Raw genomic sequence first — 57671 nt, 5'->3', positions numbered from 1 at the left:
TTGAACGTATTAAAAACTTTAATGTTTCTGTAAAAGAATTAAAGGACAATGTGTTATTCTTAAGAAAACTGGTTAAGGGAGGCAGCGCACATAGTTTTGGTATTCATGTGGCTAAAATGGCGGGTATGCCACAGCAAGTGCTCAGAAGAGCCAATAAAATTTTAGAAAAGCTGGAAAAATCGCATTCTAGCGAAGAGCTTACAGATAAGGTTAAAACCTTACATGATGATATGCAATTAAGTTTCTTTAATTTAGATGATCCGTTGTTGGAAAATATTAAAGACGAAATCCTCCACACTGATATTGATACCCTAACTCCAGTGGAAGCACTTATGAAATTAAATGAGATAAAGCGTATGTTGGTAAAGAAAAAACAGGCGTAAATTTAATTTCATTTATTTTTGTAAAAGGCTTTGCAATTCCTAGAAATATTTTAAATTTGCATCCGCAATCGTGAGGTTGTACGTTCATTAAAACAATGCGAAAGTAGCTCAGGGGTAGAGCATCACCTTGCCAAGGTGAGGGTCGCGGGTTCAAATCCCGTCTTTCGCTCTGAAACTTTCTTAAAATATACCAATTAAGTTGCTGAAGTGGTGGAATTGGTAGACACGTTGGACTTAAAATCCAATGGCCATTATGGCCGTGCGGGTTCAAGTCCCGCCTTCAGTACAAAGCCTTATCAAATTTGATAAGGCTTTTTTGTTTTTAAAACTTATAGAAATAAAAAAAACCACCTACAAGGTGGTTTTTACATACTAAAAGATTTCCCTTTTAGTTACTTGTCTTTAACTTATTTGCTTCTTTTTTCACAGCATTAGCAGCGTCGTCAGCAGCTTTACCAGTAGCATCAACCGCTTTATCAACTGTTTCACCAGCTTTCTTAGCTGCGTTATCTACAGCCTCACCAGCAGCGTCAACTGCATTATCCACAGCTTCTCCAGCCTTTTCAGCAGCACCTTCAACTGCATCTCCAGCTTTTTTAGCAGCTTCACCAGCAGCATCAACTGCATCGTTAGCAGCTTCTTTAGTTGCTTCTGCCGCGTTTTCTACAGCGTCCTCTACAGATTCGGCCTTTTTTGTGTCTCTACATGATGTGAAAGATAATCCTAATGCTAATAATAAAGCTGTTCCTAAAACTAATTTTTTCATTTTGTCGTTGTTTTTAGTGTTAATTATTTAGTTTGCAATTTAATATCAATAATTAAAATGCGAACATTTTTTCGGGTTTTCTTTAAGAAAAACATCTTATATACGCAGATAATCTAGTATTTGGATGACGGCACCACTGTTTTTCTTTATAAACTTCAAATTTTTAGACCCTGATATTTCTCTGTAGTCACTATTTTCCAATAAACTTTTTAGAGTTTCATTAAATTCTTCTTGGTTTTTTATAGTAAACATCCCTCCATTATCTATCATGGCCTGCGCTTCAGGAAACTTTTCATGATTTGGACCAATTAAAACAGGCATGCCAAAAACAGCGGGTTCTAATGTATTGTGCAGACCTGTAGTGCCCATAGCACCACCAACATAGGCGATGTCACCATAACTGTAAATTTTTGATAAAAGTCCTATGGTATTAATGATTAGAATGTCATAATCAGCCAAAGAATTATCCTCAATTTCAGAGTACAAAATAGTTTTTGCTTTAGTTTTCGAAATAAAATGTTTGATTTGGGATTCTTTTATATTATGTGGTGCTATTATGTATTTTACTCCAGAAGAAGTTTTGTTATTGATAAAATTAATAAATAGAGTTTCGTCTTCAGGCCATGAGCTGCCTACTATTACACATAAATCGTCTCCTTTAAATTCTTCAACAAAATTTAATCTGTTGTCCGCCTTTATTTGATTACTTACCCTATCAAACCTAGTGTCTCCAGAAACTGATACATTATCATAGCCAATAGACTTCAATAATTGCTTTGAACTTTCATTCTGAGTAAAAATATGCTCAAAAACAAACAGAGACTTCTTAAACAAATTGCCATAGAATTTAAAATAGATTTGATCTGGTCTGAAAACAGCCGAAACTAAAATAGCCCGCATCTCCTTTTTTTTAATCTCGCTTAAATAATTAGGCCAAATATCATATTTTACAAATACTGAAAGTTCTGGATGTACAAGCGTTATAAAACGTTTTGCATTTTTTTTTGTATCTAAGGGTAAATACACTACAACATCAGCGACTAGGCTATTCTTCCGTATTTCAAAACCTGATGGAGAGAAAAAACTCAATACAATTTTATGGCTTTTATAATGTGCTCTTATTTTTTCAAAAACAGGCAAGCCTTGCTCGTATTCACCAAGGGATGCGCAATGAAACCATATGGTTCGATCTGTAGCTTTGAGATGTTGATCAAGTAAACTAAAGGTGCGGATCCTTCCCTCAACACCTAGTTTAATTTTAGCGTTGAACAGTGCTACGATTTTTAAAATATAACCTGTAAAGTATGTACCTATACTATATATAAATTGCAAGGGTGTTATCTTTCTTGCTAAAATACATTTCTTTGAAATAAATCAATGGATGACATTGATGAATTTTGTAATTTTGTTAGTAGACAACTCAAGCAGAGTATAATTAAACTAGGGTCATAATCTGCTTTTATGATTATGATTCTAAAACTTCGAATATGAAGAAAATTCAAATGGTTGACCTAAAAGGTCAGTATAACGACATAAAAGATGTTGTTTCTACTTCAATAGATAATGTAATTGAAAATACAGCTTTTATAAATGGGCCAAAGGTTCACGAATTTCAAAAGAATTTAGAAAATTATTTAGGCGTAAAGCATGTTATCCCATGTGCTAATGGTACAGATGCGTTGCAGATAGCAATGATGGGACTTGGTTTGAAGCCTGGAGACGAGGTGATTACCGCAGATTTTACATTTGCAGCTACAGTAGAGGTGATTGCACTGCTGAACTTAACACCTGTATTAGTGGATGTTAATGAAGACGATTTTAATATTGATATCGAAGCTCTAAAAAAAGCCATTACACCAAAAACAAAAGCGATTGTTCCGGTACATTTATTTGGTCAATGTGCAAATATGGAAGCAATTCTTGAAATTGCAAAAGCACATAATTTATATGTGATTGAAGATAATGCTCAAGCCATTGGTACAAATTATACATTTAAAGACGGTACAAAGGCAAAAGCTGGAACCATAGGTGATGTTGGGGCTACGTCGTTTTTTCCATCCAAAAACCTGGGAGCATACGGCGATGGTGGCGCTATTTTCACTAATGATGATGATTTGGCGCACACCATAAGAGGTATTGTTAATCATGGTATGTACAAGCGTTATCATCATGATGTTGTGGGCGTTAATTCGCGTTTGGATAGTATTCAGGCCGCAGTACTAGATGCAAAATTGCCTAAATTGGATAGCTATAATAAAGCAAGACAAAGTGCTGCAAAAAAATACAATAAAGCTTTTGAGGCTATTGAAAACATAATCACACCTGAATTAACCAACGGTTGCGGTGAAAATATATGCGATACTTGTGATTGCCATGTATTTCATCAATATACATTGAAATTAAAAAATATTGATAGAGATGCTCTTGTGAAGCATTTAAATGAAAAGGGTATTCCGTGTGGTGTATATTATCCAATCCCTTTGCATCTCCAGAAAGCTTATGCAGATGATAGATATAAGGAATCAGATTTTCCAGTAACAAATCAATTGGTAAAAGAAGTGATTTCATTGCCGATGCATACCGAATTGAACGACGAACAGATTGAATTTATAACATCAACTATAATTAAATTTATAAATGGATAAAATACTAGTAACGGGTGGATTAGGGTTTATTGGCTCTCATACTGTTGTAGAGTTACAAAATGAAGGCTACGATGTAATAATCATTGACGATTTGTCAAATTCTTCAATAGACGTTTTAGAAGGCATTACTAATATCACTGGTAAAAAGCCAAGTTTTGAAAAATTAGATTTAAAAGATAAAACTGGTGTTGAAGCATTTTTTGCTAAACATAACGACATAAAGGGGGTCATTCATTTTGCAGCTAGTAAAGCGGTTGGAGAGAGTGTGCAAGAACCATTGTTGTATTACGAAAACAATATTGCTACACTAGTATATATTCTAAAAGAGTTGAAAAAATTACCTTCTGCAAGTTTTATTTTCAGTTCGTCATGTACCGTATACGGACAAGCGGATGAGCTACCAATTACTGAAAGTGCTCCAGTTAAAAAAGCAGAATCGCCTTATGGCAATACAAAACAAATTGGGGAAGAGATCATACAAGATACCTGTAAGGTTGTAGATTCGCTAAAGGCTATTGCTTTGAGATACTTTAATCCTATTGGAGCACACGAATCTGTCGAGATTGGAGAGTTACCTATTGGTGTGCCTCAAAACTTGGTGCCATTTATTACCCAAACGGCAATAGGCCTGCGCGAGCAACTTTCAATATTTGGAGATGACTATCCTACGCCAGATGGTACATGTATAAGAGATTATATTCACGTAGTGGATTTGGCTAAAGCACATGTAGTGGCTTTAAACAGGTTATTGCAAGGAAAAAATAAAGCCAATTATGAGACTTTTAATTTAGGGACAGGAAAAGGAAGTTCGGTATTAGAAGTTGTAAGATCATTTGAGCGTGTTTCGGGCAAAAAATTGAATTACAAGATAGTAGATAGAAGAGAAGGCGACATTACTGCGGCGTATGCAGATACTACTTTGGCAAATGAAGAATTGGGTTGGACATCTAAACTTTCATTAGACGATGCGATGCGATCCGCTTGGAACTGGGAACAGAAGGTAAGAGGGTAACATTTCTAATTATAATTTATAGCCATTCCTTGTCGGGAATGGCTTTTTTTATGCCATTAGCCTACCAATAGCGGTAAAAGATTATCGGGAATTACCTTTTTAAGAATTTTTTAAGAGTTACCGATATCTTTATTTATAAATTCATAATAAAATAGCATTAAAGCTAAAACCTTAGCTTTTGATATTTATTCTCAACCAATTTTTAATGAACCATCAAACCAAAATATTACTAGTTTTTTTGTGTGTTTTTATTTTTGGTTTTAAATGCAATGCTATCTCAGGGTTTGAGCCTGTAAGAGCTTTTCAAATTGACAGCTTAATTGAGGAGAAAAATATAAATAATAGCTTAACTAGACTAGAACTTTTAGTGCTTTATCAAGATGCATTAGCAGCAAAGCCTAGTGACTCTATAGAAGTTTTTAAAAACTTGGCGTTGTTAAATGCAGAGTTGAATCAGCCTCGGGATGCTGAAATCTTTTCAGAAAAATATATTTCAAACACTTTAGACTTTAAAATATTGTCAAATAGTGCCTACGATGAAATTCAAGATTCTGACGAGTACGCTAATTTAAAGCAGAAGTACTTACCCAATATACACACCTTAGGTTTTATATATTTTTATGCAGCTTTAATAGGTTTCTTTTTTGCTTTCGCTATAAATACTACCAAGAAAGGGAATAGACATGCAAAGTTGTTCATTGGATGTTTTATTGCAATTCATTCATTGTTTATTCTTGAGTTTGTTTTATTTATGTCTAGGCTTTTACTACGTTTTCCTCATGCTTATCGTATGTCGTCTTCAGTGGCTTTGTTATTCGGGCCTTTGTTATTTTTTTATTTTAAAAGTGTTACCCAAAATTTTAAGTTCCGAGCCAAAGACCTATTACATGTTTTGCCTACAATAATTTTGTTAATTTTCTTGATACCCGTTTATGCTGAATCTGCTTCGGAAAAATTAAGAATAATGCTAAGACTAAGTGATTTTAACAGTAATTTTTATGATACGTTTACTTTTTTCGTAAAAATAGCATCACTAATATTTTATGCGTTTTGTATTTGGAAAGCACAGTTTTCAAAGATGGAAATTAATAAGGCGTTACCACATAAGTCGTCTATAAAAAAGTGGTTCAAAAACCTATATAGAATTCATGTCGCTTATATAGCAGCTTATTTTATATATGGCATATTTGCCTACATTATAAAGAGCGATGTTTCTACATATGTTTACCATTTTCAAATTGGTGCTATGTCAATAATGATACTATACATAGCCTACATGGCGTTTGTACAACCAAATATATTTAATGCTGATCTAAATAATGGTATTGACATGGTATTTACCCCAAAGTATGAAAAATCTGGTCTTACACCTGGACTTTCCAAGGAATTAAAAGAACAGTTAATTAAACTACTTGTTCAAGAGAAAATATATAAAAAGAGCGATATTAATTTAGAGATTCTATCCAATAAGTTAAATACTACCAGACACAATACATCTCAAATTATCAATGAGCATTTCAAAATGAATTTTTTTGAACTCATTAATAAGTTTAGAATCAAAGAGGCGATAAAAATACTTGAATCTGACACGCATGGTAGCTTAAACATAATTGATGTTGCCTATGAAGTGGGCTATAATAATAAGGTGACATTTAATAAAGCTTTTAAAAAGGAAACTTCACTAACTCCTACTGAATACATACAAACAAAAGCCAACCTAAACCCAAAGGTAAAACGAGAGTAAATTTTTATCGGATAGGTAAAGTATTATGGGAATTACCTTATTTACAGGCTTTTATAATTTTCTTTACTTCGCAATTGCTAAAAGGTGAGGCAGACAAGGGCTTTACTGAAAACATAAGAGAGATCCACTAAACTTTGGAAGTAAAGTATAATTTTTTGAATTAGTCACTTAAAAAAACTTTGCTGCCCACCTTTTTTCAATCTGCATAGACTAATTCAAATTCATTTTTTATGAGATTAAAAAACTACTACGCATTAGTGCTTATAATGTTTGGGGTATCCACATTATTTGCACAAGAACAAACCATTACAGGACAAGTTGTAGACGTAAACAATTTGCCGCTTCCAGGAGCAACTGTCTTGGTTAAAGGAACCACAAATGGGACCTCAACAGATTTTGATGGAAAATATGCAATAAGGCTAAATACGGGAGGCGCTCTAGTATTTAGTTATGTTGGATATGTAACTAAAGAAGTTTCGATTGGCACATCAAGTGTTATCAATGTAACTTTAGAGGAAGACGCTACCACACTTGAAGAAGTGGTAGTTGTAGCTTATGGAACACAGACTAGGGAAGCTATAGTTGGAGCTGTAGATGTAATTGATGCTGAAATTATTGAAAATCAGCAGGTAACCTCTCCGCTTAGAGCTTTACAAGGAACCGTAGCTGGTGTTAACATTGTTACTGCAGGTGGGCAACCAGGTCAAAATCCTAATATTAGGATTCGTGGCTTTGGAAGTTTTAATGACCAATTGGGTAATCGAAGTGTTGATACTGGAGGCTTCGCAAGTTCTAACGCTCCTCTAATTATTGTAGACGGTGCTCCTTTCAGTGGAAATTTAAACACAATAAGTCAGGATCAAATTGAGTCAATTTCAGTATTAAAAGATGCCAGTGCTGCATCGCTCTATGGCTCAAGAGCCGCAAATGGAGTGATAATAGTTACTACAAAGAGAGGTAAACGAAATGGCGGAGCTGAAATTAGCTTGAGGAGCCAATACGGAATTTCTAACCCTTCAGTAGGTATTCATGATTTGGTAAGCTCTGAAGATTACTTAAAATTAATGTGGTCTGCCATAAGAAACGATAATCTTTATGGTTTAGGTCAATCTCCTGCAGATGCAGCTGCTAATGCAAGTTCTGCTTTAATTCCTACTATTGGATACAATCCATATAGTGTTAGTAACCCAATAGATACTAATGGCAATTTAGTCGATGGGGCTAACCTGCGTTGGAATACCAAATGGGAAGATGAGGTGTTAAGGAGAAATGTACCAAGAATAAATCATACACTAACAGTTTCTGGTGGTAGTGAGAAATCTAATTATTTTTTCTCTTTTGATTATTTAGATGAGGAGGGTCCTGTTATCAGATCTAATTTTGAGAGAATTGCGACTAGAGCTGCAATAGATACTCAGGTCAATGATTGGTTAAATACAGGAATTACTCTTGGCTATTCAAGATCAGATTCTAATAATCCAGACCAAACTTCGGGAAGCACCACCCAAGCAATTTCATGGATATATAGTAATAGTAGTGTGTATCCTATTTATGTAAGAGATGCTAATGGTAACCTTATCTTAGACGCTAATGGCGAGTTAATTTATGATCTCGGTAATGGAAATGGAAGACCAATTGGGCAACCGATAAATAACACAAGACCTGGAATTGTTGGAGAAAATATTCTATCATCAATTCTATTGGGAACCGAAAAAAGAATCCGTACAAATCTCATAGGTTCAGCCTATGCAGAAGTTACTTTTTTAAACAATTTCACCTTCAAGTCTACATTTAATTATGAGAATTATGTATTTGACAGTCATGAGTTTGATGATGACGAGATTGGAGCAGCTTCAAATGTTCAGGGAAGGGTTACAAAACGAAGAAACGTTACATCTGCGCGTAATGCTATTCAAGCCTTAAACTATTCCAATACTTTTGGGAAACACAATGTATCTGTTGATGGAATTTTTGAAGCGAATACTAATACATTGGATAGTTTTAGAGCTTCATCAACTGGGTTTTTACCGGGTCAACAAGAAATTGGTAATGGTACTGTTGCCGAATCTTTCGGTGGTTTCAGATCAGAGCGACGTATTACAAGTTGGTTAGGAAGGGTATCTTATAATTTCGATAAAAAATATTTCCTTGAAGGAAGCTACAGACAGGATAAAACGTCTCAACTAGAAGAAGAATTTAGAACAGGTGATTTTTTCTCTATTGGAGGTTCATGGGTGATTACTAATGAAAGCTTCATGGATAATGTAGATTGGGTAAATAATTTAAAACTACGTGCCTCTTTTGGAGAACTTGGTAACATCAATATTCCTGGAGGATTTTTCCCTACCAGTTTTGTTTTTGGTGGAGCCAATTTTGGAAATGTAACAATTTCACCAGTTGAAGGACAACCAATTAATCTACCAAATTCCACTTTGCCCGACCCTGCTTTAAAGTGGGAAACATCAAGATCAACTAACTTTGGTTTAGATTTTAATTTGTTTAATAGCGTTATTTCGGGATCGGTTGAGTATTTTGAAACAGAAAGTGTAGACCTTATTCAGGCTATCACAAACACACCTTCCTCTGGTGTGCCATTCCTTAGGGCAAATGCCGGTATTATCAACAATAGCGGTTGGGAGATTACTTTAAATAGTAATATCATCAACAAAGAAGATATCTCTTGGAGTGTGGGAGGTAACGTTTCACTTTTAAAGAATGAAATAACACAAATTTCTCCGTTCACAGATAGGCTTATACAAGGCACTAAATTATGGGTGCCAGGAGCTTCAATATTCGAATTTTATGTAAGAGAATGGGCGGGTGTTGATCCTGCTACAGGGGATGCACTATGGTATAGAGACGTACTTGATGCTAATGGAGAAGTGACAGGGAGGGAAGTTACAAACGATTATGATACTGCCACTCGCTACCAAACAGGTAAGGAATCTCTTCCTGATGTTCAAGGTGGGTTTAATACTTCTTTTAGATATAAACAATTTGATGTGAGTGCATTGTTCAATTTTAGTTTAGGAGCTTATCTATATGATACAGATTACACAGGTTTAATTAACCCAGCTGTTGGAAATTCTGCCCATCCTGATAATTTTAATTCTTGGTCTCAACCTGGTGATATTACAGATTTTCCGCGATTAACTCAAGGTCAAAACAGTTTTACGTTTAGATCTACAAGATGGTTATTTAAGAACGATTACTTAAGATTAAAAGCTTTAACAGTAGGTTACAATCTACCTCAAAGTGCCTTGGATGTTGTAGGGCTCAACCAATTTAGATTATATCTGCAAGCAGATAATTTACTTACATGGCAATCTCACAAGGGGATTGATCCTGAACAGGCATTTAATGGCCTTACCAACAATAGATCGCCTTTACAAAGGACATTTACATTTGGTGCACTTATAAAATTATAAAACAAAAGTTATGAAAATTATAAATATTAAAAAGTCTTGGAAATTGCCATTTAAAACTCTAGTAGTGGTAATGTTCCTAGTAAGCTTAAGCTCTTGTAGCGAAGAGTTTGTTGAAGAACCTATAGATACATCTGGTGTTACCGATGCTGCAATTTTTGCAAACAGAAATAATGTTCAAACATTTGTTAATGGGATATTATCCAATTATAAAGGACAATATAGAACCGTAGATGTTGGAGGGCTTTACGCCATGTATTTTGCGAGAGCAGTTAAGGGAAACGATATCATTCAAGCTGTGTCTTGGTATCGTTTTGACTATGGCCATGAAAATAGAGAGCCTGCTTTTAGACGCACTAATTTTACATGGGATTTTAATTATGAAAATGTAAATTTCGCCAATACATTAATTTCTGGTGTAGAAAATAGTGATTTATTAAGTGAAGGAGACAAAAAAGAGTTTATTGCTAAAGGTAAATTTATTCGAGGATTTCACCTTTTTGAACTGTTGTTAGAATTTTGTCCAAACTACAATAATAATAGAGATTTAGTTAGAATCCCTATTTATACAGCACCTACTAGTTTAGAGACTGCAACCGGAAATCCCCCACTACCAATGAGTGAGGTTTATAATCTAGTTATTCAAGACTTAGAAGATGCGGTAGCAGATTTACCTGACACAAGATTGGGAAAAAGTTTTATTAACAAGGCTGTAGCTCAAGCTGTATTAACTCGTGTTCTAGCGGTAACTCAAGACGATTGGAGTAAAATGTCTGCTTTGGCAAGAGCCGCTTACGGAGGCGATGCTTCTGCAGCGGTGCAGTCCACAAACTGGGGTAATGGTTTTGGAGATATGACAGATCAAGAATGGCTTTGGGCAATGTTTCAAAATGGATCGGACGAAACTAACTTTTTCTGGGGGCATGCTGCTCCTATGATGGATCATTTAACATTGAGTTATTCGGCCACGTATTTCGATCCAGAGTTTGTAAGTGAATTTTCAGCAACTGACAGCCGTAATTTATTTTTTGATATTTATGGTGTATCTGATTCGGAGCCTTGGCGAGAGTTCATATCTACAAAATATGCCTTTACGTTTGCATCAGATATTCCTATCATAAGAAAATCTGAAATGGTATTGTTTGATGCTGAAGCACAATACCAATTAGGGAATATTCCTGAAGCACAGCGATTACTTTTTGCATTGCAGTCGGCAAGAGATCCAAATGCAGTAATGTCTGGAAACACCGGACAAGCTTTGCTGGACGAAATTTTGCTAGAACGCAAAAAGGAGTTTTATGGGGAATTTGGACCGCAATGGTTTGATGCAAAACGCTATAATTTACCTATGAACAGGAATAATATACATCGTATATCTCTTGATGTTCCAGCGGATAGTAACCTTTTCTATCTAAAAATACCTCAAGATGAAATAGACTTAAATCCAAATTACGACGAAAGATTTAACGATGAATAGTAAAGGGTTAATTACTTTTTTATTGACACTTTTAATGTGCCTTAATTTCTATTCTCAGACTGAAGCTGAAAGAATGAAAATTGCATCTACATACAATACAAATGCGATTAATAAACTAAAATCATCTTTAGCTGAAAAGAACAAGCTTAAGGAAGGTAGAATTTCTGTCTACCTTAAGTCACATCCAAGTGAAAAACTGAGAATAGAAATTAATGGTAAAGTTTACGCCATACATGATATCATAGATGGCAAGCCTATGTATCGTACAACGCACAACATCAATAGTGCAAAAGCTACTAAAACAGATCAATTGTATCCAGGAGGTGGGCTGGGATTAAACCTAGAAGGTGAAAACATGAGTATTGGCGTTTGGGACGAAGAGAGTGTTCGTGGAACACATGATGAATTTAAAGACGATCAGCCAGTGCCAGAATCAAGAGTTATCTACCCTGAGTTCCCTGGCTTATTTTTTGGCCCTATCAGTGATCACGCAACTCATGTAGCTGGTACACTTTTAGCTAAAGGTGTAAATGCAGATGCTAAAGGAATGGCTCCTAAGGCTACTTTAAGGTCTTATGATTGGGAGTTTGACGATACAGAGGCTTTAGATGAAGCTTCAAACGGTTTGCTTATATCAAATCATTCATATGGTATACCTATATTTTCTGGTAGTACACAACAAGTGGATGCTGAAGATATCGGGTCTTATTCCTCTGCTGCAAGAACTTGGGATGAGGTTGCGTATAATGTACCTTTTTATTTAGCCGTTAATTCTGCAGGTAATGCAGGCTCAGGACCTAATGGAACATACTCTGGTGGACTTGGTCCAGGATATGATAAATTAACAGGAAATAAAACCGCCAAGAACAACCTAGTGGTTGCCAATGCAAATCCTATTCTTAATGCAGCTACGGGGGAACTAACTATTTTGGCCATTAATAGTGGTAGTAGTCAAGGACCAACAGATGATTTTAGAATAAAACCAGATATAGCTGGAGATGGTACTAATGTTTATTCTCCTTTTTCTGGAAGTGATGATGCTTATAGTACAATTTCAGGAACTTCAATGGCTTCACCTAATGTAGCTGGTTCTCTCCTGTTATTACAAGAGTATTATAATCAGTTAAATTCCAGCTACATGCGTGCAGCGACTTTGAAAGGACTTGTATGTCATACTGCAATTGATGACAATACAAGAACAGGTCCTGATGCTATTTTTGGATGGGGATTACTCAATGCTAGAGATGCAGTCATGTTGATTAAGGGTGATACAGACAATAATGCTTTAATACGAGAGGTGATATTAAACGGCGGAGACACCTACACCTATCAGTTTTCTGCAGCAGCAGGAAGTGAATTAAAAGCAACTATTTGTTGGACCGACCCCGCAGGAAACGTGTCGTCAAGCCCTAATAATGTGCTTTCTCCAAGACTAATAAATGATTTAGATTTAAGGTTAGAAGATAGCAACAGTACTGTTTTTACTCCATGGAAATTGGACAATACAAACGTTGCTGCCGCTGCAATAAAAGGCGATAACAATGTGGATAACATTGAGCGCATTGATATAGATAACCCTGTAAATGGGAATTATACATTAACAGTAACGCACAAGGGGTCTTTAACTAACGGTTCACAGCCTTTTTCAATAATACTTTCTGGTAATAACGTTACGTTGAGCTCGAAAGAAAGTGCGCTCTCTGGTTTGCAGATATGGCCAATTCCTGCATCGACTAGCATCAATATAAAGTACAACACACTTCCTGATATATCTAAACTAATGTTATATAACATTAATGGGAAATTAATCTACCAAGACCTCTTGCCTGTTACTTCTAATGGGAATTATGCAGTAAATACCTCAAAGTTTTCTAAAGGTATTTACTTTTTGAACATAACCAGTGGAAATTCAAAATTCACTAAAAAGATTATTATAAAATAAAACATAAAAATTATGAAAAAATTAATAACTATATTCACCATAGCCTTGAGTATCTGCCTGTTTACCAATTGCGAGGAAGACGATGGAGCACCAGCAATTTTAGAGATTGATTATGTTGGGTTTGAATCGAGACCTTTACTAGGCGTAGATCCTAATTTGAGTGCTATTGAAGAAATAAAAATAGCGACGTCTAATACTGCGAGTTCAGATCGTACCTTTAATATTACAGTCAACGCAGATGTAACAACTGCAGATCCTTCGGCCTATTCTGTGCCATCTTCTGTAACTGTTCCTGCCAATTCTAATTTAGGCACATTTAATCTTGAAATAGTAGGACCAAATATAAACCCATCTGGAGAGGATATTTTGGCCTTAGATTTTGTGACACAAGAGGGTTTAAACATTGGAGCTACCATGCAAATGAATTTAAAGCAAGTGTGTCCTAATCCTGAATTAATACTTGATATTACCTTTGACAACTGGCCAGAGGAAATTTATTGGCGTATTGTAAACGCTGCGGGTGATACAGTATTTGAAAGTGCCACACCAGCAGGATTTGGTGCTTATGATGGTTTAACAGGTGGAATTACAAGAAACATCTGTTTAGCCTCTGGAACATACACGTTTTCAATATTTGATGGTTTTGAAGACGGCGCAGGTCCTTTCTCTTTAACGTTTGATGGTGAAGTGATTTTTTCATCTGATGGTAGTTATGGAGCAAGAACCGATGTAACGGTTACAATACCCTAGAACTAAGAATTAAACAGAACTAAGCCAATTTAAACCGAGATAAACTATTATCTCGGTTTTTATTTTTATAATTCTTGTTCAGGTACGTTATTTTTCTTCTTCAACATCATAACCACCAAAATAATCATACCCGTAGTTACGGATAGATCGGCTAAATTAAAGATGCCTGTTCTTATGGTATCTGTAATTTGAATGTAGAGAAAGTCGGTAACTTCGCCGTAAGCAAAGCGGTCATAAACATTAGCTATACCGCCACCAATAATACTCGCAAAAGCGAAAAGAGACCAATTATCTAAGCTTTTGTCTTTTATAATATGACGAAGTACAAAACCTAATACAATAACTGGGAGCACTAATAGCAGAACGATTTTTAGAGGACCTTCCAAATCACTACCCATTCCTAAAAATGCGCCTTCGTTTTTTACGTGCATCATTGTGAAATAATCACCGATTAAGGAAATAGTTTCACCATAAGAAGTTTTCGTTCTAGGCTCAATGTTATTTACGACCAATACTTTTGAAATTTGATCAACAGCAATAGTCAAAACTATAGTCAAAACTATAAAGGCAGTACGACGTGTAAATTTCATTTAAGAATTAGCTTCAAAAGTTGCAGATTCGGTTTGGGCTTCTCTGTTTATTTTTTTTACCAAACCTTGCAATACCTTGCCAGGGCCAACTTCAGTAAACAAAGTAGCGCCATCAGCAAGCATTTGCTTTACGGATTGGGTCCAACGTACGGGTGCAGTCAATTGTGATATTAAGTTGGTTTTAATCTCATTTTCGTCACTCACAGCACTTGCAGTCACGTTTTGGTAGATGTGACAGCTTGGTGTATTAAATGTAGTACTTTCAATAGCAGCAGCTAGTTCCTCGCGGGCAGGCTCCATTAAAGGCGAATGAAATGCACCTCCTACAGGTAGCACTAAAGCGCGTCGCGCACCTTCTTCTTTCAAGGTCTCACAAGCTTTATTAATGGCATCTATTTCTCCAGAGATCACCAATTGACCAGGACAATTATAATTGGCTGCAACCACAACACCTTCGGTTGTAGCGCATACTTTTTCAACAATATCATCATCCAAACCTAAAACAGCTGCCATGGTACTTGGTTGTAACTCACATGCTTTTTGCATTGCTAAAGCACGTTGGGATACCAACTTTAAGCCATCTTCAAAATTTAAAGTGCCGTTAGCCGTTAAAGCGGAAAACTCTCCAAGAGAATGGCCTGCAACCATATCTGGCTGAAAATTATCTCCTAAAGTTTTTGCGAGAATCACCGAATGTAAAAAAATAGCAGGTTGTGTTACCTTAGTTTCTTTTAAATCTTCGGCAGAACCTTCAAACATGGTATCTGTTATTGAAAATCCGAGAATTTCATTGGCTTGCTCAAAAAGCTCTTGGGCTAAAGGGGAATTTTCGTAGAGGTCTAGACCCATTCCTGAAAATTGAGCACCTTGACCTGGAAATATATATGCTTTCATATGTTTTTTAGTTAGCTTTTAGTGGCGCAAAAATAGCAATTATATACTAAATTGTTCTATTTGGTTTAAATCCTCTCATAAGTAATAAAGGAAAATTCGTGCTCGTGTTCTGCGTCTTTTTTGTTAAAAACGTTATTGGTTTCTTTCCAAATAGTGGTATCAATTTTTGGAAAAAAAGCGTCGGCTTCAAAGTCTTCGTGTACACGGGTCAACTCAATTTTATCAACCAAATTTGCCGATAGGGCTTGTTTGTAAATCTGTCCGCCACCAATAATAAAAGGCTGAGAATCACTTTTTGCGGCGTCAATAGCATCTTCTAAGGAGTGCACGATAATCACACCCTCAGGTGCTTTATAATCTCTTTGACGCGTGATAACCACATGCGTTCGGTTTGGTAAAGGCTTAGGGAAGCTTTCAAGCGTTTTTCTGCCCATGATAATATGATGACCACTGGTTAAGGACTTAAATCGTTTTAAATCGTCACTTAAATGCCAAATTAACTGATTACCCCTTCCAATAGCATCATTTTCAGCGGCAGCTACAATAATAGTAAGTTCAGAGTCTTTTTTTGTCTCAACTGCTTCAGAAGAATTTAGCTCATTAAACACTTCGCTTTTCGCCTTAATTTCCTCTTCTTTTCTAAAGCTTTCCTTCAATTGATCAATACGGTGCTGTTGTTTAGCTACCAATTTTTCCATCTGCTGCTGTTCCCATGCTTTCCCCATAAATTTATTGGTTACAAACACATTAAATAGATGGTATAAGAACAAAAACAACCATATCAAAATGGCATAAACAAACCAATTAATACCTGCAATGGTGAAGTCTTTCCCAATGCCCAAAACCGTATTGGCCGCAATAATGAGCACACAGCCTATTAAAAACAACACAAAATGTGCATATAAACGCTTTTTTTGTTTGATGCGTTTTTGCGCATTTTCTATAAGCTCCAGTTGCTCTTTATCAATCTGTGGTTGCTGTTTCTTCTTTCCGAACATATTCTAATTTAAAGCTGTAAAGTTAAAGCTTTTTTAATGAAACCTATAACCCGCAAAAGCGAAAACGTTTTAGTATGGAAATCACTGAAAATCAATACAAAACCAAACAATTCCTATTAGCAATACTTCAATTTTGCTCTTAATTTTTTCACATACTATAAAAGAAACAGAGTACATATTGGCAAATTGATAATTCTTTCAATATAAGTGCCTTAAATGCATGTATAAATGCAATGTTTTATAAATTTGTGCCATAATTAAACACTTATATTATGGCTATTAAAAAACAGTATTTAAAGAGTAAACCTATATGTAAAGTAACGTTTTCAATTGATGCAGAAGATGCTAAAAAAGTTGCAGTTGTAGGTAGTTTTAACGATTGGAATGCTAAAAAATCACCACTTAAAAAATTAAAAAGCGGTACGTTTAAGGGTACTGTAGATTTAGAAAAAGACAACTCTTACGAGTTTAAGTACATTGTAGATGGCGAGTATGTAAACGATGCCGCTGCAGATGCTTACGCTTGGAACGATTTTGCAGGCGCTGAAAACAGTGTTGTAACTGTATAAGTTTAAGCTTAAAAATTTTATGAAAGCACTTTCTTTTTAGAAGGTGCTTTTTTTGTTTTTAATATTTTGGGCGTTCCCACGCCACGGGCGTAGTCGGGCTTTCGGCAGTCGCTCCCTTCTTCGTCGGGGAGCTTCAACAAATGCCTCAATCCCTAACGCGGGTTAATTTGCTAGGGTAGTTTCTTAAGAATTATTATAAGTTTTTTTGGGAATTTCGTTTAACGAGTTGACGGATATGCGCCGTTATTATGGCTTATATCCGTCGTTTAATGAAGGTAGTCGAAAATTTTTACAAAGTCAAGAAAAGTAAGGTGGGTTTAGTACGCATCTAAACCGCCACAACACCCTTAATATGCGGATGCGGATGGTAATCTACCAATGTAAAATCTTCAAAATCAAAGTCAAAAACATCTTTGATTTCAGGATTTAAAATCATTTTTGGTAACGGACGAATATCACGAGATAATTGCAGTTCCAACTGCTCGTAGTGATTACTGTAAATGTGTGCGTCTCCAAACGTATGTATAAATTCTCCAGCTTCATAGCCACAAACTTGTGCCATCATCATGGTAAATAATGCATAAGATGCAATGTTAAAAGGCACTCCTAAAAAGATATCAGCGCTACGTTGATATAACTGACAAGATAATTTACCGTTTGCCACATAAAACTGAAAAAAGGCATGACAGGGGGGAAGTGCCGCTTTTCCATTAGCTACATTTTCAGCAAAACTTTTAGACGTATCGGGCAATACTGATGGGTTCCAAGCAGAAACTAACATTCTTCTGCTGTCTGGATTGTTTTTTAGGGAGTGGATAACTTCTTTTATTTGGTCAATCTCATCACTATTCCAGTTGCGCCATTGGTGACCGTAAACAGGACCCAAATCACCATTGTCGTCTGCCCATTCATTCCAAATACGAACACCGTTTTCGGTAAGGTAATTTATATTGGTATCACCTTTTAAAAACCACAACAACTCATAAATAATAGATTTTAAATGTAGTTTTTTTGTGGTAACCATGGGAAACCCTTCACTTAAATCAAATCGCATTTGGTAACCAAATACACTTTTGGTACCCGTGCCCGTGCGGTCCGATTTTTCATTGCCATGTTCTAAAACGTGTTTTACTAAGTCGTGGTATTGCTTCATATTTACTATCCGCGAAGGCGGAAATATCTTTTAAATTATACGTCTGCTGATTATAAAAACATCGATTACGAATTTAAAGAAAAACAGGATTTACGAAGAGGTGTTCCCATCGGATAATATCAAAAAGTTATCAACTATCGTTTAAGGTATAGAAATAAGGACAATACTTATGCTAACCATAAAAAAAAACCGTTTAAATTTTTGGTTTAAACGGTTTTAAGATTTTAAAAGGATTAACTAACCAGCTTGCTGCTGGGGCGGATCTTGAAGGTTGTTTTTCATCAGTTCCACCTTAACATTATTTTTAAACTTTTGAGCCATTAAAGCCCTCTCGCGTTCTAATTCTTTTATACGTTCTTTAATTTCTTGACTGCGTGAATACATACTTTGTAGTTTTTCCTCACGCTGTCTCTGTTTACGCATTTTTAATCTCCGCATCGCTTCTTGCCGTTGCTCTATTTCATCTTTGGTACGTTTTTGTTTGCGCGTATCTAAATATACCGACCCATAAGCGTAAGCGTACATTGCTAAAAATAACAATGCTATAATTCCTAAAATAATGTAGCCATTCATGATGTTTTAGTTTTAGTTCAAAGGATTTATACGAATTCAAAAAAATAATTTTGAATCATTTATAAATTACTAATAAATCTGATTAACGGTAAAAATAACCGCTGAAATACACTAAAAACAGGTTCAAATCAATAAAATCCGATGAAATGCATAGTTATTTTATATGAAAAATGTTAATTTCTTGAGTATTTTTTAAAAATTACATGAATATATTATGAGATTGATAGTTTTCAATAGAATATACAGGAAGTGTATAGTGTTCCCTAGGTGATTATATGGTCTTAAAACAAGAAGGTGATAAAGGTTTTACCCAATAATCATTCCAGCAATAGTCGCTGAAATCAAGGAAGCTATGGTACCGCCAATTAAGGCTTTCATCCCAAATTTGGACAAGGTTTTGCGTTGCCCAGGTGCTAAAGAGCCAATACCGCCTATTTGAATACCGATAGATGCGAAATTTGCGAATCCACATAGCATATAGGTTGCCATGATAACAGACTTTTCATATTTAAGATGGGTTGCATTGGCAACATCTTTTAAATCGGCTAGTTGTATATAGCCAATAAATTCACTTGCTGCCAGCTTTATTCCTAGAAGTTGCCCCATTAATGCCATGTCTTCTTTGGCTATACCAATAAGCCACATTAGGGGTGCAAAGGCATATCCTAAAATAAACTCTAAAGATAGACTGTCATATCTTGTGTGCTCTACAATCCAGCCATTAAGCCCTGTATAATGTCCAATTTTGCTAAATCCGTAGTTAAACATGGCAATGAAAGCCACAAAAACCAATAGCATCGCACCAACATTAACAGCTAGTTTTAAACCTTCGGTTGTGCCATTAGCGATAGCGTCCAAAAAGTTGGAACCTATTTTGTCTTGGGAAACTTTTACATCAGTGTCAATAGATTCTGTTTGTGGATAGAGTATTTTTGAAATCACAATAGCGCCTGGAGCAGCCATTACTGAAGCCGCTAGTAAGTGCTTTGCATAAAACAAACGTAATTCAGGGTCGTCGCCTCCTAAAAAACCGATGTAAGCTGCCAAAACAGCTCCAGCAACAGTTGCCATACCACCAATCATTACCAAAAGCATTTCAGATTTATTCATTTTCTCCAAGTACGCTTTAATCAATAAAGGTGCTTCAGTCTGACCTAAAAAGATATTTCCAGCAACGCTTAGGCTTTCTGCGCCTGAAATTTTAAGGAGCTTAGATAATAACCATCCAAAACCTTTCACAACAATTTGAATAATTCCTAAATAATACAATACCGACGTAAGCGCTGAGAAAAATATAATAGTCGGCAGCACTTGAAAGGCAAAAATAAAACCGAAGGTGTCCATATCTACTACTAAACCTTCAAATAAAAATTTACTACCCGCTTTCGTGAATTCTAGAACCTGAACAAAAATCCCTCCAATGAATTCGAAGATGCTTTTAATAAAACCAACCTTTAAAACACCAATGGCAATAACCAGTTGAAAAGCAAGACCAATGCCAACAACTCTCCAATTTATTTCTTTTCGGTTACTGCTGAATAAAAACGCCAGAAATATTAGGGATAACATCCCCAAAACGCCACGCCATAGACTTCCAAATGAAAATCCTTGACTTGGAATAATTACATTCTCATTAGTGCTAGAAACGGCTGTTTCTACTTTCTTTTGAGCTGTTGCAGTGGTGTCAGCTACAAGTGTAGTGTTGATATTGTTGTCTGCCTCTACTGAAATTTCAGTTTTTGGGGCTTCAAAATTACTTTGATTATTCTGAGAGAAACCAGAAGTACTTATTAAACAACATATGAAAACAATACTACATAAAAATTGCTTCATAAAAATAACGTTAACGTTTAGATATCTCGTCACGAATACTCGCAGCTTTTTCGTAATCTTCATTAGAAACAGCTTCTTCCAGAAGTTGGTGCAACTCTTCCAAGGATTTTGAAGAATAGTCTTCTTTAGAGACTGCGGGTTCTAATTCCCCGGCTAAAATATCATCTACTAAAACGCTGTCTTCGGTTTCTTCCTCATCGTCCTTTTTAGGGTCTACTTTTAAATAAATACCAGCTTTGTCCAATATATTTTTGTAAGTAAAAATAGGAGCATCAAAGCGTAGGGCTAATGCAATGGCATCACTGGTCCTTGCATCAATAATTTCTTCAATTTTATCACGTTCACAAATTAAACTGGAGTAAAAAACACCATCAACTAACTTATGAATGATAACCTGTTTTACCACAATGTCAAATCTGTCCGCGAAGTTTTTAAATAAATCGTGAGTTAAGGGTCTTGGTGGACGAATTTCCTTTTCTAAAGCAATGGCAATAGATTGAGCTTCAAAAGCGCCAATTACTATGGGCAGTTTTCTATCGCCCTCAATTTCATTCAATATTAAGGCATAAGCACCATTTTGGGTTTGGCTATACGATATACCTTTTATATTCAATCTTACTAAACTCATATCTTCATTTAAAACGCAAAGAACTGCTTAAATTAGAACTTTACCAACTGTAGAAACAGTTTTTGGCATGAAATGCTAATTTAAGCAGTTCTTAAGTACTTTACAATTTATAAAAGTAAATAATTACTACTGTGCTTTAAAAGCTTTTAATTTTTCGATGAGCTGAGGCACTACCTCAAAAGCATCACCAACAACACCGTAATCTGCAGCCTTAAAGAAAGGTGCTTCAGGGTCGGTATTGATAACAACCTTTACTTTTGATGCGTTAATTCCCGCCAAATGTTGAATGGCGCCAGAGATACCAATAGCGATATATAGGTTTGAAGCCACAGGTTTTCCGGTTTGTCCAACATGCTCGCTGTGTGGTCGCCATCCTAAGTCGGACACCGGCTTAGAGCAAGCGGTGGCAGCTCCTAATACATCTGCTAATTCCTCAATCATGCCCCAGTTCTCAGGGCCTTTTAAACCTCTTCCAGCAGAAACAACGATTTCGGCATCTGCAATAGTAACCTTATCTGTAGCTTTGTCTATGGATTTTACCGTAACACCTAATTCTGAAATTGATGGCGAAAAATCTTCGGCAGTAGCACTACCACTGTTTTCAACCAATCCAAAGGAGTTATTAGAGACTCCAATAACTTTAATATCTGATTTTATTTCAGCGATTTCAAATGCTTTGTTTGTAAAAGCAGAACGCTTTACCGTAAATGGACTTATGCTTGAAGGTGCTTCCACAACATTAGAGGCGTAGCCTGCATTTAATCCAACTGCTAAAAGGGGTGCTAAATATTTGCTATCAGCACTAGAACTTAAAATAACAACCTTGGCATTTTCAGCCTCAGCAGCCTGTTTTATAATATCAGCATATCCCTTTGCATTAAAGTTTTCCAAATCACTATTCGACACTTTTAACACCTTATCTACGCCATAATTTCCAAGTTCTGAAGTGTCTCCGCTATTTATGGCTACCGCGGTTACTGTGGTTCCCAATTGATCGGCAACAGCCTTTGCATAAGACGCTACTTCAAAAGCTGCCTTTTTAAGTTTATTTTGTTCTGATTCTGTATATACTAAAACTGACATAATTTTTATCTTTTGTCATCCTGAACTTGATTCAGGATCTTAAATTATTCTTACTGTTAAAATAGATTCCGAAACTAGTTCGGAATGATTTAGAAAACTAAATCACCTTGGCTTCATTATGAAGCAAATCAACCAATTCATCTAGATTATCTGGAGACACTAATTTTACATCACCTTTCGGAGCTGGTTTTTCAAAAGAAACTGAGCGTGTTCCAGCCTCAGCATCTACCGGGTCTAAAACCGTTAAGGGTTTTTTACGTGCCATCATGATACCGCGCATATTGGGGATTTTTAAGTCGCTTTCTTCAACTAAACCCTTTTGACCACCTACGATTAAAGGTAGTGATGTTGCGACGGTTTCTTTACCGCCATCAATTTCGCGAGTGGCTGTGGCAGAAGTTCCTTCAATTTCTAGGCCAATACAGTTATTTACAAAATTGGCACCGGTTAAACCAGCTATCATACCTGGAACCATCCCACCGTTATAATCAATGGACTCACGTCCAGCAATTACCAAATCATATCCGCCATCTTCAATAACTTTTGCCAATTGTTTTGCAACCGAAAATCCGTCAGTTGCGGGCGTATTTATTCTAATGGCGGCATCGGCACCAATAGCTAGGGCTTTACGCAGTGTAGGCTCTGTTTCAGCACCTCCAACATTGACTACGGTAACATTTGCACCTTGTTTTTCCTTAAACCACATGGCTCTGGTTAATCCAAATTCATCATTTGGGTTTATTACAAATTGTACACCATTGGTATCAAATTTTGTATCACCATCAGTAAAATTAATCTTTGATGTTGTGTCTGGGACATGACTTATACAAACCAATATTTTCATAATATTCTCGATTAAAATGTCTTATTTTTTTTGCGGATACGAAGTTATGCAATTTATTTCAAAAATACTATGCATGCATAGTAAATTTTTAAATAATTCTTTTAGTAAGGTGGCTGTTTATTACTATTTTTGCAATTCGATTTAAAAGCAATTAAATGAAGACAATCCAATTTAGAGAAGCGATTTGCGAAGCGATGAGTGAAGAAATGCGCAGGGACGAGAGCGTATATTTAATGGGTGAGGAAGTAGCCGAATATAATGGTGCGTACAAAGCATCTAAAGGTATGTTAGATGAGTTTGGACCCAAGCGTGTTATCGATACACCAATTGCAGAACTTGGTTTTGCTGGTATTGCTGTAGGTTCTACCATGACAGGAAACAGACCGATTGTGGAGTATATGACATTTAACTTCTCTTTAGTTGGAATAGATCAAATTATAAATAATGCAGCGAAAATAAGACAGATGTCTGGTGGACAGTTTAAATGTCCAATCGTGTTTCGTGGACCTACGGCCTCAGCGGGTCAGTTAGGAGCAACGCATTCTCAAGCTTTTGAAAATTGGTTTGCCAATACACCTGGCTTAAAGGTGGTGGTGCCTTCAAATCCTTATGATGCCAAGGGGTTGTTAAAAGCGGCCATTCGTGATGACGACCCAGTGATTTTTATGGAAAGTGAGCAAATGTATGGCGATAAAGGCGAAGTGCCTGAAGGTGAGTATATTTTGCCAATTGGTGTTGCAGACATTAAAAGAAAAGGAGACGATGTAACTATAGTGTCTTTCGGTAAAATTATAAAAGAAGCCTATAAAGCTGCCGACGAATTAGAGAAAGAAGGAATTTCTTGTGAAATTATCGATTTGCGTACGGTTCGTCCTATGGATAGAAAAGCGATTGTAGAATCTGTTAAGAAAACGAACAGATTAGTAGTTCTTGAAGAAGCATGGCCTTTTGGAAATGTGGCTACTGAAATTACCTATTTGGTGCAAAGTGAGGCTTTTGATTATCTAGATGCTCCAATTGTTAAGATTAATACAGCCGATACTCCGGCACCTTATTCGCCAGTATTGTTGAAAGAATGGTTGCCAAACCATGAAGATGTAATAAAGGCTGTAAAAAAAGTATTGTACAAATAAAGTAAGACTTTTTACGTTATATAAACTTCATTAACATAATTGTTGATGGAGTTTTTTTATTAAAAAAGCAACGTACAATTTTTAAACCTCATGCAACCAATGCCATGTTTTGTGTGTCTGTAGTAATGAGACTTGTATTTAAATGAAGATAAAACTACTTTTTGCCCTATTCCTACTTAACGCTTTTGCGTTGTTAGCACAAACCAAAGTGAGTGGTTATGTGTTTGATGAACAAAATCAACCAATATCATTTGCCAATGTCATTTTTTCAGGGACAACAGAAGGTACGATTACCGATGAAAACGGAAAGTTTTATCTAGAATCTGATGAAACCCGAAATGGGCTTATAGTGTCTTTTATTGGTTATGAAACACTAAATGTTCCTTTAGAGAAAAGGGTCAATTACAACTTGAAATTTGTTCTGAAAGAAGAAGCCTCACAATTAAGTGAAGTAGTTATAGTTTCTGGAAAACAGCCCAAAAAGAACAACCCTGCCATTGATATCCTCAGAAAAATTTGGGAGAATAAACGCAGCAATGGCCTAAAGCGATTCAATCAATACCAATATGACAAGTACGAAAAGGTAGAGTTTGATATTAATACCATCGACAGTGCTTTAATAAAAAGCAAATTATTTCGAGGTATGGAATTCGTTTTCAATCAGGTAGATACATCCCGTGTTACTGGAAAAACCTACCTGCCCATGTTTATCAATGAAGCCGTATCAACTGTATACGGAGATAACATTTTGAACAAACAAAAAGAAGACCTGCGTGGTAACAAAAACTCAGGCTTTAGCGATAACCAGGTTATCATAGATTTTGTAGACGATCTGTATTCTGATTTTAATGTTTACGATAACTTTTTGAAATTTTTCGACAAGAGTTTTGTGAGTCCATTGTCAAGAACCGGAATCAGCACTTACAATTATGTGCTGTCTGATAGCTCCTATATCGATAACAAATGGTGCTACAACATTATTTACTACCCTAGACGGAAAAACGAGCTTACTTTTAAAGGGGACTTTTGGGTGGCTGATACTACATATGCCGTTAAGGAAATCAATATGCAGGCATCTAAAAGTGCCAATATAAATTGGGTAAAGGATATCTATATTGAACAGGAATTTGAAGTATTAAATGATTCGCTTTTCCTTGTGAAGCGAGATTACATGATGAGTGATTTTGCCTTTAATAAAAAAGAAAAATCACGAGGTATTTACGGGAAACGTACCACCCTGTATGACAATTACCAGTTTGATATTCCTAAAGACAAGAAGTTTTATGATAAGGAAGTTTACAACTACGATAAAGACGTTTACGATAGAGGCGAGGCGTTTTGGGATAAAAACCGACTGGAAGCTTTAAATAAGGATGAAAAAGGGGTTTACAAAATGCTGGACACCTTGAAGACTGTAAAGAAGTTTAAGCGTTTGTATAATCTAGGGAGTATTTTAGCCTCGGGTTACATCGAATTTAATACTTTGCCTTTGGATTATGGCCCAATTTTCTCAACGTTTGGGTTTAACGATGTGGAAGGGTTGCGTTTGCGTACTGGAGGACGAACCTATTTTGGGCGAAATGATTTATGGCGTTTAGAAGGATTTTTAGCTTATGGGTTTAGGGACGATAAGTTTAAATATGGTATTTCTGGTAAATGGTTGTTAGATAAGAAAAACCGAATTATTATTTCTGGAGGTAACCGTCGGGATGTTGAACAAATGGGTGCAAGCTTGACAAATTCTACCGATGTGTTGGGGCGTAGTTTGGCATCTTCTGCTGTGGTAACTGCAGGAGCTAATGACAAGTTAACGACAATCAACCTTACAAGTTTTGCTGTTGAGGCGGAGCCCTTTAAAAATTTGGTATTTCGCTTAGGCGCAAACTACCGCACTTTAGAGTCGGCTTCTCCAACTTTTAGTTTAGACTATAATACATCTAATGGTGTGGCATCAGAAATTAAACAATATGAAACCACACTCTCATTAGCGTATTTTCCAGGGCGGAAAATGACAGGTTTTGGGGTAGAACGTAAAACGGCAAATGACCATTTTGCTCGTATGTTTGCTCAAATTAGCCGTGGCGATAGAAGTATCTTGAATAGCGATTTTGATTATACGAAAGTGCAGTTTTCCTTTCTAAAACCTTGGCAAGTGGGCGGTTTTGGTAGGTTGGCCACTTCTATTGAGATAGGAAAAACCTTTGGCGAGGTACCTTTGGGACTTTTAAATGTTATTCCGGGTAACCAAACTTATTTTTCAATTTACAATACCTTTTCGCAATTGGATTTTTATGAATTTGTGAGCGACCAGTATGCATCATTTCACTTTGAGCATAATTTTAATGGGCGTTTGTTTTCTAGAATTCCCTTTTTACGAAAGCTCAATTTAAGAGAAATTATAAGTGTAAGAGGTGTTATGGCTAGTATTTCAGATGAAAACATAGCCTTGAATGATGTTCCTAGTAATCCAGCAAATTTAAAATTGATTGCGCCCAATAAGGAGCCTTATTATGAATACAGTTTAGGCATTGGTAATATTTTTAAAGTCTTTAGAATCGATTTTAACTTCAGAGGGAATTATAAAGACGATATACTTTATCCTGATGCTAGAAAATTTGGGGTTACTGGTAGTTTTGGATTTTATTTTTAGAGGTTTCGTTTTAGGATAAATTGCTAAGATGCTTGAGAAAGCTACAAATCTTAGATTTTTACCACATTGCCTGCAATTACGAATACAAAATGTTGTTTAGGGTTATATATTTTTAATCTAATCTAGTATTTAAAACATTCTTCAGCTCCTCAACTAACTCTGGGTATTCTTCAGCTATATTTTTAGTTTCTTTTTCAACAGTTGTATGATCATATAATTCTACGAATCCATCCTTGTGTAGTGTCATCCTATGCGTTGACGTTCTGATAGTTGAAGCTTTATTAGTGTATGCTATGGCGGTATGACCGGAGGTATTAGGGTCTGCTAATATGTCTTTCAGTGAGGCGCCATTAGTATACTCAGGAGTTTCAATTCCTGTTAAATCACAAAGGGTCGGAAAGATATCGAGTGTTTCCACGATGGCATCTGAATTAGCACCTTTATGGGGCATTCCAGGATAATGAATTATTAACGGCGCATGTAACGATTCCTCGAACAAACTATGTTTTCCCCAAATAGCGTGTTCTCCCAAGTGCCAACCATGGTCACCCCAAAGTACAACAATGGTATTCTCATCGGCTCCTGTTCTTTTCAATTCTGCAAGAACTTTACCTACTTGTGCATCAGCATAACTAACACAGGCAGCATAATGGCGACGTACGTCATCAGCGAAAGCTGCATCTTTATTTGGATTTTTACCCCAGCGGTTGTATCCCATAAACTCACCAGAGCCATGCCATGTAGTTTTTCCTTCAGGTTTTTGAGGATGCTCAATCTCTGGTAGTGTAATGCCATCATACTTATCATAATAAGATTTTGGTGCTCCAAAAGGAAGGTGCGGTTTGATAATTCCAACTGCAAGAAAAAATGGTTTTTCGCTACTGCTAGCAAGTGCTCCTAGTTGTTTCACGGCTTCTTTTGCAATTGCTCCGTCTGGATAAATGTTATCATCCCCTTCTACCGTCTGAAAAACGTCCATATCACCTCTTGTTACACGAATCTCTCCGTTAGCTAGTCCGTGCATCATACCACGCGGATGTTGCCATTCTGCAACTGGCATAAGGTGTCTGTCCCATGCATTTGGCATCTCAATTTTTGTACTATCATTCCAATTCTTGCCACCTCTCCCTCCGGGATGATGAGATACTTTTCCAACCGAAACCGTCGTATAACCATGCGTTTTAAACCACTCTGGCATACTTTGATTAATTTCTTCAGTACCGTTTTTTATTTTCTTTGCCCTAAGAAAAAGAGCATTATTGCCTGCAGGTCCGTACTTTCCTGTCAATAGAGTGTATCGTGATGGCCCACAACTTGGGGCGTTTACAAAATGTTGCTGAAACTTAACTCCCTTTGAGGCTAAAGCATCAATATTTGGTGAACTAATATAGTCTGCTCCAAAGCTCTTTAATTCTGGACGAAGGTCATCCACGCAAATCAGTAGTATATTAGGTTTTTGAGTGACTTGTTTTTTTTGACAATTCGTTATCATAACAAAAGATAACCCAGCACAAAAAAATGCTATTATTTTTTCAACTCTCATTACTATATTTTTTTATTCCGAAGCATTTCTTTCACAAATGTCCTAAAACTTTTGCGGATATCCATCATTTTAATGGCTTATATCAAAAGTTAAATAAAGTTATTTTTTTTAGATAAAGTCAATTAATCGCGTGTGCTTATTACTTATTATACATAAATATTATTTATAGTTTTAATAAAAAGTATATATAAAAATATATCAAAAGTTTGTCTTAGTTTTGTGATGTAATAAAAAATAAGATATGGAGGCAGAATTATTAAGCGGAAGTTTTAAGAAGAACAAAACAACTAAAAAGATAAAAATAGCCGTTGCCCAAGGAGATGGTATTGGTCCTGAAATTATGGGGGCAACCTTAAAAATCCTTGAGGCAGCAGGCGCCAACATAGCCCCCAACTTTATAGAATTGGGAGAACAGGTGTATCTCTCAGGAAATACTTCTGGCATTAAAACCGAAGCTTGGGAAACTATTGGTGATGCTAAAATTATTTTAAAGGCACCCGTTACCACGCCGCAAGGCAAAGGTTATAAAAGTTTGAATGTTACCTTACGAAAATCACTTGGACTATTTGCTAATGTTCGACCTGTTTCAGCGTTGCACCCATATGTAAAAACCAATTTCCCGAATATGGATGTGGTTATTGTTCGAGAAAATGAAGAAGATTTGTATGCAGGTATCGAGCACCAGCAAACGGATGATGTGGTACAATGCTTAAAGTTAATTACAAGACCGGGTTGCGAAAGAATTATACGTTATGCATTTGAGTATGCCAAGGCTTTTGGTAGAAAAAAAGTAACCTGTATGATTAAGGATAACATTATGAAGCTTACCGATGGTTTGTTCCACAAAGTATTTGTAGAGATAGCTGCCGAATATCCTGATATTATTAATGAATCTCAGATTATAGACATCGGTGCAGCACACTTAGCAGCACATCCAGAGCGTTATGATGTGATAGTTACCTCTAATCTGTATGGAGATATTATTTCAGATATTGCTGCCGAAATTGGTGGTTCGGTTGGTATGGCAGGTTCTGCTAACATCGGGAAGAACATTGCCATGTTTGAGGCGATTCATGGGTCTGCCCCGGATATTGCTGGACAAAATATAGCTAATCCCTCAGGTTTATTAAATGCTGCAGTGAATATGTTGGCCTACATTGGTCAAACTGAAATTGCAGATAATATAAAAAATGCGTGGTTAACTACTCTGGAAGAAGGTTATCATACTGCAGACATTTACAACAACAAATTCAGTATTAAAAAAGTATCTACTTCAGAATTTACAGATGCCGTTATTGAGCGTTTAGGTGAGAAGCCACAAAAACTAGCGAGTAGTAATATGGCTAATGGCACTGGTAACATCGTTATTTCAGAATACAAAAGAAAAGAAGCAGATAAGCAATTGCTGGGAGTAGACGTATTTATAGATTGGAAGGGTTCAAACCCAGAGGAGATTGGTGAAATACTTTCTGGAATTAGTGCTTTTAAGCTAAAATTAAAGATGATTACCAATAGAGGTGTAAAAGTATATCCCAAAGGTTTAAAGGAAACTTATTGTACAGACCATTGGCGCTGTAGGTTTGTGGCTATGGATGCGGATATCAATAAAAGTGAACCAGTATATAAACCAGTGGAGTTTGAGCAGGTAATTGCATTGCTTTCAAAATTACACAATGAAGGTATGGACGTCATAAAAACAGAAAATCTTTACGAATTTAATGGTAAAAGAGCATTTTCTTTAGGACAAGGCGAATAACAAATTTAGTTTTTGGTTAGTTTAGTTAATAGTTTGAAATTGTCGCCAAAACCCATGAGAAATCATGGGTTTTTCTTTGTGCTTTATCATAAAAAAATATTATGTATTACATAAAAAAGATAAATAAAAATATATCAAAACCTAGTGTTATCTTTGTAAAACAAAAGGGAAATAAATTGCTTGAAAGAGTTTTTTTCATATAAGTAGATTAGTTTAGTTTGAGTTAGTTAGAAGTACGATTTTAGGTCAAGAAATCGGAATAAAAAATCCATGATTTTAATCATGGATTTTTTTATGTTAAATCTAAAAAACTCATCAAAATAGGATTGCGGTTATCCTTGTGCCACACCATTGATAATTCAGTACGTTGAGGGATTTTATGTAATTCAATAAATTTAATGCCTTTTATATGACTTGACGTTAATGATTTGGGTACTATAGAAATACCAAAATTATTTTCAACTAATTTATAAATGGAACTGGCATGAATAGTCAAATGTGAAACTGTTGGCATAAAACCATGGTCTTTAAAAATCTGTAAAACCTTATCATAATATGAAGCACTGTACTCAGGATCAAAAAGGATGAAGGACTCGTCTTTTAGTTGTGCTATATTTTTAAAGGTTGCATTGTTAATGGGATGGTTTTCAGGTAACACCAAACAAAACGCATCGCATAAAACAGGTTGGGATTTTATTGTTGAGGGCAAATGCTCTAATCTTACAAAACCAATATCAATCTTAAAGTTTAATAACCCTTCAATTTGTTTTTGGTTATCGATTTCTTTCAAATTAAAAACCACATCAGGATGTTCTTTCTCATATTTCAAAAGCAAATCAGGAATAACCTGCTGCATTGCAGAGCCTACATAGCCTAATTTTAATTGTCCCCTCTTGCCATCGTGAAGCAGTTTTGCATGATTTACGATATCATCCAGCTGCTTTAAATGCAGACTAAGTTCGTTCTTTAAATATACTCCAGCTTTGGTTAAGGCAACCTTGCGATTATGGCGTTCAAATAATTGAATTCCCAAATCACCTTCCATCTGTTTAATCTGCCTGCTTAAACCAGGTTGCGAAATATAAAGGCGTTCTGCAGCTTTTCTAAAATGTAATTCTTCAGCGACAGCCAAAAAATATCTAAAATGGCGCAATTCTAATTGATTACTCATAGTTATCAATTTAGTATATAAATAGTCTTTTTAAATATCAAAAATAGAAATAACTTTGTAATATTCCACTAAGATTTAGAAGAATGGTGTTTAAATATGGTATAGATACATTGACCGTAGATAAAGTAATTGGTATTGCTGATGGAAAAATTCAAGGCGTACTAATTGATGAAGCAAGAAAGCGTATTGCTGCATGTAGACAAAAAGTAGAGGCGTTGGCGAATTCCAATACACCAGTTTACGGAGTAAATACAGGTTTTGGACCTTTGTGCGATATTAAAATTTCTACTGAAGAAACCAATAAGCTTCAAGAAAACTTATTAATTACACATGCCGTAGGTGTTGGAAAACCTATTGATAAGCGCTTGTCCAAGCTTATGATGATTTGTAAGGTGCATGCCTTATCTCAAGGGTATTCGGGTATTCGTTTAAAGGTCATTGAGCGTATTCTATATTTCATTGAAAACGACATGCTGCCAGTTGTTCCAGAACAAGGTTCGGTTGGTGCCTCGGGAGATTTAGCACCATTGTCGCATTTATTTCTGCCACTTATAGGACAAGGAGAATTTTGGATAGGTGAGGAGGTTGTAGATGCTACATCTATTTTGAAAGCACATCATCTAAAGCCAATTCATCTAAAAGCAAAAGAAGGTTTGGCATTGATAAATGGAACGCAGTTTATTTTGGCACATGCTGTTACTGGGTTAAAAAAGATGCAGTATCTTCTCGATCTAGCCGATGTGGCTGGTGCTATGAGTATTGAAGGTTACCAAGGAAGTTCAGCGCCATTTAAAGACGAATTACATAAAATTCGTCCGTTTTCTGGAAATATAGAAGTAGCAGAACGTATGTTCGCTTTACTGTACAGGTCTCAAAATGTAGATGCACATGAAAATTGCGAGCGTGTACAAGACCCCTATTCAATGAGATGCATTCCGCAAGTTCATGGGGCATCAAGAAATGCCTATTACCATTTAAAAGAACTTGCTGAAATAGAATTAAATTCGGTGACTGACAACCCTATCGTATTGAGTGATACAGAAGCTATTTCTGGAGGTAATTTTCACGGACAACCTTTGGCCATGGCCTTGGATTATGGGTCAATTGCGGCATCGGAATTAGGTAATATTTCGGATAGACGTTGCTACTTATTATTGGAAGGGAAATTCGGTTTGCCACGATTATTAACTACAGGCGGTGGGTTAAACTCTGGTTTTATGATTCCGCAGTATACCACAGCGGCTTTAGTTACGGAAAATAAATCTTTGTGTTTTCCAGCTTCAGCTGATAGTGTACCTACTGCATTAGGACAGGAGGACCATGTATCCATGGGAAGTATTTCTGGGCGTAGGTTCAATCAGATATTAGAAAACTTAGAAAAAATATTGGCTATAGAATTAATGTATGCCGCACAGGCCTTGGAATTTAGAAGGCCAAATACCTTTTCTGATATTATTGAGGCTAATTTCAAAATTATCAGAGCAAACGTTAAAAGATTAGAAGACGATAGGCTTTTAAAAGACGATATTGATATGATGATTAGATTAGTAACACAAGAAGCTTTCATTTTAAAATAAATTGAGGATGACCTTTGCAGAACAGATTTTACAGGGTATACCAGATAAATTACCAAATAGAAAACCTATTCCAAAAGACTCTAATAGAGCGCCCAAAAGGAAGGACGTGCTGTCTGAAGCCGAAAAGAAATTAGCAATCCGTAATGCATTGCGCTATTTTCCAGAAGCATGGCACGAGGAATTGGCACCTGAATTTGCCGAGGAACTTAAACTTTACGGACGTATCTACATGTATCGCTTTAAGCCTGATTATAAAATTTATGCAAGACCAATTGATTCATATCCTGCTAAATCACTGCAAGCGGCGGCCATTATGCTCATGATTCAAAATAATTTAGATCCTGCTGTTGCACAACATCCCGAAGAATTAATTACCTATGGCGGAAATGGAGCCGTGTTTCAAAATTGGGCACAGTATCTATTAACCATGAAATATCTGGCCACAATGTCTGATGCGCAGACACTTCATATGTACTCTGGTCATCCCATGGGATTATTTCCATCTTCAAAAGAAGCACCTCGAGTTGTAGTTACTAATGGCATGATGATTCCTAATTATTCTAAGCCTGATGATTGGGAAAAATACAATGCATTGGGTGTAACGCAATACGGACAAATGACAGCGGGTTCATACATGTACATTGGACCACAAGGTATTGTTCACGGAACAACAATTACTGTGATGAATGCCTTTAGAAAAATACTTCCCAAAGGAGAAACACCTGCAGGAAAAATACTCTTAACCTCTGGTTTGGGTGGGATGAGTGGCGCACAACCAAAGGCTGGAAATATTGTAGGCTGTATAACTGTATGTGCTGAAGTAAATGCCAAGGCTGCTAGAAAAAGATTTGAACAAGGCTGGGTGGATGTTTTGATAGAAGACATTTATGAATTAATTGACCGTGTAAAGATTGCGCAATCAAAAAAAGAAGTGGTCTCCATAGCATATATTGGCAACGTTGTTGAGGTTTGGGAACAATTTGATAAGGCTAATATTTTTGTGCATGTTGGTTCGGACCAAACGTCACTTCATATACCATGGACGGGTGGTTATTACCCTGTAGGATGTACTTTTGAGGATGCAAATAAATTGATAAAGGACAATCCTGAAGTATTCAAACAAAAAGTACAAACATCATTAAAGCGACATGCCGAGGCCATAAATAAGCACACCAAAAAAGGCACTTATTTTTTTGATTATGGAAATGCATTTTTATTGGAAGCTTCTCGCGCGGGGGCAGATGTGATGGCAGAAAATAAGATCGATTTTAAATATCCGTCTTATGTGCAGGATATTTTAGGTCCTATGTGCTTTGATTTTGGATTTGGACCATTCCGGTGGGTTTGCACTAGTGGCAACGAAAAGGATTTAGATAAAACCGATGAAATAGCTGCGGGCGTATTAGAAGGTATAATGAAGTTGGCTCCAGAAGACATCCAATTGCAGATGCAGGACAACATCACTTGGATAAAAAATGCAAAGCGAAATAAATTGGTTGTTGGCTCTCAGGCTCGTATCTTGTATGCAGATGTAGAAGGGCGTGCTAAAATAGCACTAGCGTTTAATGAAGCTGTTGCAAAAGGTGTTATCGGACCGATTGTTTTGGGAAGGGATCATCATGATGTTAGTGGTACAGATTCTCCTTTTAGGGAAACCTCAAATATTTATGATGGTAGTAAGTTTACCGCAGATATGGCGATGCATAATGTTATTGGCGATAGTTTTAGAGGTGCTACTTGGGTGTCTATTCATAACGGTGGTGGTGTTGGCTGGGGAGAAGTAATAAATGGTGGTTTTGGAATGTTATTGGATGGCACAAAAGAAGCTGAAAAAAGACTACAAAATATGCTATTTTACGATGTGAATAATGGAATTGCAAGACGAAGTTGGGCTAGAAATGAAGGTGCTATTTTTGCCATAAAGCGAGAAATGGAACGCACGCCAAATTTAAAAGTTACAGTACCCAATTTAGTAGATAATGCCCTTTTAGAATCTTTGTTTTAATGCAAACACTTTTTAAAAATATAATGGAACTTGTACAGGTTAGGGAAACGCCAATTTCATTTGTTAGCGGAAAGGATATGAATGTTTTACCAACTATTAAAGATGCATTTTTGCTAGTTGAAAATGGATTGATTGCTGATTATGGTAAAATGAGCGATTGCCCAGACCTAAAAGATATTGAAGTTGTAGATATTTCAGGAAAAACAGTATTACCTACGTGGTGTGATTCGCATACGCATCTGGTTTATGCAGGAACCAGGGAAACCGAATTTGTAGATAGAATTAATGGATTGTCCTATGAGGAAATAGCGCAACGGGGTGGTGGCATCTTAAATTCTGCAAAACAGCTACAAAACACTTCAGAAGATGAGTTGTATCGTCAAAGTAAAGAAAGACTTGAAGCTATCATAAGATTAGGTACTGGAGCTGTCGAGATTAAATCTGGTTATGGTTTAAACTTAGAGGCAGAGTTAAAAATGCTTCGGGTAATTAAACGGTTGAATAATGATTATGCATTACCTGTTAAGGCAACATTTTTAGGGGCGCATGCAATACCACAAGAGTTCAAAAACAAAAAAAGCGCATACATCAATAGGTTGATTGATGAGATGATACCAAGGGTAGCTGATGAAAACCTTGCCGATTTTATAGATGTATTTTGTGAAACAGGATATTTTTCTGTGGAAGACACAGCACTGATTTTAGAGGCAGGAATAAAACATGGATTGGTTCCTAAAATTCATGTCAACCAGTTTACCGCGATAGGCGGCGTACAAGTAGGTGTGAAATATAGGGCGTTGTCCGTTGATCATTTAGAAGAAATGAGAGATGAAGATATTGAAGTCCTAATGAATAGTTCTACCATGCCCGTCGCATTACCTGGATGCTCGTATTTTTTAGGAATTCCGTATACGCCCGCTAGAAAAGTGATTGATTCAGGATTACCATTGGCAATTGCCACCGATTTCAATCCCGGATCTGCGCCTTCAGGGAATATGAACTTTGTAGTATCATCCGTCTGTGTAAAGATGAAGATGACTCCAGAAGAGGCCATTAATGCAGCTACTATAAACGGTGCCTATGCCATGGGTCTAGAGAAACAAGTAGGTTCTATCACCAAAGGGAAATTGGCAAATTTTATCGTAACTAAACCAATTTCATCCTATAACTTTTTGCCATATAGTTTTGGTAATCATTGTATTGAGAATGTATACTTAAAAGGTAAAGTTGTTGAATAACCTATTTTCAAATATAAATGCACATTACGAACCTGGTCAACAAAAACTGTGGACAGGACGACAAACATCTGCGGGTATTGAGCCGCAATATTGGTATCAACATATCAGATGTGCAAATTTGATGAACTTGAAAGATTCTAAAACACCCAGTTTTGGATTGATTGGTTATGCCTGTGATGCTGGTGTAAAACGCAATTTTGGACGCACAGGCGCGAAGGGAGGTCCAGACGAAGTCCGTAAAAAATTAGGAAAATTGCCGTTGCATTTTGATAAGGACGTAGTGGATTTTGGAAATGTTAACTGTTTGGATGCAGACTTAGAGTCTTGCCAAAAAGCGTTCTCATTGGTTATCGCCAATGTAATTGATAAAGATGTTTTTCCAATAGGTATGGGTGGCGGTCATGATATAGCCTATGCGCACTACATGGGTTTAAGGCAAGCATTACCAAAAAAGCGCATTGGGATTATAAACTTTGATGCACATTTTGATTTAAGACCGGTGGAGTCTCAACCAAATTCAGGAACACCTTTCAATGAAATTCTAAAAGAGTTTGAAAACAAAGGAGAGGCTGTTGATTATTTTGCAATTGGTATTCAAAAGCAATCCAATACAAAACAAATATTTGAAATAGCCAATAGGTTTAATGTAAATTTTGTGTTTAATGACGTTTGCGACAATTCAGAAGAGAATTTATTTCAACTTCAAACCGCATTGAAGCCAATAATCAGGAATAATGATTACCTATATATTACCATTGATTTAGATGGTTTTTCATCGGCTTATGCATCGGGCGTAAGTGCGCCATCGCCTTTTGGATTTAGCCCAGTATTTGTATACAAGGTGCTTGAATTCTTGCTTAAATCAGGGAAAATGGTTTCCTGCGATATCGCCGAACTCAATCCAAAATATGATAAGGATGCACTAACGGCAAGTTTGGCAGCAAAACTTATAGACTTTATAATCTCAAATGCCTAAGATAAGAAGCTAATTTGCATTTTTGTTCTTAAATGAATCGAATTCTGAAACCGTTTCCGATTTTGGGAAAATATTGTTGGACATATCCGTGTCAGCGAATTCAAAATTAGGATCAAGGTTCACTGTTTTTACTTCTTTTTCTTTAATAAAAACTTCTTTAACCTCATATTCATTTCTGCGCCAAATTTGTGCAGGAAGTGTATCTGTTTCAGAAGAGCCATCAGTAAAAACCCATTCAATAGTTACAGGCATTACAAGTCCGCCAATATTTTTAATCGTTACCTCATAAAGGTTCTTGCCTGAAAGTTTTTTTCGGATAGTGTCATCATCCATTCTTGATAAAAAACCACCATAACTTTTATCTGGTGTTTCTACCATATTAATTACTTCGGGTCCACTGGAAAAATCTTTAGGAGCTTCTGAGATATTATTACCCTCGGCCGCAACTTGTGTGCTTTCAGTTTGGTCTTCAAGATTTCTGTCTTCTTCATGTACCTTAAACCATTTTACATTAGATAATTCCATATCTACATTATCTGTTGTAAAAAACCAACCTCTAAAAAACCAGTCCAAATCGGTTGCAGTGGCATCTTCTAAGGTTCTAAATAAATCTGATGGGTTGGGGTGTTTGTATTTCCAGCGGTTGGCATAATCCTTAAAAGCAGCGTCAAAAAGCTCTTTTCCAACAATGGAATTTCTTAGCATTTGTAAACCCACTGTGGGTTTAATGTAAAAATTAGCACCAAATTGGTTAAATAATTCATTATCCGAAGTTGTCATTATTGGTCGTAATACATTTTTATCACCATTCATAAAAGGAGCAATACTTTTTGGTGTTACGCTGTTAAAATCTGGATAGCGTTCAGCAACTGTGCGTTGATGTAAAAATGTATTTAAACCTTCATCCATCCACATCCATTTGCGCTCATCTGAACTTACTATCATGGGGAACCAGTTATGCCCCACCTCGTGGATAATCGTCCCAATCATACCTGCTTTGGCGTTTTTGCTTATTTTACTATTTTTAGGTCTACCACCATTAAAACTAATCATTGGAAATTCCATTCCAATATTAGAGGTGTTTACTGAAATACATACTGGATAAGGATAATCAAACGTTGCTTCCGAATACACTTCTAAAGCATGCATAATGGCTTTTGTAGATTCCTCTTGCCAAACAGGTAGCCCCTCTTTTGGGTAGAAAGACATTGCCATAACAGTATTGGTTGGTAGTTTAACGGCCTGCGCATCCCACATGAACTTTCTAGAGGAAGCAAACGCAAAATCCCGAACATTTTTAGCACTGAATTTCCATGTTTTCTCTTTAGAAGATTTCTCTTTTTCGTTTTCAATAGCTTCATCTTTAGTGATGACCATTATAGGCTTGTCAAAAGAGTTTGAAGCTTCTTTTAGACGTTTTCGTTGTTGTTTTGAAAGTACATGTTCTGGATTTTGAAGTTCGCCAGTTGATGCGACAACATGATCTGCTGGTACTGTGATTTCAACATTATAGTCCCCAAATTCTAAAGCAAATTCTCCTAATTTTTGAAATTGTTGGTTTTGCCAGCCTTCAGTATCGTTATATACTGCCATTCGAGGAAACCAATGCGCTATTAAATACACCGTATTATCATCCTCTGGAAAATATTCATAACCTTCACGTGATAGTAAAAACATACTTCTATCTGTAATAGGATATGACCATCCGATAGAAAATGTGAGTGAAGCGCCAGATTTTAATGGTTCATCCAAAAGCACTTTCATCATGGTGTTGTTTACCAGAGATTTGATAGGTTTTCCGTTATTATCTTTTATATATTTTATGGTGTAGCCCGCTGGAAAATCAATAGCTCTGGTTAAAAACTGCATTTGTCTGGTGTTAATACCGTCTTTTAAACTATTATTAATTGTACCGAAATCTTCATTTTCTTTTCTATTGACATTTTGCTCCAATTGAATCCACAAATAGCTTAGGTCATCAGGCGAATTGTTGTAGTATGTAATGGTTTCTTCGCCAGAAAGAATGTTTTCTTTTTCATTAATTGTAGCTTTAATGTTGTAATCTGCACGTTGCTGCCAGTATTCCTTTCCTGGAGCGCCGCTCGCTGTTCTATAAGAATTAGGGGGAGACATCAAATTATCGATTGGCTCAAACTTACCTTTCCAAGGTTGATTTTGCGATTGTACATTAAATACAAAAAGTGTAAGGCAAAAAGCGATGATGTATTTCATACTGAATTAAAGTTAGCGGTTTTTCTAAAAAGTTTACAATTTAATAATTCTTCGGGTAAATATTTGTTAATTAGATGATTGTTTTAATCGTACTTTAAGATTATGTAAATTCAAAGTAATTAGTGCGTTATAAGTTGTTTTCGCCTTAAAGCTTCAGTACCTTTGCTGCCCAAATTTCATACTATGAGTGACAAGAAAAAATTAACTTTTGACGTTTTAATTGAAATACCAAAGGGCAGTAGAAATAAATACGAATATGATTTCGCATTACATAAAATTCGTTTTGATAGAACATTGTTCTCTTCAATGATGTATCCAGGAGACTACGGATTTGTACCTGAAACATTAGCGCTAGATCAAGATCCGCTGGATGTTTTGGTATTATCTACTGAGCCATCATTCCCGATGGTTGTTATGGAAGTAAGACCTATTGGAGTTTTCCACATGACTGATGAAAAAGGACCAGACGAAAAAATAATTTGTGTGCCGGTTTCTGATCCGGTCTGGAGCAAAAGAAGTGATATAGAGCATTTGAACCCGCATAGACTAAAGGAAATAGAACACTTCTTTCAGGTTTATAAAGATTTGGAGGAGAAAAAAGTAGATGTTGGAGGATGGGGAAATGCAGACGAAGCACGTAAGATTTATCACGAATGTGTAAAGCGTTATGAAGAAAGTGAACACAAGAAAAAACGAACCTTTACAATCTAATTGAAAGATTAATAATTTTCAGTAAAAAAACTAAGCTATCTTTAATTAAAGGTAGCTTTTTTTATCACTTTAATTTTCCTATTTTTAGCCCCGTTAAAAAAAAAGAGTAACATAACTAACTAATTAGAAATATGGATTTATTGATTAAAGGATTGCCGGCCTTTGGAGTTTTAGCATTACTATTTGTATTTATCAAAAGTGCATGGGTAAGCAAACAAGACGAAGGAAACGACAAAATGAAAAGGATTGCAAAGAACATTGCAGATGGCGCAATGTCTTTCTTAAAAGCAGAATATAAAATATTAGCCATTTTTGTTGTAGCAGTAGCCATCTTATTATTTTTCAAAGGAAGTAATGAAGAAGGCTCTAACGGAATGGTAGCAGTATCATTTATTATTGGTGCTATTTGTTCTGCATTAGCAGGATTCATAGGCATGAAGGTTGCAACTAAAGCCAATGTAAGAACAACAAGTGCGGCAAGAACGTCTTTAGGAAAAGCCTTAGAAGTGGCGTTTGCAGGTGGTGCAGTAATGGGACTTGGTGTTGTTGGTCTTGGTGTTTTAGGTCTTAGCAGTCTATTCGCTGTTTATAGCGAAATGGGATGGGGTATAAATGAAGTATTAAATGTGCTTTCTGGATTTTCTCTTGGGGCTTCATCTATTGCGTTATTTGCCCGTGTGGGTGGAGGTATTTATACTAAAGCTGCAGATGTAGGCGCCGATTTAGTTGGTAAGGTTGAAGCTGGTATTCCAGAAGATCATCCTTTAAATCCTGCAACTATTGCTGATAATGTTGGTGATAACGTAGGTGATGTTGCTGGTATGGGAGCCGATTTATTTGAGTCTTACGTAGGGTCAATTATAGGTACAATGGTTCTAGGAGCTTTTATCATTACTCCTGATTTTAATGGTTTAGGAGCAGTTTATCTACCAATAGTACTTGCTGCAGTTGGGATTATTATGTCTATTATAGGAACATTCTTTGTAAAAGTAAAAGATGGCGGAAACCCTCAAACGGCATTAAATATTGGTGAATTTGGTTCAGCAGCCTTAATGTTAATAGCATCTTATTTTATTATTGATCTTTTAATTCCTGAAGGTACCGTAGGTTTCGAATATGGTTCTTTAGGCGTGTTTTTTGCTGTAATTGCTGGTTTAATTGCTGGTTTAGCAGTTGGAAAAGTAACAGAATATTACACGGGTACAGGTACAAAACCTGTAAACTCTATTGTAAGACAATCAGAAACGGGAGCAGCTACAAACATTATTGCTGGTTTAGGTGTAGGAATGATGTCTACTATGATTCCTATTCTTTTAATTGCTGCGGCAATTTTGGTGTCTCATCATTTTGCAGGATTATATGGTATTGCTATTGCTGCGGTAGGAATGTTAGCTAATACAGGAATTCAATTGGCAGTGGATGCTTATGGACCAATTTCTGATAATGCTGGTGGAATTGCTGAAATGGCAGAATTAGATCCGGAAGTACGTGAGCGTACAGACAAATTAGATGCAGTTGGTAATACTACGGCTGCAATTGGTAAAGGTTTTGCTATTGCTTCTGCTGCATTAACAGCATTAGCCTTATTTGCTGCATTTATGCAAACTGCAAACGTAACCGCTATTGATGTGTCTAAACCAACAGTTATGGCAGGATTATTAGTAGGTGGTATGTTGCCTTTTGTGTTTTCTGCATTATCGATGAATGCTGTAGGACGTGCTGCAATGGCGATGATTGAAGAGGTTCGTCGTCAATTTAGAGATATTCCTAAATTAAAAGCAGCCTTAGAGGTAATGAGAGCTGTGGATTCTGATATGTCTAAAGCAACTGACGCTCAAAGAAAAATATTTGATGAAGCCGATGGAGTTGCAGAATATGATAAGTGTGTGGCAATTTCTACTAAAGCGTCAATTAAAGAGATGGTATTACCAGGATTATTAGCAATTGCTGTGCCTGTGGCGGTAGGTTTTATTGGAGGAGCCGAAATGTTAGGAGGGCTTCTTGCAGGTGTTACTACTTGTGGGGTGCTTATGGCAATCTTCCAATCTAACGCTGGTGGCGCATGGGATAATGCTAAAAAAATGATAGAGGAGCAAGGCAAAAAAGGAACTGATGCCCATAAAGCTGCGGTGGTTGGTGATACAGTGGGAGATCCGTTTAAAGATACATCTGGGCCTTCATTAAATATCTTGTTGAAATTAATGAGCGTTGTGGCATTGGTAATAGCGCCAAGTATCGCATTATCTGCAGATACCGTAACAGCTTATATTTCTGATGATAATAAAGTAGAACAAGTTGAAATTCAAAAGGAAGTTAAAATAGAGTTGTCTGAAACTGATGAAAATGGTGTTTTAGAAGCTGTAGTTACTACAGTAAAAACAGAAAATGGAAAGGAGTCTACCACCTATGAAACAATTACTGGTACAAAATCTGAAGTTGAAGCTAAACTAAAAGCTTTGAAAGAAGCAGAGAATGCCTCATAAAATTTAGAATAACTAAACTAAATAAGCTAACATTAATTGTTAATCAGAGCCACGTTTTACGTGGCTTTTTTTATTTTACATGAAAGAAAGTAAACTATGTTTAAAAAAGACCCACTTCAAATTATAGCATTTCTAACCTATGGAACATCTAGCCACTTATATTTAAGAGGTAGGGCATTAGAAGATGAGAACATTAATTTAGAAGCCAAAGGCACTTTTAGATTATTGGTAAATGCATGGAAACGTTTTGAGACCGATGAACTTAAAAATGCTGAACTTAAAGTAAAGATAGGTGCAGACAAGCATTTTTATACCAAAACTGATAATGATGGCTATTTTCTCTTAGATGAAAAGGTAGAAGGACTTTCTAATTATGCAAATGATGAAGGCTGGGTTAAAATAGAAGCGTCTTATTGTGAGGAAAAGTTGAAAAGAAATATACAATCTGATAACAGGTTTCCGGGAGAAATGCTCATCCCATCACCTTCTGCTTCCTTCGGGGTAGTTAGCGATATAGATGATACTATTTTGCACACGGGTTTGGTGTCTACTTTAAAATGGAGAGCTCTTATAAACACAATTTTTACTTCTGCTGGTAAACGATTACCTCTAGAAGGTGCGCCAGAGTTTTATCATATGTTACATCAAGGGAAAAGTGGAGATGATGCTAATCCAATTTTTTATGTGAGTCATAGCCCATGGAACTTATATCGTTATTTAGAGTTTTTCCTTAAAAAGAATAACTTTCCGAAAGGCCCAATTATTCTAAGAAATTTTCCAACGCCATTTAATAGAAAATCTAAGGACGAAAAACCCCAAAAGCAAAAAGAGATATTGAATATTTTAAAAACTTACCCCAAGCTTAAATTTATTTTAATTGGTGATAGTGGCGAGCATGATCCAGATATTTATATAGAAATTGCAGAAGCATACCCCTCTCAGGTTTTGGCTATTTACTTAAGGAGCGTTAAACATAAAAAGAAAATGGAACGTGTTAGAGGTTTGTTTGAATCCTATAAAACCACACCAGTCTTATTGGTAGAAAGTAGTGAGCAAGCTATTGCACATGCTAAGGAAAATGGATTTATCCGTATGTCTTAGTTTAAGTCTGTTGAGGTTAATATGTAGATACACTAATTCACCAAACTTCTACTTATCAAAGTTCAAACCAGTGTTTGGTAATTGCCTTTTCGGTATTTGGGATGCTCATATGGATAAACTCATTTTTAACTGCGTTATACTTATAATCTTTTCCCCATGTTTCAAAATTTTGTGAAACTTGCTCTATGGCATCACAAATAAAATGAATATCTTCATTTGTCATTGTAGGATGTATGGACATTCTTATCCAGCCGGGGCGTTCAATTAAACAACCTTCCAATATTTTTTCTTCAATCGATCTGGAAGTATTCTGATCCACATTCAATAAATAATGTCCATAAGTGCCAGCACAAGAACAGCCTCCACGTGTTTGTATGCCAAACCTATCATTTAGTAATTTAACGATAAGATTATAATGCACGTCATCAATATAAAATGAAAATACACCAAGTCTATCCTTATGTTCGGGTGCTAGTATCTTTAAATTTTCAATTTTAGAAAGTCTGTCAAAAACAATAGTGTTTAACTCATGCTCTCTATTTAAAATGTTTTGTACGCCCATTTCTTCTTTTAGCTTTATAGAAAGTGCTATTCTTATGGCTTGTAAAAAACCTGGTGTGCCGCCATCTTCTCGGGTTTCAATATCATCAATATAGTCATGGTCTCCCCAAGGATTTGTGTAACTTACTGTGCCACCACCCGGATTGTCGGGCACTAAATTCTTATAAAGCTTTTTATTAAAAATTAAAATACCGGATGATCCTGGACCACCAAGAAATTTGTGGGGAGAAAAGGTTATAGCATCTAGATAGGAGTACTCGTCGTCTGGATGCATGTCTATGTTTACATAGGGTGCAGAACAAGCAAAATCTACAAAACAAAGGCCATTATTTTGATGCATCACTTTTGCAACGTCATGGTAGTTAGTTCGTATACCAGTTACATTAGAGCATCCAGTAATTGCTGCAATTTTAATAGGAACGTCCTTATGTGCTTCTAATAGTTTTTCAAGTTTTATCAAACATGGCAAGCCGTCTGTGTTTGACGGGATTACCTTCACATTTGCAATAGTCTCCAACCATGAGGTTTGATTGGAATGATGTTCCATATGGGACACAAAAATCAATGGTCTTTTTTCTTTAGGAACTTTTGTGTTTTCCTTTAAGTTTTCACATAATTTAAGCCCGAGAATTCGCTGAAATTTGTTGATGGCACCTGTCATTCCTGTACCAACGGTTATTAAAACATCATCTTTCGAAGCATTTACGTGTTGCTTTATTATTTGTCTGGCATCGTGATAGGCGTGTGTCATCACGCTACCTGTAATCGAGGTTTCGGTGTGGGTGTTCGCCACGAAAACACCAATACTGTTACTGATTTTTTCTTCGATGGGTTTATAGAGCCTTCCGCTTGCCGTCCAGTCGGCATATATTATTTTTTTTCTACCATAGGGCGATTCAAAATAGGAGTCTATACCGATTATGTTGTTTCGGTACTTTTTGAAGTATGACTCAAGATGTGTGGTCTTTTCTTTTTTAAGGTTAATCATACTTGTGGTTTTTTTGAATGAAATAGCATTTATTGATTAAAAACCTCTAAACCACATTCTAAAAACGCTGCATATTCCTTTTCATTTGGAGTATAAGGCACTGGGGTGTTGAGCATCTTCTTCCCATCGGCATCTAAAAGTACATAGTACGGTTGGGAATTTGACTGGAAAAATTCGGTTTGAAAATGAGCCCATTTATGTCCGTAATTTTCAAGTTTTCTTGTACCTCCATCAACACGCTTCACATATATTTTTTCTTCTTCGGGCAGTTCTTTTTTATCATCAACATACAATGAAATCAAAACGTAATCATTTCTTAGATAGTTATCAATGGTATTCTCTGGCCAAACGTGCTCTTCCATTTTTCTACAGTTTACACATGCTAAACCAGTGAAATCTATGATAACAGGCTTGTTCGCTTTTTTAGCATAAGCCAAGCCTTCTTTTAAATCTTTAAAACAATCTAGGTTATTAGGACAATCATTAGGATATAAAAAACTGTACCCAACAGGAGGAGCTAAACCACTTAAAAGTGTAAGTGATGTAAATGTATTGGTTTGTTTATTTACTCTAAAGCCCGAGGCTAAATAAATAACGAATGAGGCCACCAAGATTCCTCCAGCAATTCTAGAAAAGGATAACTTTTTTATGGGCGAATCGTGCGGAAATTTTATTTTACCGAAAAGATATAAAGCTAATCCTGCAAATATGATAATCCATAGAATTAGGAACGGTTCAATTTTTAAGATATTCCAGTGTGCCACTAAATCAGCATTAGATAAAAACTTAAATGCCAATGCCAGTTCTAAAAACCCTAAAATTACTTTTGTGGTATTGAGCCATCCACCAGATTTTGGTAGTGCGTTCATCATGTTTGGAAACATTGCAAATAAGGCAAAAGGTAAACCTAAGGACACGCCAAACCCAGCCATTCCTGAGGTAAGTTGCCATGCGCCACCATCGGCAGTAAGAGATCCAGCCAGTAGTGAACCTAAAATTGGCCCTGTACATGAAAATGAAACAATGGCGAGTGTTAACGCCATAAAAAATACACCAACTAAGCCTCCAGAACTCTCACCTTCTGTTGTTCTTGTTGTCCAACTGGATGGTAATGTCAATTCGTAGTACCCAAAAAAAGAAAAGGCAAAAAACACAAATATTAAGAAGAAAATGATATTTAGCCAAACGTTGGTTGAAATCTCATTTAAAATATCGGGATTTACTGAATCCAGCAAATGGAAGGGTGCACTAAGTAGTATATATACAGCAAAAATAAAGAAGCCATAAAGTAATGCTTTGGACACACCAGACTTATTATTTTGGTTACTGCTCTTGGTAAAAAAACTCACTGTTAAGGGAATCATAGGGAAAACACAAGGCGTTAATAAAGCCAATAAACCGCCCAAAAAGCCTAAACCAAAAATACGCCATAACGAGCTGTTGCTAGATGATACACTTAAATTTACTGCCTCGTTTCCACATGAAGCAGTTGGCTTTACAATGTCATCTGAAGACATGCCATATAATAATTCGTTTGTTTTCTTGGTGTCTATTTCAATATGTTCATTTGTGTTTTTTTCAGATCCTTTAGCAGATTCATAAAGGATGAAAACCAATTCGAAATCTGTAGGTGGTGTACATTTTTCATCATCACAGGCCATGAATAGCACGGATCCGGTTATTTTATCAACCGTATTAATAAGTTGCACTTTCTGCTCAAATATAGCCGTATCTTCGAAATACTTAATTTCCATTTCAAACACTGCATCATTAACAGTGATGCCTTCTTCTTCAGAAGTCTCTCCTAAAAGTTTATAGTCTTTACTGTCATTATTATATGTAAACTCAGTTGGAATTGGGCCACCTTCTGGTATGTTTTGGGCGTAGAGATGAGAGCCTTTATCAACTGTAGCAATGGAAATTAATTTGTATTCTGAGTCTGAAATTTTCTCAACTTTTGTTTCCCATTTCACGGGATTATACATCTGGGAAAACCCTAAACTAGAAAACAATATTAAAAGTAGAAATAGTATTTGTTTCATCTTTATATTTTAAGTACAAGTAGGTTAGGCGATTTAATTAACATCGCATTACAAAATAACATTATTGAAGACTAAATGGTATTCTTTTTAATAGACTTTTAACTAAGGATTTTAAGAATGACTTCTAAAATAATCCGTTAATTTCAGCATCAATGGTATTGATAACATGACCTAAGTCTTCTGGGTTGTCTACAAAATTAAGATTATCAACGTCCATAATCAATAATTTGCCTTTGTCATACCCATGAATCCAAGCTTCGTAACGCTCGTTTAATCTGCTTAAATAATCGATGCTGATAGAATTTTCGTAATCACGACCACGTTTATGGATTTGTGATACTAAATTAGGGATAGAACTGCGTAAATAAATTAATAAATCTGGACCTTTAACCAAAGATTCCATTAAATCAAATAAAGTGCTATAGTTGTTAAAATCTCTATTGGTCATCAAGCCCATGGCGTGTAAGTTGGGCGCAAAAATATGAGCATCCTCATAAATTGTTCTATCCTGAATGATGTCCTTGCCACTTTCACGAATTTGCAATACTTGACGAAAACGGCTATTTAAAAAGTAAACCTGTAAATTGAAACTCCAACGCTCCATTTGATTATAGAAATCATCTAAATAAGGATTGTCTACAACATCTTCCAATTGTGCTTCCCATTTATAGTGTTTTGCGAGTAATTTGGTAAGCGTTGTTTTTCCAGCGCCAATGTTTCCAGCAACAGCAATATGCATAGTTAATTTATTTTTATTTGGAATTCTTGGAGAGTTTCAAAGTTGTAAATATACAAGGTTTCATTGGTTACAAAAAACTGAGGAATCAAAATGTTATCAGTTTTCACGGATACAACTTTATTTGAATCTGAACCTAGATAGAATAAATCATCATCTTTTTTAAGAAATACAGCTTCATTGTTTTCCTGTAAACTAGTATAGCCGTTATTCTTGATTTTCCGCACCAAACTCCCAAAATAGTTATAGATTAGAAGTTCATCTTCAGTTAATAGATACGCATAATTGTAGTTGCTTTTTAAATCTAAAATAGGGCTATCAATAGGTTTAAGTGTTTGGGCTTTTGTTGTTATGGTCTTGTAATCAAAAACCTCAAGAAGCTGGGTGTCTTGGTTAAATAGCCAGATGGTATTATCATAACCTGTAGAAATGTGCGAAACATTTTTGTAATTATTAATCGAATTAAAATCAACCTTGAAGATTTCAGCCAAACGATTATCTAAAATAATTACCGTGTTTAATTCTTGATAGAATAGATTTATTTTTAAAGGGTTAAAGCTATTAGCAGATGTTAATTTACCCAACTGCAAATTATTATAGCTAATGGTTGTGTCTTTGTTTTTCTTATAAATGGTGCTTTCTTTTAGGTAGAAAATAGTGCCAAAATTGTCAACGCCGATAACGCTATCTGCCCGTAGCTCTGAAGTGCTGAGAGAATGAATTTCAATAGATTCTTGAGCACCTAAAGATAAACACAAGACTAACGTTATTATTTGAATAATTTTCATGCAGTTTGAAAAATACAAAAATCAAACCACTTTTAGCAGATTAACTTGTAGCCATAGCCTCGAACATTAATAATTTCAATATTCGTATCCTTTTTAAGTTTTTTTCTCAGCTTTGTAATGAAAACATCCATACTTCTAGCGCTAAAAAAATCATCAGTGCCCCATAATTTATTCAATATTAAAGAGCGGTCTAAAACCTTGTTTTTGTTTTTAATCAGGTGGAATAATAAATGTGCTTCTCGATGCGTAAGTTGTACTTTGTTTTCAGACTTATATTGAAGCGTTTGTTTTGGGAAGTTGAATATAAAATCACTTAATTCTATAATTTCCGATTGTTGTTGCTCCTTGGTACGATTTAGAAGGTTATTGATACGAACTATAAGTTCTTCCATACTAAATGGTTTTTTCAAATAATCATTACCGCCTATAGTAAAACCTTCAACAACGTCCTGCGTTTGCGATTTTGCCGTTAGAAAAATAATAGGAATGGTGTCATCAATTTTTCGAATATCTTTTGCTAAAGTGAATCCATCTTTTTTTGGCATCATCACATCAAGCACCAAAAGTTCAGGTGAGACTTCATGATACTTTCTCAAAGCCTTTTCACCATCTTCACAAAGCGTAACATCGAAATGTCTAGTTTCTAAACTTTCTTTAATTATTTGTCCCAAAGCAGGTTCGTCCTCAGCTAATAGTAATTTAATAGCATTATCCATGTAGTAAGTTGATTTTAAATGTTGTCAAATTATTGCTTAGATCTAGAGCAATAGTGCCATTGTGCTTATTCACAATAGTTTTTGTGTAGTACAAACCTATACCATAACCTTTTACATCGTGGGTGTTGCCTTTTGGTATGCGATAAAACTTTTCGAAAATACGTTGTCTATTTTCTTTTTTTAAGGAATTCCCATTATCGGAAATATTAATTTCTATACCATTTTTTGAGTGCTTTAAATCTACTGAAATTACCTCTCCTCCGTATTTTACAGCGTTGTCTAAAATATTATTTATGGCATTTTCAAAATGAAAAGCATCGGCAGTTATCATAAGGCTTTCACTATCAAGACTAAGTTTGAAATTTTTATCCTGATGTTGCGTTTTGTAACGGTTAACGAGTGTGTCCAATAGAAGTGCTACATCCAAAGGTTCTTTGTTGAACTTTAAAGATTCACTATCCAGTGTAGCCGTTTCCAATAATTTTTCAACCATTACATTAAGCTTTGACAGCTGTCCGGTAGACATGTCTATATACTGTTTGGTTTTCTGTTTGTCCTCAATAACATTAAAGTTGTTAATGCTTTCCAGAGCAACACCTATTGTAGCAATAGGCGTTTTAAATTCATGCGTAATATTGCTGATTAAATCGTTTTTCACTTCGGCCAATTGTTTTTGCTCCTTAATTATTTTCAACAGGAAAAACAGGCAACTAATAACCGCTAACACCAATAAGGTAGAAATTAAAATAGCACTAATACCTTTTTTAAAAGCTACCCAATTGGCATTTTCAAAATGTACACTTAAAGTACTGCCTTTAGGTAAAAATGTGGATTTTGAAGCAACATTTAAAAGTTTAGGATTCACAGAAATGGAATCTGTTTTTTGTTTCTTTACGTTTTCTTTTGAACTGAAAAAATCGGGGAATTGCTGTTTTGGCTTATTGTAGTTTAGGCTGTAATCTAAATTAATTTTCTTGTCAGCCAAGTTAAGTTGTAAAAGACTATCCACTTTTTTAACGTCAAGCGTATCGTTGTTGATGGAAATAAAAACTTTTGAAGTCAATAGCTCAAAATTCTTCCCAATGCGCATGCTATCGTCTTCAATAATATGTAATCTTTGGTGTTTTTTAGTAGAATCTTTTTTCCAAAACGGAAACTTATTTTCTTTGGTTTTCAAAGGTAAGGAGTCTCCTTTTAATCCCCGAATAATAGTGACACCATCAATTGCATTTAGCTGTAAGGAGTCTAACCCTTTGAAGGTACTGTTGTTTTTATCTATGGATTTTGATATGTTTTCGAGTATGCCCCCTTCTTTAAAAACATCCTTTTGGCGATTACCTTCAAACCTTAATCCAAGTGTTGTTTTTTGAGCTAATTGGGCGTAATAATCATCTACAACTTTATCCAAACTGGTTTGTACATCAGCAATTAATTGCTGCTTATTTGATTGGTAGTTTTTGTAGTTCCAATACCCTTGAATCCCAATAGTAGCTATAATTACAGCAACAATTATGTAAAGCGTGTATTGATATCTTTTATCGTTCATACTTCAAAAGTAAAGGGAAAAACCCTTAAAAACTAATCGGTTAACACACGTTAACACTGGTTAACTTTTTAATCGGGATTTGGGTTGGATATTTGTACCACATCAATCAAAAAACGACTGCAGTTGTGTTTTTAAAAATCGAATATTAATCTTAAAAAATCAAAAAATGAAAAATTTAGTTACCATGTTATTTCTAATTTGTGTGTGTTCAATTTCAGCGCAAACCAAAATGGATGAAGAGGTTTCAAAAACAATTGTTAAGTTTGAAAATCTTGATATTTCTGTTACAGTAAATTCCTTAGATGATATCAAATCCACGCTTGATGTCAATGATATTAAAGCTATTTTAGCAGACGTTGATGATAATGAATCTTTAAGTTTTGCAATGACGTGCAAAGATGAAACTGAAGGCTCAAACGGTTATGTTACTTACAAAGTAAAGGGTGATACTGACGATATTGATAGTTTTATTAAAAGTGTTAAGGTGATTAAAAAATCAGCAATTAAGTATTATAAAAACAAAGTATAGTAATGAAGACTTTAGTAAAGATTTTAGTAGTAGCTACTTGTGTTCTAATTTCCAAATTACAAGCACAAGACTTTCAGGGCGTAGCCACCTATAAATCGCACCGAAAGGTAGATTTGAAAATGGATGAAAGCAAGATAAGTTCCGAACAGCAAAAAAGTATCCAAGCGCAGTTGAAGAAGCAGTTTCAAAGAGAGTATACGCTGGAGTTTAGCAAATATGAATCGGTTTATAAGCAGGAGGAAAAATTGGATGCGCCTCAACCGGTAAGCTCGGGTATCAATATAAAGGTTGTGCAGGGTGCTGATGTGATGTACAAAAATGTTAAAGAGCACAGGTACACAAATAAAACTGAAATCTATGGAAAGCGGTTTCTTATAAAGGATTCCTTGACCAATAGAAAGTGGGAACTCGTCAATGAAACTAAGAATATTGGTGAGTATACGTGTTACAAAGCGATATTTAAGGATGAAATTACAAGTAGAACGATAAACGAGCAAGGAGAGTTTACCACGGTAACCAGACCAAGAATAACAACGGTGTGGTATACGCCACAAATTCCAGTTAGCAACGGGCCTTCTGATTATTTTGGTCTTCCTGGTTTAATTTTAGAGGTGAATGATGGCAAACTTACCTTAGTTTGTACAAGAATTGTAATAAGTCCGGAGCAGCCTGTAGAAATTGTTGAACCCCAGAAGGGAAAAGAAGTCTCTCAAAAAGAGTTTGATGAGATTAGAGACAAGAAAATGGAAGAGATGATGGAACAGTTCAGGTCAACAAATAGAGGGCGTAGTGATGGTAATCGTGTAATGATTAGGGTGGGCGGATAGTGAAAAATGATGTTGGTTTTCTGATAGTAAATGTTAGGAATATGTTACAGTCTGATTATTTTGTTTAATAATTGTGTATATTTGTTAAACAATTTATCAAAAACCAATTCATTATGAAATCTATCGTTACTTCCTCCATAGTTTTTTGCCTCAGTCTTTTTTTGTCCTTTTCAGGATTCTCGCAAGAGTTTCAAGGTAAGGCAGAGTATGTATACAAGGCCCAAATGAATTTAGGACGCTGGGGTGCAAAAATGAGTGAAGCTCAAAAAAAACAAATCGCTGCGCGTTTAAAAAACCGTTTGGAAAAAAAATATATCCTAACCTTTAATAAAGAAGCTTCGGTTTACAACGAATATGAAAAGTTAGATGCTATGTCTGGAGCAACAGATTCTTGGGGAAAAAATTTTACACCTGGTGAGCAATACAAAAATGTAAAGACAAATGCTTTTGTTCAGGATCAAGAGTTCTATGGTAAAAAGTTTTTAATAAAGGATAGTTTGTTGAAAATAGATTGGAAAATGGGCACGGAAACCAAACAAATTGGAAACTATACATGCTTTAAAGCTACGGCAATGATACCAAATTCTCAAATGGCATTTTGGGAATTCTCATGGAGCCAAATGCGTCAGGAACAAGCCGAAAGTGAAGAAAGCGGCGAAGCAAAAGAAGAACCTATGACTGAGGTAGTGGCTTGGTATACCACACAAATTCCTGTAAGTCAAGGACCTTCGGAGTTTTGGGGGCTGCCAGGATTAATATTAGAAGTAAGCTCTGGTTCTACAACCATGTTATGTTCTAAAATAGTTATGAATCCCGAAGAAAAAACGGAGGTAGAAGCGCCAAAACGAGGTACTGAGGTAACAAAAGAAGAGTATAGGGAGATCATCTTTAAAAAAATGAAAGAGTTTAGAGATAATAGAGTAGGCAGAAGGTATAGTCGATCTTAGTCAAATTTAACATATCTTTAATAGTTAGGGTTTAAACGAAGTGATGTTAACAGAGTCTAATGAGTGTCCAAAAAGTTGGTTCGGACTATCAAATTTATCAATTTAAAATTTCATTATGACTTCTATTAGCCTTCAACGACTATGTCTATTCGTTTTTCTATTTTCAACTATTTTTTCAAACAGTCAAGAATTTCAAGGTAAAGCCTTTTACATGTCTAAAACCTCTGTGGACATGAGTAACTTTGGGCGACCAAACATGACCGAGGAGCAGCGCAAGCGTATGGAAGATCGTTTAAAAACCATGTTCCAGAAAACATTTGTTTTAACTTTCAACAGAACAGAATCGGTTTACAAACTAGAAGAAAAACTTGAAGCGCCCGGACAAAGAGGCGGAAGGTTTACTGCTATAATGGGAGGTGCAGTTGATGGCGTTAAATACAAAAATGTTAAAGATAAGGCGCTACTGAATGAACTAGAACTCTTTGGAAAGCTATTTTTAGTGAAAGAGGATTTGCCAAAACTAGAGTGGAAAATTACAGGTGAGACAAAACAAATAGGTGGTTATACGTGCAACAAGGCAACGGCAATTAAAACTTGGAAAGATTTTGATCTAACGGCTTTAAGAAGACAACCTGCTAGAGAGGAAAACGAAGAGAATAATGAAACAGTGGAGGAAGAGGAACAGCCAAAGATAGAAGTTACAGCGTGGTATACCATGCAAATTCCGGTGAACCAAGGCCCAGGGGATTATTGGGGCTTACCAGGTTTAATTTTAGAAGTTAACACAGATGACACTACCATTTTATGTTCAAAAATTATATTGAATCCAGAAGATAAAGCAACCATAAAAAGACCTACTAAGGGTAAAGTTGTTAGCAAAGAAGAATATGTTGAAATCGCTACCCAAAAGTTTCAAGAAATGCGTGAAAACTTTAGAAGAGGTGGGCAACGGGGAGGAAGAGGCTAACATCGTAATATTAACCAAAAGAAAATGAAACGAACGTGATTTTTTTCATTCTAAATTTTAGACAAGAATGATATAAGATTCGCATGAGTTATTGAACGTATTCAATTTTTTTTGAGCGTTCAGAAAAAAAATTTAACCGATGAAAATAAAACTAACCATATTATTAGCCTTTGTAATGTCAATGGGCTATTCACAAATTAAGTTACAAGGTGTTGTAAAAGATAGTATCGGCACGCCACTAGAACTGGCAAATGTTGTGGCCATCAATCAAGAAACTAGTGCTTTGGAGTCTTATGGCATCACCAACGATAAAGGTAAATTCATTCTTAGTTTAAGTAAAAATTCAACGTATAAACTACAAGTGAGCTACATCGGGATGAAAACCTATGAGGAAATTCTAAAAACTACAACGGAAAATATTGATAAAACCATAAACATGGTTTCTGATAATGCTTTGGATGCTGTTGAGCTAACGTATGAAATGCCGGTAACCATAAGTGGCGATACCTTAATCTATAATGCTGATTCTTTTAAAAACGGTACAGAGCGAAAACTGGAGGATATTCTCGAAAAGCTCCCTGGTGTTGAGGTAAATGATGAAGGGCAAATTGAAGTTGAGGGTCAGCGCGTATCAAAAGTAATGGTAGATGGTAAAGATTTTTTTGATGGCGATTCTAAATTGGCCACTAAAAATATTCCGTCAAATGCTGTAGATAAAGTACAAGTATTAAAAAATTATGCTGAGGTTGGGCAATTAAGTAGCGTTACCAACAATCAGGATAATTATGCGATAAACATCAAGCTAAAAGAAGGTAAAAAGAATTTCTGGTTTGGAAATGTAACAGTTGGCGGCGGTTCGTCACCAGATGACGAATTATATTTGGTACAACCAAAGTTGTTTTATTACAGCCCAAAGTACAGTATCAATTTAATAGGTGATTTGAACAATACTGGCGAACCCGCATTGACGCGGCGCGATTTACGTGGTTTTGGCGGTGGTTTTAGGCCACCCAGTAGAGATAGCGGTACCAGCTTGAATTTGGGGAATAACGATTTAGGTTTTTTAGCAACCCAAAATAATCGCGCGCAAAATATTGAGAATACATTGGCCTCAGGTAATTTTAGCTATTCGCCAAATAAAGCTTTAGATATAAGCGGTTTTGGGATATTTAATAGTAGTACGGTAGATATTCGTCAAATACGAAACATACAATATACCAATCCCAACTTTAGTATTCCTGACGATAAAACAGATCAAAATGTAACGCAACAATCTGATATAGGTTTGTTAAAGCTAAGCGGTTCCTATAAACCAAATGTAAATAATCAAATGGATTATGATGTGTTAGGTCGTGTTAGTAAAGAATCCCAAGAACAAAATTTGGTCTCTTTTGTACTAGGAAATACGGATCAATTTGAAGACAATACACCTTATAGCATTAATCAAAATTTGAATTATTACTACACGCTAAATGATACCAACATTTTTGCTTTTGAGGTGCAGCATTTATTACAGGATGAAGACCCATTCTATAACGCAATTTTAGAAGATAAAGATAGCTATGAAAATACAGCGGATGGCTTAGGTTTAGATCCCGACCAGATAGGATATAATATAAACCAAACCAGACGCGTAAAAACCAATCAGTTGGATGCAAAGTTGGATTATTGGAATATCTTAAACGATAAAAGCAATATCAATTTTACGCTGGGAGCCATAACCAGCAGACAAGATTTTAATTCTGAATTATTTCAAATATTAGATGATGATACAGAGTTTGATCCTACACCAACATTCAACAATGGTTTAGATGTAAATGATATTAGGTATAGCTTTAGCGACTACTATTTAGGGGTAAAATATACATTGAAGGCGGGTATTTTTACATTTACACCAGGGCTTTCTGCGCATGCATATAGATATGGGAATGATCAATTTGGAGAAGAATTTCAAGATAATTTTGGTTTAGTCCTTCCTAGTTTTGAAACACGAATGCAGTTTAAAAAGAGCGAAAGTTTAACGCTGCGATACAATATGCGTAATCAGTTTACCGATGTTACACGATTGGCGAGTGGGATTGTGCTTAACGGTTTTAACAGCATACAAGTGGGTAATCCAGAGCTAGAAAATGCAGTATCGAATAACATCAGTTTAATTTACCGCAGCTTTAATTTATTTAACTATACCAATGTATTTGCGGTGATAAATTATAGCAATGCTATAGATCAAATAAGGTCTAGAGCCAATTTTGAAAGTGTAGTACGCACAAGCGAGTTTTTTAATTCTGGTTTTACCGATGAAAGTGTTACGGCTTTTGGGCGTTTTCAACGCACCTTTGGAAAGTTGAGGGCAAGTATTAATACAAGGTTTAATTACAGCAAGTTTAATCAGTTTATACAAGGAGAGCGTTCTATCAACGAGAACTTTACCCAGTCTTACACGCCAGAATTAAGAACGAACTTTAGAGAAGCACCAAATTTTGAAATCTCTTACCGTTATGCCGTCAATAGAAACCAACAAGGAGGTAGAACCACTACATTTACAACCAATGCACCATCCATTGAGTTTGATGCCTATATCTGGAAGAAGTTTACGTTTTTAACGGACTATTCCTATACACGCCAAAGTAACCCTAATGGTTCGCCACAAGAGTTTGAAATTTGGAATGCGTCGTTGTCCTACAGAAAGGATAGAGATGCCAAATGGGAATATACACTTAAGGCTACCAACCTATTAAACGCTACCTCATTGATACAAAACGGCAATAATAATGTCTCTGTGTTTGCTTCAGAATATTTTATACAGCCACGGTTTGTAACTTTTAGGTTGCGGTATGAGATTTAGAAGGTTCGCTTATTGTTGAGATATGGTCGCATTCTAATGAACTATATCGTTCGATAAGCGAAGGTAGACGAAAATTTTTACAAAATCAAGTCACCTCTAACAAAAAATAAGACCACTGTTTAAGTGATCTTTTTAAAGCTATAATAAGAGGATTAACCTAGTCTCTCAATATATGGATTACATTGACCATGTACCAGTTAAAGTATCAGTTCCATTTGTAGCAACAAGAGAACCGTCAGAATTAAACGAGAAATTATATCCTGTAAAATCTGATGTCTCATTTTCTCCAGAATC

44 protein-coding genes and 2 tRNA genes (1 of these 46 running past the window's edge) are annotated in these 57671 nt (G+C 35.8%); 26 read left to right on the top strand and 20 right to left on the bottom strand.

Features of this window, described 5'->3' with window-relative positions; all coding sequences use genetic code 11:
* The 3 genes from mutS to EYD45_RS11790 form a co-directional block, all read left to right on the top strand.
* On the top strand, window positions 1-383 hold the 3' portion of the coding sequence (gene mutS, locus EYD45_RS11800; protein WP_130964762.1) for a DNA mismatch repair protein MutS. 2230 nt of this gene lie to the left of the window's left edge; 383 of the gene's 2613 nt are visible here — the last part of the coding sequence; its start codon lies off the left edge, out of view; it ends in the stop codon at window positions 381-383.
* 97 nt (window positions 384-480) lie between these two features.
* Window positions 481-552 (top strand) — tRNA-Gly (locus tag EYD45_RS11795).
* A 32-nt stretch (window positions 553-584) separates the two neighbouring features.
* Window positions 585-669 (top strand) — tRNA-Leu (locus tag EYD45_RS11790).
* 102 nt (window positions 670-771) lie between these two features.
* Here the strand turns inward: EYD45_RS11790 and EYD45_RS11785 are convergent.
* Together EYD45_RS11785 and EYD45_RS11780 are read right to left on the bottom strand one after the other, a co-directional pair.
* Window positions 772-1149, bottom strand: a complete 378-nt coding sequence (locus EYD45_RS11785) for a hypothetical protein (protein WP_130964761.1) — start codon at window positions 1147-1149, stop codon at window positions 772-774.
* 96 nt (window positions 1150-1245) lie between these two features.
* Window positions 1246-2481 (bottom strand): 3-deoxy-D-manno-octulosonic acid transferase, encoded by a 1236-nt coding sequence (locus tag EYD45_RS11780; protein WP_130964760.1) that lies wholly within the window; start codon window positions 2479-2481, stop codon window positions 1246-1248.
* Window positions 2482-2636: 155 nt separating this feature from the next.
* On the opposite strand from EYD45_RS11780, the gene EYD45_RS11775 reads away from it, so the two are divergent.
* From EYD45_RS11775 to EYD45_RS11745, 7 genes are all read left to right on the top strand, one after another.
* Complete coding sequence (locus EYD45_RS11775; RefSeq protein ID WP_130964759.1) at window positions 2637-3794, top strand: DegT/DnrJ/EryC1/StrS family aminotransferase; 1158 nt, start codon at window positions 2637-2639, stop codon at window positions 3792-3794.
* Window positions 3787-4806: a UDP-glucose 4-epimerase GalE gene (galE, locus tag EYD45_RS11770; RefSeq protein ID WP_130964758.1), complete on the top strand. Its 1020-nt coding sequence runs from the start codon at window positions 3787-3789 to the stop codon at window positions 4804-4806. Before EYD45_RS11775 ends, galE begins: the two co-directional genes overlap by 8 nt.
* Window positions 4807-5011: 205 nt before the next feature.
* Window positions 5012-6550: a helix-turn-helix domain-containing protein gene (locus tag EYD45_RS11765; RefSeq protein WP_130964757.1), complete on the top strand. Its 1539-nt coding sequence runs from the start codon at window positions 5012-5014 to the stop codon at window positions 6548-6550.
* Between the two features lie 230 nt (window positions 6551-6780).
* On the top strand, window positions 6781-9978 hold the full coding sequence (locus EYD45_RS11760; RefSeq protein ID WP_130964756.1) for a SusC/RagA family TonB-linked outer membrane protein: 3198 nt from the start codon (window positions 6781-6783) through the stop codon (window positions 9976-9978).
* A gap of 10 nt (window positions 9979-9988) precedes the next feature.
* The gene (locus EYD45_RS11755) at window positions 9989-11452 is read left to right on the top strand and encodes a RagB/SusD family nutrient uptake outer membrane protein (RefSeq protein ID WP_130964755.1); all 1464 of its coding nucleotides are present in this window, start codon (window positions 9989-9991) and stop codon (window positions 11450-11452) included.
* A gap of 73 nt (window positions 11453-11525) precedes the next feature.
* Entirely contained in the window at window positions 11526-13394 is a 1869-nt protein-coding gene (locus tag EYD45_RS11750) for a S8 family serine peptidase (protein ID WP_165453930.1), read from the top strand.
* A 12-nt stretch (window positions 13395-13406) separates the two neighbouring features.
* A complete protein-coding gene (locus tag EYD45_RS11745) occupies window positions 13407-14144 on the top strand; it encodes a hypothetical protein (protein WP_130964753.1) in 738 nt (245 codons plus the stop codon).
* Between the two features lie 65 nt (window positions 14145-14209).
* Here the strand turns inward: EYD45_RS11745 and lspA are convergent, their stop codons facing one another.
* The 3 genes from lspA to EYD45_RS11730 form a co-directional block, all read right to left on the bottom strand.
* Window positions 14210-14734 (bottom strand): signal peptidase II, encoded by a 525-nt coding sequence (gene lspA / locus EYD45_RS11740; protein WP_130964752.1) that lies wholly within the window; start codon window positions 14732-14734, stop codon window positions 14210-14212.
* Window positions 14735-15628 (bottom strand): ACP S-malonyltransferase, encoded by an 894-nt coding sequence (gene fabD / locus EYD45_RS11735; protein ID WP_130964751.1) that lies wholly within the window; start codon window positions 15626-15628, stop codon window positions 14735-14737.
* A 65-nt stretch (window positions 15629-15693) separates the two neighbouring features.
* Window positions 15694-16626: a dihydrofolate reductase gene (locus tag EYD45_RS11730; RefSeq protein ID WP_130964750.1), complete on the bottom strand. Its 933-nt coding sequence runs from the start codon at window positions 16624-16626 to the stop codon at window positions 15694-15696.
* A 272-nt stretch (window positions 16627-16898) separates the two neighbouring features.
* On the opposite strand from EYD45_RS11730, the gene EYD45_RS11725 reads away from it, so the two are divergent.
* On the top strand, window positions 16899-17195 hold the full coding sequence (locus EYD45_RS11725) for an isoamylase early set domain-containing protein (RefSeq protein ID WP_130964749.1): 297 nt from the start codon (window positions 16899-16901) through the stop codon (window positions 17193-17195).
* A 328-nt stretch (window positions 17196-17523) separates the two neighbouring features.
* On the opposite strand, the gene EYD45_RS11720 is transcribed toward EYD45_RS11725, so the two are convergent.
* The 6 genes from EYD45_RS11720 to EYD45_RS11695 form a co-directional block, all read right to left on the bottom strand.
* On the bottom strand, window positions 17524-18348 hold the full coding sequence (locus EYD45_RS11720; protein WP_130964748.1) for a thymidylate synthase: 825 nt from the start codon (window positions 18346-18348) through the stop codon (window positions 17524-17526).
* A 237-nt stretch (window positions 18349-18585) separates the two neighbouring features.
* On the bottom strand, window positions 18586-18921 hold the full coding sequence (locus EYD45_RS11715) for a hypothetical protein (RefSeq protein WP_130964747.1): 336 nt from the start codon (window positions 18919-18921) through the stop codon (window positions 18586-18588).
* A gap of 306 nt (window positions 18922-19227) precedes the next feature.
* The gene (locus tag EYD45_RS11710; protein ID WP_130964746.1) at window positions 19228-20754 is read right to left on the bottom strand and encodes a NupC/NupG family nucleoside CNT transporter; all 1527 of its coding nucleotides are present in this window, start codon (window positions 20752-20754) and stop codon (window positions 19228-19230) included.
* A gap of 10 nt (window positions 20755-20764) precedes the next feature.
* A complete protein-coding gene (locus tag EYD45_RS11705) occupies window positions 20765-21382 on the bottom strand; it encodes a bifunctional nuclease family protein (RefSeq protein WP_130964745.1) in 618 nt (205 codons plus the stop codon).
* A gap of 126 nt (window positions 21383-21508) precedes the next feature.
* Window positions 21509-22465: an electron transfer flavoprotein subunit alpha/FixB family protein gene (locus EYD45_RS11700; RefSeq protein WP_130964744.1), complete on the bottom strand. Its 957-nt coding sequence runs from the start codon at window positions 22463-22465 to the stop codon at window positions 21509-21511.
* A gap of 97 nt (window positions 22466-22562) precedes the next feature.
* Window positions 22563-23309, bottom strand: a complete 747-nt coding sequence (locus EYD45_RS11695) for an electron transfer flavoprotein subunit beta/FixA family protein (protein WP_130964743.1) — start codon at window positions 23307-23309, stop codon at window positions 22563-22565.
* A gap of 155 nt (window positions 23310-23464) precedes the next feature.
* Here EYD45_RS11695 and EYD45_RS11690 point away from each other — a divergent pair, with 155 nt between their 5' ends.
* Window positions 23465-24442, top strand: coding sequence for a pyruvate dehydrogenase complex E1 component subunit beta (locus EYD45_RS11690; protein WP_130964742.1), 978 nt, complete (start codon window positions 23465-23467; stop codon window positions 24440-24442).
* A 142-nt stretch (window positions 24443-24584) separates the two neighbouring features.
* Window positions 24585-27092, top strand: a complete 2508-nt coding sequence (locus EYD45_RS11685) for a DUF5686 and carboxypeptidase-like regulatory domain-containing protein (protein ID WP_130964741.1) — start codon at window positions 24585-24587, stop codon at window positions 27090-27092.
* A gap of 112 nt (window positions 27093-27204) precedes the next feature.
* Here the strand turns inward: EYD45_RS11685 and EYD45_RS11680 are convergent, their stop codons facing one another.
* Complete coding sequence (locus EYD45_RS11680) at window positions 27205-28584, bottom strand: sulfatase (protein WP_233702641.1); 1380 nt, start codon at window positions 28582-28584, stop codon at window positions 27205-27207.
* A gap of 292 nt (window positions 28585-28876) precedes the next feature.
* Between EYD45_RS11680 and EYD45_RS11675 the strand changes: the two genes are divergently transcribed.
* A complete protein-coding gene (locus EYD45_RS11675; protein ID WP_130964739.1) occupies window positions 28877-30391 on the top strand; it encodes an NADP-dependent isocitrate dehydrogenase in 1515 nt (504 codons plus the stop codon).
* Window positions 30392-30683: 292 nt separating this feature from the next.
* Here EYD45_RS11675 and EYD45_RS11670 read toward each other — a convergent pair whose 3' ends face one another.
* A complete protein-coding gene (locus tag EYD45_RS11670; RefSeq protein ID WP_130964738.1) occupies window positions 30684-31562 on the bottom strand; it encodes a LysR family transcriptional regulator in 879 nt (292 codons plus the stop codon).
* Between the two features lie 83 nt (window positions 31563-31645).
* Here EYD45_RS11670 and hutH point away from each other — a divergent pair, with 83 nt between their 5' ends.
* From hutH to hutG, 4 genes are read left to right on the top strand one after another with little or no spacing between them, the layout of a single operon-like run.
* The gene (gene hutH, locus EYD45_RS11665) at window positions 31646-33139 is read left to right on the top strand and encodes a histidine ammonia-lyase (RefSeq protein WP_130964737.1); all 1494 of its coding nucleotides are present in this window, start codon (window positions 31646-31648) and stop codon (window positions 33137-33139) included.
* Between the two features lie 7 nt (window positions 33140-33146).
* Window positions 33147-35144 (top strand): urocanate hydratase, encoded by a 1998-nt coding sequence (locus EYD45_RS11660; RefSeq protein ID WP_130964736.1) that lies wholly within the window; start codon window positions 33147-33149, stop codon window positions 35142-35144.
* The gene (gene hutI, locus EYD45_RS11655; RefSeq protein ID WP_130964735.1) at window positions 35144-36382 is read left to right on the top strand and encodes an imidazolonepropionase; all 1239 of its coding nucleotides are present in this window, start codon (window positions 35144-35146) and stop codon (window positions 36380-36382) included. The genes EYD45_RS11660 and hutI overlap by 1 nt, the downstream gene beginning before the upstream one ends.
* Window positions 36375-37358: a formimidoylglutamase gene (gene hutG, locus EYD45_RS11650; RefSeq protein WP_233702639.1), complete on the top strand. Its 984-nt coding sequence runs from the start codon at window positions 36375-36377 to the stop codon at window positions 37356-37358. Before hutI ends, hutG begins: the two co-directional genes overlap by 8 nt.
* A 9-nt stretch (window positions 37359-37367) precedes the next feature.
* On the opposite strand, the gene EYD45_RS11645 is transcribed toward hutG, so the two are convergent.
* Window positions 37368-39590, bottom strand: coding sequence for a M1 family metallopeptidase (locus EYD45_RS11645; RefSeq protein WP_130964734.1), 2223 nt, complete (start codon window positions 39588-39590; stop codon window positions 37368-37370).
* A gap of 183 nt (window positions 39591-39773) precedes the next feature.
* On the opposite strand from EYD45_RS11645, the gene EYD45_RS11640 reads away from it, so the two are divergent.
* The 3 genes from EYD45_RS11640 (at window position 39774) to EYD45_RS11630 (ending at window position 43885) form a co-directional block, all read left to right on the top strand.
* A complete protein-coding gene (locus EYD45_RS11640; protein ID WP_130964733.1) occupies window positions 39774-40301 on the top strand; it encodes an inorganic diphosphatase in 528 nt (175 codons plus the stop codon).
* 131 nt (window positions 40302-40432) lie between these two features.
* The gene (locus EYD45_RS11635) at window positions 40433-42784 is read left to right on the top strand and encodes a sodium-translocating pyrophosphatase (RefSeq protein WP_130964732.1); all 2352 of its coding nucleotides are present in this window, start codon (window positions 40433-40435) and stop codon (window positions 42782-42784) included.
* 96 nt (window positions 42785-42880) lie between these two features.
* Window positions 42881-43885, top strand: coding sequence for an App1 family protein (locus EYD45_RS11630; protein ID WP_130964731.1), 1005 nt, complete (start codon window positions 42881-42883; stop codon window positions 43883-43885).
* Window positions 43886-43940: 55 nt separating this feature from the next.
* Here EYD45_RS11630 and EYD45_RS11625 read toward each other — a convergent pair whose 3' ends face one another.
* The 6 genes from EYD45_RS11625 to EYD45_RS11600 all read right to left on the bottom strand — a co-directional run bounded on the left by EYD45_RS11625 (window position 43941) and on the right by EYD45_RS11600 (window position 51262).
* The gene (locus tag EYD45_RS11625; protein WP_130964730.1) at window positions 43941-45434 is read right to left on the bottom strand and encodes an aminotransferase class V-fold PLP-dependent enzyme; all 1494 of its coding nucleotides are present in this window, start codon (window positions 45432-45434) and stop codon (window positions 43941-43943) included.
* 29 nt (window positions 45435-45463) lie between these two features.
* Window positions 45464-47476: a protein-disulfide reductase DsbD family protein gene (locus tag EYD45_RS11620; protein WP_130964729.1), complete on the bottom strand. Its 2013-nt coding sequence runs from the start codon at window positions 47474-47476 to the stop codon at window positions 45464-45466.
* Between the two features lie 124 nt (window positions 47477-47600).
* Window positions 47601-48215 carry a deoxynucleoside kinase gene (locus EYD45_RS11615; RefSeq protein WP_130964728.1) on the bottom strand — a complete coding sequence of 205 codons (615 nt, stop codon included), beginning with the start codon at window positions 48213-48215 and terminating at the stop codon, window positions 47601-47603.
* Window positions 48216-48217: 2 nt separating this feature from the next.
* Window positions 48218-49000, bottom strand: a complete 783-nt coding sequence (locus tag EYD45_RS11610; RefSeq protein WP_130964727.1) for a hypothetical protein — start codon at window positions 48998-49000, stop codon at window positions 48218-48220.
* 32 nt (window positions 49001-49032) lie between these two features.
* Window positions 49033-49716, bottom strand: a complete 684-nt coding sequence (locus EYD45_RS11605; RefSeq protein WP_130964726.1) for a response regulator transcription factor — start codon at window positions 49714-49716, stop codon at window positions 49033-49035.
* Window positions 49709-51262, bottom strand: coding sequence for a sensor histidine kinase (locus EYD45_RS11600; RefSeq protein ID WP_130964725.1), 1554 nt, complete (start codon window positions 51260-51262; stop codon window positions 49709-49711). The genes EYD45_RS11605 and EYD45_RS11600 overlap by 8 nt, the downstream gene beginning before the upstream one ends.
* 166 nt (window positions 51263-51428) lie before the next feature.
* Between EYD45_RS11600 and EYD45_RS11595 the strand changes: the two genes are divergently transcribed.
* The 5 genes from EYD45_RS11595 (at window position 51429) to EYD45_RS11575 (ending at window position 57377) form a co-directional block, all read left to right on the top strand.
* Entirely contained in the window at window positions 51429-51791 is a 363-nt protein-coding gene (locus tag EYD45_RS11595) for a hypothetical protein (protein WP_130964724.1), read from the top strand.
* 2 nt (window positions 51792-51793) lie between these two features.
* A complete protein-coding gene (locus tag EYD45_RS11590; protein WP_130964723.1) occupies window positions 51794-52618 on the top strand; it encodes a GLPGLI family protein in 825 nt (274 codons plus the stop codon).
* A gap of 113 nt (window positions 52619-52731) precedes the next feature.
* Window positions 52732-53565: a GLPGLI family protein gene (locus EYD45_RS11585; protein WP_130964722.1), complete on the top strand. Its 834-nt coding sequence runs from the start codon at window positions 52732-52734 to the stop codon at window positions 53563-53565.
* Window positions 53566-53680: 115 nt separating this feature from the next.
* Window positions 53681-54532: a GLPGLI family protein gene (locus EYD45_RS11580; protein WP_130964721.1), complete on the top strand. Its 852-nt coding sequence runs from the start codon at window positions 53681-53683 to the stop codon at window positions 54530-54532.
* Between the two features lie 139 nt (window positions 54533-54671).
* On the top strand, window positions 54672-57377 hold the full coding sequence (locus EYD45_RS11575; protein WP_130964720.1) for a carboxypeptidase regulatory-like domain-containing protein: 2706 nt from the start codon (window positions 54672-54674) through the stop codon (window positions 57375-57377).
* The last annotated feature ends 294 nt before the right edge of the window (window positions 57378-57671 follow it).

The sequence above is a fragment of the Hyunsoonleella flava genome, assembly GCF_004310325.1.
GTDB classification, from domain to species: Bacteria; Bacteroidota; Bacteroidia; order Flavobacteriales; family Flavobacteriaceae; genus Jejuia; species Jejuia flava.
Note: the sequence above shows the minus strand (reverse complement) of the source record. Positions and strands in the feature narration are given on the sequence as shown.

Bases quoted from the DNA above. Each gene is read 5' to 3' on its own strand.
- EYD45_RS11755 (WP_130964755.1), top strand. From the start codon at position 9,989: ATGAAAATTATAAATATTAAAAAGTCTTGGAAATTGCCATTTAAAACT.
- EYD45_RS11625 (WP_130964730.1), bottom strand. From the start codon at position 45,434: ATGATTAACCTTAAAAAAGAAAAGACCACACATCTTGAGTCATACTTC.
- EYD45_RS11620 (WP_130964729.1), bottom strand. From the start codon at position 47,476: ATGAAACAAATACTATTTCTACTTTTAATATTGTTTTCTAGTTTAGGG.
- EYD45_RS11610 (WP_130964727.1), bottom strand. From the start codon at position 49,000: ATGAAAATTATTCAAATAATAACGTTAGTCTTGTGTTTATCTTTAGGT.
- hutI (WP_130964735.1), top strand. From the start codon at position 35,144: ATGCAAACACTTTTTAAAAATATAATGGAACTTGTACAGGTTAGGGAA.
- EYD45_RS11585 (WP_130964722.1), top strand. From the start codon at position 52,732: ATGAAATCTATCGTTACTTCCTCCATAGTTTTTTGCCTCAGTCTTTTT.
- EYD45_RS11715 (WP_130964747.1), bottom strand. From the start codon at position 18,921: ATGAATGGCTACATTATTTTAGGAATTATAGCATTGTTATTTTTAGCA.
- EYD45_RS11775 (WP_130964759.1), top strand. From the start codon at position 2,637: ATGAAGAAAATTCAAATGGTTGACCTAAAAGGTCAGTATAACGACATA.
- lspA (WP_130964752.1), bottom strand. From the start codon at position 14,734: ATGAAATTTACACGTCGTACTGCCTTTATAGTTTTGACTATAGTTTTG.
- EYD45_RS11675 (WP_130964739.1), top strand. From the start codon at position 28,877: ATGGAGGCAGAATTATTAAGCGGAAGTTTTAAGAAGAACAAAACAACT.
- EYD45_RS11685 (WP_130964741.1), top strand. From the start codon at position 24,585: ATGAAGATAAAACTACTTTTTGCCCTATTCCTACTTAACGCTTTTGCG.
- EYD45_RS11730 (WP_130964750.1), bottom strand. From the start codon at position 16,626: ATGTTCGGAAAGAAGAAACAGCAACCACAGATTGATAAAGAGCAACTG.
- hutH (WP_130964737.1), top strand. From the start codon at position 31,646: ATGGTGTTTAAATATGGTATAGATACATTGACCGTAGATAAAGTAATT.
- EYD45_RS11590 (WP_130964723.1), top strand. From the start codon at position 51,794: ATGAAGACTTTAGTAAAGATTTTAGTAGTAGCTACTTGTGTTCTAATT.
- EYD45_RS11710 (WP_130964746.1), bottom strand. From the start codon at position 20,754: ATGAAGCAATTTTTATGTAGTATTGTTTTCATATGTTGTTTAATAAGT.
- EYD45_RS11630 (WP_130964731.1), top strand. From the start codon at position 42,881: ATGTTTAAAAAAGACCCACTTCAAATTATAGCATTTCTAACCTATGGA.
- EYD45_RS11750 (WP_165453930.1), top strand. From the start codon at position 11,526: ATGAAAATTGCATCTACATACAATACAAATGCGATTAATAAACTAAAA.
- EYD45_RS11725 (WP_130964749.1), top strand. From the start codon at position 16,899: ATGGCTATTAAAAAACAGTATTTAAAGAGTAAACCTATATGTAAAGTA.
- EYD45_RS11660 (WP_130964736.1), top strand. From the start codon at position 33,147: ATGACCTTTGCAGAACAGATTTTACAGGGTATACCAGATAAATTACCA.
- EYD45_RS11765 (WP_130964757.1), top strand. From the start codon at position 5,012: ATGAACCATCAAACCAAAATATTACTAGTTTTTTTGTGTGTTTTTATT.
- EYD45_RS11680 (WP_233702641.1), bottom strand. From the start codon at position 28,584: ATGATAACGAATTGTCAAAAAAAACAAGTCACTCAAAAACCTAATATA.
- EYD45_RS11640 (WP_130964733.1), top strand. From the start codon at position 39,774: ATGAGTGACAAGAAAAAATTAACTTTTGACGTTTTAATTGAAATACCA.
- fabD (WP_130964751.1), bottom strand. From the start codon at position 15,628: ATGAAAGCATATATATTTCCAGGTCAAGGTGCTCAATTTTCAGGAATG.
- EYD45_RS11745 (WP_130964753.1), top strand. From the start codon at position 13,407: ATGAAAAAATTAATAACTATATTCACCATAGCCTTGAGTATCTGCCTG.
- EYD45_RS11760 (WP_130964756.1), top strand. From the start codon at position 6,781: ATGAGATTAAAAAACTACTACGCATTAGTGCTTATAATGTTTGGGGTA.
- EYD45_RS11700 (WP_130964744.1), bottom strand. From the start codon at position 22,465: ATGTCAGTTTTAGTATATACAGAATCAGAACAAAATAAACTTAAAAAG.
- EYD45_RS11595 (WP_130964724.1), top strand. From the start codon at position 51,429: ATGAAAAATTTAGTTACCATGTTATTTCTAATTTGTGTGTGTTCAATT.
- EYD45_RS11705 (WP_130964745.1), bottom strand. From the start codon at position 21,382: ATGAGTTTAGTAAGATTGAATATAAAAGGTATATCGTATAGCCAAACC.
- EYD45_RS11635 (WP_130964732.1), top strand. From the start codon at position 40,433: ATGGATTTATTGATTAAAGGATTGCCGGCCTTTGGAGTTTTAGCATTA.
- EYD45_RS11670 (WP_130964738.1), bottom strand. From the start codon at position 31,562: ATGAGTAATCAATTAGAATTGCGCCATTTTAGATATTTTTTGGCTGTC.
- EYD45_RS11615 (WP_130964728.1), bottom strand. From the start codon at position 48,215: ATGCATATTGCTGTTGCTGGAAACATTGGCGCTGGAAAAACAACGCTT.
- EYD45_RS11605 (WP_130964726.1), bottom strand. From the start codon at position 49,716: ATGGATAATGCTATTAAATTACTATTAGCTGAGGACGAACCTGCTTTG.
- galE (WP_130964758.1), top strand. From the start codon at position 3,787: ATGGATAAAATACTAGTAACGGGTGGATTAGGGTTTATTGGCTCTCAT.
- EYD45_RS11785 (WP_130964761.1), bottom strand. From the start codon at position 1,149: ATGAAAAAATTAGTTTTAGGAACAGCTTTATTATTAGCATTAGGATTA.
- EYD45_RS11720 (WP_130964748.1), bottom strand. From the start codon at position 18,348: ATGAAGCAATACCACGACTTAGTAAAACACGTTTTAGAACATGGCAAT.
- EYD45_RS11695 (WP_130964743.1), bottom strand. From the start codon at position 23,309: ATGAAAATATTGGTTTGTATAAGTCATGTCCCAGACACAACATCAAAG.
- EYD45_RS11690 (WP_130964742.1), top strand. From the start codon at position 23,465: ATGAAGACAATCCAATTTAGAGAAGCGATTTGCGAAGCGATGAGTGAA.
- EYD45_RS11575 (WP_130964720.1), top strand. From the start codon at position 54,672: ATGAAAATAAAACTAACCATATTATTAGCCTTTGTAATGTCAATGGGC.
- EYD45_RS11645 (WP_130964734.1), bottom strand. From the start codon at position 39,590: ATGAAATACATCATCGCTTTTTGCCTTACACTTTTTGTATTTAATGTA.
- EYD45_RS11580 (WP_130964721.1), top strand. From the start codon at position 53,681: ATGACTTCTATTAGCCTTCAACGACTATGTCTATTCGTTTTTCTATTT.
- EYD45_RS11600 (WP_130964725.1), bottom strand. From the start codon at position 51,262: ATGAACGATAAAAGATATCAATACACGCTTTACATAATTGTTGCTGTA.